This window comes from Oscillatoria sp. CS-180 (assembly GCF_028330965.1).
Taxonomy (GTDB): Bacteria; Cyanobacteriota; Cyanobacteriia; order Phormidesmidales; family Phormidesmidaceae; genus Halomicronema.
This window is the reverse complement of sequence record NZ_JAQMUB010000089.1, coordinates 1-57,671: the sequence shown is the minus strand read 5'-3', so window position 1 is coordinate 57,671 and position 57,671 is coordinate 1. Positions and strand designations below refer to the sequence as shown.

The window sequence follows — 57,671 nt, the reverse complement described above, 5'->3', positions numbered from 1 at the left end:
GATCTTCCGTACTCACAACGAAAGGCTTCTCCGAAATGGGTAGGGATGTGCCATCTGCGTAGACAGGTTCAGGCACAAAGTTCTGGAAATTTTCTTCGGCGCTCATAACTGTGCCCCAAGGCGTAGTACCTCCAGCACAATTGTTAAAGGTCCCAATGATTTGAGAGCCCAGAGTATCTAGATAGCCTTGTCCGGACTGCTTACGAAAAACCGCAACCGCTGGACCTGTGGATTCTAAGTAGCGGCCATCTTCTAAACCAGAAGCGCCGGTAATGCGACGGTCTGCATTTGAGAAGGTGCGGACCCACTGCCCATCAGCGTTTCGACGGATGGAGATGACGCCAACGCCTAGATCAACTAGAGCTTCTTTACAAACTGCCAGCATCTGAGCCTTGAGCGGGTCGCTATCAAGCATTTCACTAACATTAATGCCCTCTTCTCCGGCTGCTTCCGCTGCGGCTTTGACAGTCTCCAGCGGCAAGGTATCACCGATAACGTCTGGATAAGTTTGCAGCCAGGTCCCAGCACTGATGTATTCGAAATTGATGGTTAAAAAGCCTTCGTTGGGAGCTGTTTCAACAAACGAAAGATAGTCGTTGTTGTAGCCAAAGCGAGAGTCACCGATGGCATCTCCCCAGGCCCCAATGACGTCATAGGTATAGCCATTTGGCAGAACTAAATCATCTTTGACGACATATTGTCCAAACAAACTAGGTTGCTCAGATGGAGGAATGTTGACCGCTGGAACAGGCATTGGCCCTTTCACAGGTTCGAATGGCAGTGTGCCCGCGATCGCAGGCGTACCTTGAAACGGGGTGACTATCTCTGTGCCAGAACGACCTAGAGAACCAAACGCGGTTGCACCTGCAGTTGCGCCCAAAAACATTAAGAAATTTCTACGCTTGAGGCTCATATGATTCGTTACGTCTCCAAAAAAGGTGCCGGTTTTCTCCTCAATGCCCTTCGCGACGCCACTTGTTCAAATCCAGAAAGATGAACTGCAATCAAGGATCAATCAAGCTAATTCAGAACATCAGCCTGTAGGACCTGCCCTAGGAAGTCCACATACAGCGCCCAAAGGACCTTCTTTCGTAGCACCTTACGGTTCGGAGATTAACGGTAGGTAATCAACGTCGGATAAAAGAACAAGATTTTCTCAAAAAGCGTAGAAATTTCAAGTAGATCTACGGGCCTTAGACCTGCGTCCAGCCCGATAAGCGAGTGTGGCTGCTTCGCCTCTGAAGTTTTGACGAAACCTCAACCCAATGAACTTAGTGTGGCTGCACAGACCCCGCAAAGATGAACCTATTGAGCTTTGCCTCTGATTTTTGAAAAGGGTCACTTCAAAAGCTGGCACTTTTATGTAAACCGCTATTTTGCCTGAAAGATATTTTTATAGAACAGGAAAGAGAACTGGCTGAAAACAGCTTGGACCTCAAATGTAGTCCCAATTACATCTCGCAAAGAGATATTACGCTCTGGGCACCTCAGTCATAAGGGTGTTGAACTGTCCTTTAAAGTGGATTAATCAGATCACATTTTCTAATAACACTCATTAAAAACTGCATACATTTTGAAGGAGATTGGTTGTGATAAAAACAGACACTACATTGGGCGTAGTTTTTCAAAAAGCTTTATTCACTTTCTGCAATTGTGCTAAACGTGACATTCGCGGCACAAAACGATCTGTTTTGTTGGGTGGATTGTTAAGCGCTTTGATGTTTACTGGTGCAGTTCAAGCCAGTCCTCTTCAAACCGATGAAGCGACTTCTAATCCCCTTCTGGAAGCTACAGAAATTGTTCGGCCAATCGACGATGGGATCTATGTCTATGGCTCGGCTCCAGAAGCCGATCAAGTTGGCGCAGGTTACTTGGTTTTTGAAGCACAAGGGTCCAGTGTGATTGGGGCAATTTACATGCCGCAATCATCCTTTGATTGCTTTCAAGGAACCGTCAGTGGCAACGAACTGGCACTTCAGATTACCAACAGCTACACCCAAGAAGTCTACGATTACGACATTGCACTCGTCTCCACTGAAGAGCCGATCGCTTCCACAGAGGCTGTTGAATTTCCTTTACAGCTAGAAGGCTTCTTCGACCTAGGCACAGCTGATGAGTCCAATAGGGAGCTTCTTGCAATCTGTCAGGCAGATCTGCTCTCCCCAGAGATGGAGCTTTAGAGTTATAAAGGGTGGTTTCTACCAGCTATTTTGGCATCACAAGACTTTTATTCAGAGCTTCGAGATAAGCTGGCTTGTCTTTAAAGTTCAGATTTTTGTAACTATTTCAAGACGAAATTCGTTACAAAGTTGACTGATCTAAAAGAAACGTTATCTTAGTTTGAAAGTTGCGTTTTCAGGAAAGGGGCTAGAACGTGAACGCAGCCGAACAGGCAACAAGTATCGAATTCGCTAGCAAAATTGCAACGGTCGTTCGTCTCTTCAAATCGGAATTTCCTGCTCTAAGAGTTGATTTGAAACCTTGGACGAACGATGACGATACAAGAGCGCTGGTTGATCCTGACTCAGTCGATATTGGTTTCCATTTTCCTGGTGTAAGTCGCCCCTTTCAGTGTCGCAGTTTACTCGTGCAGATTCGCTTCTATAGTGATCCTGAAACCCATGCCAAGCGGGTGATTGGTATGGAGGTAGGTGGGTTTGACCACCGGGGTAAGCAGTGGGCTTTTTCGACTATTCATCAATGGACGTTTGCGGGAAGCACAGAGCCGGAACAAGTGGCTGGCGATCGCTTAAAAAACTGCTGTCGTCAAATCTTCGATGTTTTCAATGGCCCCATGCAGGAGTCTGCATAACTGAACATTCGTATCGCTTCATTCGTGCGAAAGGTGCCGAGTTGGCTTTCGGGACTTACGCTGTAAGGGGCAACCCAATGATATGATCGTCCAAATTTTTGTATGACTGACGCCAACACTACCTATGACCTTGTTGTCTTTGGTGCAACAGGTTTTGTGGGTGAAATTCTCTCTCGTTATCTGCTTGATCAGGCCGATGAGGACGCTTTGAAGTGGGCGATCGCTGGTCGTTCTCAGTCCAAGCTGGACAACCTTTCCAAAGCTCTGGGACCCAAGGCAGCAGGCTTGCCACAGCTGATTGCCGACGCTACTGATGAAGCATCACTGCGCCATCTCTGCACTCAGACCCGCGTCGTCATTTCAACAGTCGGTCCCTATGCTTTGTATGGTGACTCGCTAGTGAAGATCTGTGCCGAAACAGGAACGAATTACTGTGACTTAACCGGAGAGGTACAGTGGATTCGCCGCATGATTCAAACCCATAGCGCACGGGCAGAGAAAACAGGGGCCTGCATTGTTCACTGCTGTGGATTTGATTCAATTCCGTCCGATCTAGGTGTGTACTATCTCCAACAGGAGGCCCAGCAACAGCTAGGCAGCTTTTGTGACCAGATCAAAATGCGACTGGTCAAAGCCCAGGGCGGCTTTTCAGGTGGCACGGTGGCAAGTGGAATTAATTTAGTGAAAGAGGCCTCTGTCGATTCCGAGGTCCGTCAAGCCTTAGTGGACCCATATTCCCTCTGTCCAGAGGCGTCCTCTGCTCACACTCACCCTCCGGTCCTCATTCCTGTCAAATACGACAAAGATTTTCAAGAATGGGTAACGCCTTTCGTAATGGCGGCAGTCAATACTCGAATTGTTTTACGTTCCAATGCTTTGCAGCAACAGCCCTATAGTGAGAAGTTTCAGTATGACGAAGGGATACTGACTGGCGGAGGCGCAGCGGGTTGGTTCGTCGCGCAGGGGCTGAAGCGTTCTATGGAAGGGCTAGGGCTAGCAGCAGCGTTTTCTCCTACTCGTTGGCTATTGGAGAACTCGATTGTTCCTGCCGCCGGATCGGGGCCCTCTGTAGAATCCCAGCAAAACGGATTCTACGACTTGCGGTTTTTGGGAAGAACTAACCGTGGTGGCAAGATACAGGTGCAGGTGCAGGGCGATCGCGATCCGGGATATGGTTCTACTGCCAGAATGCTGGGACAAGCTGGTATTAGTCTGGCGAAGGATATTCCTGAGTCCGCAAAAGGTGGTTTTTGGACACCTGCAGCCCTATTTGGAGACAACTTAATAGCTCGCCTAGAACACTATGCGGGACTAACTTTCAAAGTTGTTGATGTTCAAACACAAGACGAGTGGTAGCCGGCGCGCAGTCGCCCCATCGTTTGGGCGGCTAAGCCTTTAGGAAAGCAACCAGTGCCTCTAGCTTTGTCCAAGCGGCCCCACTGTTGATCACTGAACGTGCTTGCTCAACACCTGATGCGATCGCTGCGTCTAATGTGTTGCCCTGAGCTATGCCCGCAACCTTCAGAGCCAGAGCAGCGTTGAGCGCAACGACATCCTGCTGAGCAGAGGTGCCTTTTCCCTGCAAAACATTCCGTAGAATAGCTGCGTTTTCCTCTACTTCTCCTCCTCGTAATGCGGCCTTATCAGCGCTAGTTAGCCCAAACGCTTGGGGATCGAGTGTCTTCTCGACAACTGTCCCATTTTCCAACACTGCTAAATCTGTTTTATCGCCCAAGCCTGCTTCGTCCAAACACTCCCGTCCGTGTAGCACGATCGCTTGAGGCATCTCTAGCTGATTTAACGCCTCAGCCATCGGCGTCAGCACAGAAGGGTCAAAAACGCCGATCACCTGGCCTGTGGGCCGTAGAGGATTAACTAATGGTCCTAGCAAGTTGAAAACGGTGCGGACTTTGAGAGTACTCCGTAGAGGGGCAACCGCTTTCATCGCAGGATGCCATCCTCGGGCAAAGAGAAACGTAATCCCAACTTCTTTCACCGCAGCTTTGGCTGCATCAGGAGAGGCTCCTAGATCGACTCCCAATGCCTCTAGAACATCAGCTGATCCGACTTTGCTAGAGGCAGAGCGATTGCCGTGCTTTGCCACAGCAACACCTGCTGCTGCTGCGACAAACGCGACGGCGGTAGAAATGTTGAAGGTATGAGAGCCATCCCCTCCAGTCCCACAAGTATCAATCATTGGCGTAGGCAAACCGGAATCAGCGGCTTCACCCCCCAAAGACTGGGCTTGCAGAACCCTCGCCATTCCTGCTAACTCAGCGGCGGAAACCCCTTTAGACTGTATGGCTGCTAATAAAGCCCCTGAAAGCGTCGGGGGAATCTCTTCAGTCAACCATCCCCGCATCAAAGCTTCGGCTTCCATAGCCGTTAAAGACTGTTTATCAATAATCTGCTGGAGCAGCGTTGACCAGTCGTAAGTCGGGAGATCAGCGATCGCAGTAGTCACGGTACTGGCTAAACCTAACTTGAACTTCAACAAAGACACGGAGCCAGCCTGGCGTGCTGGCTAACGGAAAGAAGAGACATAATGATTCCTGCTTGCTCTGCCCCCAATGGTGGGCAGACTAAAGTACAAGCTGGCATACCGCTACTTTTCGCTCAGGGGATCAGATAGGTACGAGCGAGCCTCTTGCCACAGCAAGTTAGAAGGAAGCATAAGCGACTGTTGCAGCCACTTCACTCACACCTGCTGACACAATCTGTAGAACGATGAATGCCAGAATTGGAGAGAAATCAATCCCACCCAAAGGGGGAATTAGCGAACGGAAGAGATTGAGATAGGGATCAGTTAGCTGACTCAATGTGGCAAAAGGCTGATTCATCCAATCCACATTGGGAAACCAGCTAAGCAAAATCCGAATAATGAGTAAAACAAAGTAAATGTTTAGGAATGTTGCAAATGCCTGAGCAAACATCCCAACAAAAGAAGAACCCATGTATTTAGTAGCCTCCTTATCAACAGCAGGCAGGTTGTTGGATTCTAGTGTACTTGATGAATGAGGCACATTTGCCTAGGAGAAACCCCTCTTTAAGGTCGAGATTTCCGCCAGGCAATTAGACTCACTCAACAGTTACACCGTCAATCCCCAAACCTGCCCAAACGTTAAACGCCAGTGCTAAGCCTCAGCATAGCAATAACCTAAAGCTTAAGCCGAGAGTGATTCAGGCTTGAAGAGTGAATTTGGTTCCATTGGGCATTCGCAGGCATCCTGCTCTAGCCACTGTTCACCCAAAACCTTCAATGACATCATCACGGGCTGAATTTCTCGCCCCTTTTCTGTTAACGAATACTCGACTCTGGGAGGGACCTCAGGAAAAACCTTTCGGCGAACGACCCCATAGCTTTCCAGTTCTCGCAATCGAGCGGTAAGAGTTTTAGTGCTGATTCCAGGAAGTGCCTCAAGGAACTCATGCGTGCGGCGGCTGCCAGAAAAAAGCTCCCGCAAAATCAAAATAGCCCATTTGCTGCCGATAATTTCTAAGACAAACTGAATTGGGCAGCGAGTTTCCTGGCAGAGAGGTTGGTTTTCCATATTTCTTGAGAGAACACGGGTGGAGCTAGCCGTCATTGAACTTCGAGAGACGCGCTATGTTCATGATGTGTGCTGGAAAGGCGTAAACCGCAATAACTCACGGTTCTCTTAAGTTTTCCCGATAGTTCTCTTAAGTTTTTCTATTCGAAAACGATAATATATGGCCCTTGCCAGTTTCGTGAGGGCAAGACAGCAAACCGTTTGGCTATACGCTAACCATCCCAATGATGTTGGGTACACAAGCCCAGATGACTAAAGCTGTCAATCTAAAGACGGTTCTGCTAGGCCGAACCATTGTGTACGGGTTGCCAGTACCACGGGCGATCGCCGGTTCCAGGCCGCTGCAAAATTTGCCAGTTATCCGTCAGCGCTTCATTCTGAAGGATTAATGTGAAAGGAACTTGCGACTGTTTGATGGGCGATCGCTTAGGATAGCGCAGCGTATATTGATAAGTTCCGGTCACTTCGTAAGCCAAGTCATCCACAACTTTGACTGGGTGGACCTCACGAACCTGGACTTTTTTGACGTTCAAAGTAGGTGTGGTCTCACCTCCTGATGTCGTCAGCTGTTGCCAAAGGTCAAACTGTTCTTGCTGGGCTTGTAAAGTCACTGCTTCAGCCACGATCTCTTGAGGAATATTGGCTTCAATGCCACTGCATCCCACCGTTCCCAGCAGTAAGCTGCCAATCAAACACCCAACTATCCAGTTGCGCAACCTACCGGAGGTCATCAGCGATAGGGGCGTGAAGAATATTGATATCAAGCGCTCCTTAATCACTGGTTCGTAGACTCCTAGGATCGAGAGCATCCCGTAAACCGTCACCTAGAAGGTTGAACGACAGCACTGTCAGCACAATCAGCAGTGCAGGCGGCCAGATCAGCCAGGGGTGGAGTACCAAAATTGAGGCATCACTGGCAAGAGACAGCATATTCCCCCATGAAGGATCAGGTTGCTGAATACCTAAACCAATCAAGCTCAAGATGGCCTCCGCTACGATGAAACTGGGAACTGCCAAAGTTGCTGAAATGATGACGTATGTTGCCGTTTGAGGCAGAATATGCCGAATAATGATATACAGCGGTCGTCCACCCATCGCCTTGGATGCGGTCACAAACGTTTGAGACTTTAGTGAGAGCACTTGCCCGCGAATGACTCGTGCTAGTCCTGTCCAGTTAATAAACGAAGTGATCACAACGATCAGCAGAAATCGCTGAGTACTCGATAGAGTAGCGGGCAAAACAGCGGCCAAGGCAACCAGTAGATAAATCGCTGGAATGGTCATAATGACCTCTACCAGACGCATCAAAACGACATCTATCCAACTGCCAAAATAGCCCGCTAAGCCTCCTACCAGCATTCCTAGCGGAAACGATAAGGAAATGCCAATTAGGCCAATGCTGAGGCTAACCCGTCCACCATAAATAAGACGACTGAGTTGATCGCGGGCCTGCTCATCCGTGCCGGAAAGATTCCAGCGACCAGGGCCAACTGTGCCAAACAGATGAAAATCACCTGCAATGCCCGGGAGTATAACTCTTTCCTGAAAATTGGGCTCAGTCAGGGAAAACCGCGTCGGCAGAGGTAGAGCCAATCGCAGCCATCGATAGGCATCTCCTCGCACAAAAAGACGAATCGGCGAGGGCTGCTCAAAATCCACAAAAACCTCCCGCTCTCCCGTTTCCAAAGAAACAGGTCCTTGGACGGTCGGGTAGACATGGGGACCTATGAACTGTCCCGAAGCCTGATCACGCCAGTAGATTTCTGTCGGCGGCAATAGAGAAGCGTTGGGCGCAGAGAAATAAGGATCGTAAGGGGCTGTGAACTCTGCAAAGAAAACGGCAAGGTAGAAAAACAGTAGGATAGCTGCGCCTACTTTGGCGAGGGTATTTTGACGAAGCTTTTGCCACCAAGTCATGCCAACACAGTTGTGAGATGAATTAAAGAGCTAACTTTAAGCACCTTGAGAACTAAATTGCAGAACGTTGATTGGATCTCCTGCTGTCATCGCCCCTTTGGCAAAAGGAGCTATTCACCACCTGAATTAGCCTATCCCTTTTGGTAAAGGGCGGTGGAGGGATCTAGCCCTGCAGCTATCTATCAGCAACCTAATTCTCCAAGCACTAAGTAGGAACGACACTTTTTTCGTTCTCTACCATAAACACATTTGAGTATAGGTTAGCAATGATTTGTTTGCCTTCCTGAGTCAGGGACAGGTAGCGCAAGCCATCTTGAATGTAGGGATGCACCACCTTCCAGTAGAACGTAGGATAGTTGTGCTTCAAGTCATCGGGATGACGGTAGTTAAGGTATTTGTTTTGCCCCGTTTCCTCAAACTCATAGAACAGTGCCCCGATTTTCTTCAGGTAGCGGGGATCGCTGAGCTGACCAATTAAGTCAGCAGCTCTAACCAATCCTGGAAAATGACGAGTATCCTGATGGTCTTCTTCTTTGGGAACCGGGAACCGAGTTAGTTCAACGTTGTGTTTGATCACGTTAGCGTCGATGATCCGGTTCTTGCCAAATCTTTCTTCGATAAACAGTTTGCCGCGATCAACATGATAAGGAGTCAAGGAAGCGTCTGAGGCTCCAGGACTGAGTTTGACCATTTCATCTCCATTTCCGGTCGCATAGAGATGTTCGCGATCGCGATCGCTCCGACAGACACCTTTCACATAACCAATGTCATGACAAACCAGAGAAATGATGAAGTGAAGCCAATCATCAGTACCAACTCCCCCTTCTCGAATCTGCTTGCCTCGTAAAATTTCCTGCCCCACCAGTGTGACTAAGATCGTGTGCTCCACATTGTGATAAAGAGCATCACTATTGGCGATGTTTTCCAGCGCCATGCTTCCTGCCCACGCAATGATGTCCTCGTAGTCAGGATTGAGACCACCGTAGGTCCGGTGATAACCCGCACGAAGTTTTTCTACAAAATCGGAGATCAGAATCTCAGTCGCATTAAACATGCCGATGCCTACCTAAACGTTCCAGATTCATTAATCACTACCGTTACAGGAACCCTGATCACTAAAGTCTCAAACTATAGCGATAGCCACTTCATCAGATCTTAATACTCAGTAGAGCTTAGAGCACGATCAATCAATGGTTCAGCTAAAGACTCTTAAATACGGTATTCCAGCTTGGATTTAGGTAGCGAAGAGTATTAAAGAATGACATCTGACTATTGCAACAGATGACGGACGAATTGTGTGTGATTTTTGTCAAGCCAGGACAAGCTAAGCGGATTGGCGCAGCCCTCGAAGATTTAGGAAGTAGAGAGGGGAACGTCTGTGATCAACTTTGCGTCATGGCGATCGCAACTGCCGCTATAAAGCTCATGCGTCGTCAACATGCAAAACGGGGGATTCGTAGGTCGTCACAGAACACAGTGTAGGCGTTGCCGTCTTGCAGAGTGGCCTACCATTCCAAGCAATACGTTGTCCTTTTGGATGGCAATCCAACCTCCAAATTCAAGCTTGACAGACCCCTAAGCTGTCTCTCAAGACAGCAATGATGAGGACTCAGGGGGTTGATCTGGGTGAGTCCGATAACGGGGGATTGAAGGGTTCAACTCAGGATGTCTAGCGGCGGGATGACCGATGTGTCCAGGGGAAATTTAGTTTTACCGTATGCCAGCAAATATTAAGTCATAATTAAAAGTAGAGGCTGCTTAACGTTGCTTCATCAAAAAGAGCCTAATTAGGCGGGAATTCAGTTGTGACACAGCTTCAAGATTCGGACTCAGTAACTGTGGTAGAGAATGAATCGTCTTTGGCGAAAGAAGTCTCCAGCGCTCCTAGGGGCTATGGCAAGTTATTCATCGGCGTTGGTTTGGGCATCGCGATCGCGGTTCTCGGATCGCGTTTTTTTGCCGGTGGCTCAGCCCCCATAGAAGATACTCCCGTTGCTGAGACGACCAGCCAGGTGAGTGCTCAAACTGTGACGGTGATTCCAGTTCAAACAGGGCAAGTAACTGAGCGCTTGACCATAACTGGAACTGTCCAGCCAGCCGATTTGCTGCAGGTCACGCCTCAAATTGGTGGCTTGCAAATTCGAGATGTTTTAGTGGATGAGGGCGATCGCGTCGTTGCAGGTCAGCCGTTAGTCATTCTCAATGACACCGAACTGAGAACGCAAATTGAGCAGGCGCAGTCTCAGATTGAAGTAGCTCAAGCACAGCTTCAGCAAGAGCGAGCCAACTTGTCTCAGTCCCAGGCTTTACTAGCAGAGGCAGAAGCCAACGAACAAAGTTACCGCTCTCTAGCCGACCAGGGCGCGATCAGTCGAGAAGAACTACGAAGTCGCAGTACTCAGGCCGCCACTGCCCGAGAGTCGGTTAGGGTTGCTGAGGCAAACGTCGCCAGCGCTGAAGCAACTATTCGCTCTCGTCAGTCCGAACTGGCTCGCTTAGAGAACCAGCTGCAATACACAACGGTTGTTGCACCAATGGATGGCATCGTGGCAGAGCGCCCCGCTAGTGTCGGTAACGTCTCCTCAACAGCAAGTGCTGTTGTCACCCTCATCGAGGGAAATCAGCTTGAGCTGATGGGGGATGTGCCCCAAGCGCAGCTGACCCAGGTCCAAATCGGAGCACCCGCAGTTGTGACTTCAAGTACTGACCCGTCTATCCGCGTTGAGGGCACTATTCGAGAAGTGCAGCCACTCATTGATCCACAGACGCGAACAGCAAAAGTCATCATTGGTCTGCCGGAGAGCGATCGCCTCCGCGCTGGCATGTTTCTCACCGCCAACATTCAAGTCGGCCAGCGTTCAGGTTTAGTGATTCCTGCAACGGCCCTGCTGCCCCAAACCGATGGCTCAATCCAGGTTTATGTTTTGGGTGAAGGGCAGACTGCTGTGGCCCGCTCTGTCGAAGTGGGGACACGGATTTCAGGAACGGGTGATACCCCTGACCAAGTGGAAATTGTGCAGGGGCTTCGCGCAGGCGATCAAGTGATTGTGGCTGGTGCCAGCTATGTCCAGGAGGGCGATGTCGTTACTGTCGCAGAATGACGAGTATTTGCCTATGCGGCGATCGCACTGACCATACAAGCTGGGGCAACGCCATATGGGAATGAACATCCTAGCCCCTGAAAGCTGACCACAGCTTCATTGCTCCTCCCTGACTCTCCATCCGCCTTCCCATCCATTCCTGACCTAATCCTATGTCCTTCAACGTTTCCGGCTGGTCTATTCGACGCCCCATTCCGACCTTGGTTCTATTCCTGGTCTTAACCTTGGCAGGACTGGTTTCCTTTAATAGCTTGGGAATAGACCTTAACCCTAATATTGATCTGCCCTCCGTCATCGTGACAGTGGGCCAAACAGGCGCGGGGCCTCAGGAATTGGAGACACAGGTGACCAAAAAGGTTGAGGATGCTGTCGCGGGACTGGGCAACATTGACGAAATTTACTCCACGATTACTGACGGAAATTCCCAGACGATTATCAACTTTGTACTGGGTACCGATACTGATCGCGCTACCAATGACGTGCGCGATGCGATCGCTCGCATTCGATCCGACCTCCCAGCAGCGGCTAACGACCCAATTGTGCGGCGGCTGAATTTTGAAGGCGGCCCGATTCTGACCTATGCGGTCATTTCAGATCAGCGATCAGTTGAGGAACTGAGTGATTTAGTTGATCGAGAAATCAGCCGCAGCCTGCTATCAGTTCCAGGGGTCGCTCAGGTCAATCGCATCGGCGGCGTTGACCCTGAGATTCGGGTAGACCTTGATCCCAATCAGCTGGACGCATTGGGAATCACGGCCTCTCAGGTGAACAATCAGATTCGGGCACTCAACGTCAATTTACCTAGCGGTCGCGCTACGGTGAGTCAGCAGGAACAAGGATTACGAACTCTAGGTAGTGCTCCAACGGTCGAGGCGCTAGCCAACTATCGAATTCAGCTTCCCAACGGCACGGCTGTTCCTTTGAAAAGTTTAGGATCTGTCGAACGTGGATTTGCCGAAGCCCGCCAAGCTGCCTACTTCAATACGCAGCCAGTGGTCGCATTCTCGGTACTCCGGAGTACAGGCAGTGTTCTTGTCTCTGTAGAAGAGGGAGTCACAGACCAGGTTGCTGTTTTAGAAGAAAGCTTGCCCGAAGATATTACCTTGCAGCTCATCTTCACCCGCGCCACCGATATTCGAGATTCCTATCAGGCCTCTATTGAAGCGCTCATTATCGGCTGCATTCTCGCCGTCGTCGTCGTCGGGGTTTTCCTACGAGACTGGCGGGCGACCCTCATCACCGCTACCGCGTTACCCCTGTCTATCATTCCAACCTTCTTGGTCATTGACTGGTTTGGCTACACCCTAAACAGCATGTCGCTGCTGGGTCTGACGCTAGCGGTAGGAAATTTGGTAGACGATGCGATTGTAGAAATTGAGAACGTCGAGCGTCATATTCGCATGGGTAAGCCACCTTTCAAGGCCGCGATCAACTCTACGGCTGAGGTAGGGCTTGCCGTCATCACGACCACCGCAACAATCGTTGCCGTCTTCATTCCAGTTGCTTTCATGGGCGGCATTCCAGGACAGTTCTTCAAACCGTTTGGGGTTACCGTCGCCACGGCCACAATGTTCTCAACCCTGGTCGCTCGACTGATGACGCCGATGATGGCCGCCTATCTGCTCAAGCCAAAACCCGCCAAGTTAGAACCGGCAGAACCTGCTCTCAACGGCAACGGTAACGGTCGCGCTCCGCGTCGTCGTTTTCATCCCTATCAGTCACTTCTGAAAGCAGGATTGCGCCATCGTCTTTTGACGATCGCCCTTGCGGTCATGTTCTTCATCGGCAGTCTGATGCTGGTGCCCTACATCCCCACTAGCCTGTTCGAAGCAGGCGATACGGGTCTATCCACTATTGTGGTCGAATTACCACCGGGATCGACACTCCGAGATACTCACCAAGTGACTGGGCGGCTCACCACTGAACTGCTCACCCACGAAGCCGTTCAAAACATTTTGACGTCTGAAGGGAGAGACGGCGTTAACCAAGCCTCTTTATTTGTGCGCCTAAAACCTGAAGAAGAGCGTGTAGCCAGTCAAGATGCTTTTGAAAAAGACGCACGACAGCTATTTTCAACTATTCCCGGTGCTCGTATTAGCTTCGAAAGTCAGGGAGCTGGGGGACAAAGCAAAGACCTGACCATCATTTTGAAGGGAGACAATCCGACTACGCTACTCGAAACCTCCAGTGCTCTGACACGACAGATGCGAGAGATTCCGGGACTGGTTGAAGTCACCTCCAGCGCCAGCTTAGTCAAACCTGAGATTTTGATTACGCCTGATCCTCTCCGAGCCGCTGATTTAGGTGTTTCTGTACAGGAAATTGCCAACACCGCCTTTCTCGCCACCCTGGGCGATACGGAGTCCAATCTGGCTGAGTTTACGTTGGGCGATCGCCAGATTCCAATTCGCATTCAGCTCAACCCTGAATATCGCGATCAGATCGATACCTTACGCCAGCTCAAAGTCCCTGGCGAAAACGGCAATCTCGTTCCTTTAGTTGCCGTTGCGGATATTGCCTTCGGTAGCGGTCCAGCCCAGATTGATCGCTTTGATCGCGCTCGCCAAGTCACCATTGGCGGCAACCTTCAAGGCATCACTCTAGGACAGGGGCTAGCAGCGGTGAACACCCTGCCCGCGCTCCAAAACCTGCCCCCCGATGTGCAACAGCAGCCCGCAGGAGACGCCGAGATCATGCAGGAAATCTTCGGGCGCTTTTTACTAGCGCTAGGAACCGCTGTTCTGATGATCTATGCCGTTCTAGTTCTGCTCTACAACAGCTTCCTCTACCCCGCTGCAGTGATGGCAGCACTACCTCTGTCCATTGGTGGTGCCCTCATGGGCCTGCTGGTAACTCAGAAGCCTCTCGGCCTTTTTGCTCTCATTGGGGTTGTTCTGCTGATGGGCCTGGTTACCAAAAACGCCATCTTGCTAGTGGACTATGCGCTGATGGCAAAAGCAGAGGGCAAATCGCGGCGACAGGCAGTTATGGAGGCAGGCACCACTCGCTTGCGCCCTATCCTGATGACCTCCATCTCCACCATGGCAGGGATGATTCCTATTGCGTTGGAATGGGGCGCTGGCTCTGAAACGCGGAGTCCGATGGCGATCGCGGTCATCGGCGGCTTCAGCACATCGACCCTCCTTACCCTAGTCGTTGTTCCTGTCTTCTTCACCTATATCGACGGTTTCCAGTCCGGCATCCGCAATCTGCTCCGTCGCCTCAACGGTTCCAACCCAAAGTCTCCGCTTCATAAAGAGTTAAAAGCCTACAAAACACCCGCTGGAAAATAGCCCTATAATGAGGAGCCAACTGCGGGTGTAGTTCAGTGGTAGAACGTCAGCTTCCCAAGCTGAATGTCGACGGTTCGAGTCCGTTCACCCGCTTTCAAACTTTTCAGCCTCAAACGATCTTTAGGAGAATGGTGGAATGGCGTAACCATCATCCATGCTTGCGGGGCAACTGTAGATTCTCCATGTCTCGCTAAGACAAGCATCATGCAGAAATAGAAATCCTTTTCAAAAAACTCTTCGCACAATACAGAATTCATGGTGTAAGCCAAAAATCGATCCAATCAGACATAGCAATACGAGTTGATTTATGCGGTGAAACGCACAAGATATCTATGCAAACCAGACGCCTATTTTGAGGGTTTTACGATTCATGCAGAATCGTCGTAGCAATTGACTATATTGTCAACAAACCAATGCGATTTCTGTTTCAGCCTAATGATTTGTTAGCCTATATGAACAACTACTGACAATCTGAATTGATAACATAACAGCCCATTCGCGTTGGATGATCTTCAACCAACACTCCAGCTTCAACATTTCTTAATAGCCACAATATTAAAATATCACCGCCTGCTGCCAGCGTAAAAAACAAGCCAAAGGTTAGAAGCAAACTATTACTTGTCAGGATTCCTAGAAGTGCAGGTACTAGACCTAAGAGTACACCAGGCATAACTACCCCTAACTTGTAGGCCCCTACATCTATCGTCTCTTGGCAATGGGCATATGGCGTTAGAACTTTCCAAGCGACACCATATTTGATTACATTTGATGGCTTGTTTCCAAAAAACTTCCAAGCTAATCCATGAATCAACTCATGCAAAATAACTCCTACAAAAATTCCTATGAGAGTAAGAAAAGGATATCTTAGAAAGGTAGTGATTCCAATGAAAAGCTGTTGCCATCCCCATATCCATATATAGATTCCAGATAGAATTATTATGGGTGGTAAAGCAGCAATCGTGGCATAAACATTACCTTGACTCATTGAAACCGAAACATCTTTTTTCATACCTTTCCTAGGGTGGCTATTCTAAATAGATATGTTGAAAGTGTTAGAACAACTGCTGGACTTTCTCCGCATTATGATTAAGGTCGGATTTGAGAGTTATGATGCCTTGCTCAGAAGCTAGATCATCACGTTGACAAATTCGCTGGAGCAGGGGTTGGTCGTGACTAATGGCGATGATACCAACTTGATATTGACGAGCAAAGTCCAAAACCACTTGCCAGATAAGCGCCTGGGTATTGGCATCGAGCATGGCGGTCATTTCATCGGCGATCAAGTAACGGGTATGACGGTTGAGGATGCGGGCGATCGCCACTCGCTGCAACTCCCCACCACTAAGTTCATGGGGATAGCGGGTCAGCCAGCCAGGATGAATGCCAAGGGCATCGAGAATATGCTGTTGCGGCGGATGACCTTCCCGCAGAATGTGGTCAATCCGCCAGCGGGGATTGACCGACAATTCAGGATTTTGAAAAACGAGCTGTACAGGGCAATAGCCCCGTTTGGGTAGGGGTTGTTCGTCCAGTGCAACGTGCCCTTGAGTAGGCATCAGATAGCCGGCCAGTAATTTTCCGAGGGTCGTTTTGCCATAGCCCGAGGGGGCCATGAGGCCAATGACTTCCCCTGGCATGATGCCCAGCGATTGATCGCGCACCACCCACGGCAGCTTAACTCCGTAGCGAAACCAGAGACCTTTACCGGTCAGCATGAATACACCTCACCCAACCTTGACGAACCCATCGCAGCTCTGGACGCGCCTGTTCGCATTCAGCGGTAACCCAAGGACAGCGATCGCTATACAAACAACCTGATGGCAAATTTTCAGGACTCGGCTGATTACCCTGCACTGGCACAAAATCGTTTTGGGGCAGCGATCGCCAGAGTGCCTGAGTGTAAGGATGACGCAGGTTTCCGAGCGCGAAGTCTTTCGCATCAGCAATTTCGACCGTAGTTCCGGCATAGAAAACGGCCACGCGATCAGCGATCTGCAAAGCTGCTTCAATGTCGTGGGTAATCAGGATGACGCCTCGCCCCTCCTGAGCTAGTTCTCGCAGATGATTCAGCGTTTCGGCAACGACATCTGGGTGTAATCCGGGGGTGGGTTCATCAGCAATCACCAGCTGGGCTGGAGTCACCACTGCGGTCGAGACCAACACCCGCCGCGCCATGCCACCCGAAAGCTGAAACGGATAGGCCTTCGGTGTATGAGCGGGCAAATCATAACGGGCAAAGGTGCGCTCCATCAAGGTTCTGGCAGATCCTGCCGGCAAGCTGTTGAGCTGTCCTACCCGCTGCACCTGTCGTCCCACAGTCATCAACGGGTCTAGGTAGCCAATGGACTGAGGGATAAGGGCGATCGCCTTGCCTCGTAACGCTTTGCATCGCTCTGGAGTTAACGGTGCTCCCTGAAACTCTATCGTCCCCGACAGCTGAGCATTGTCCGGCAATATTCCTAATAGGGCATGAGCGAGCAGGCTCTTGCCGGAACCACTCGCACCCACCACTGCCACCAACTCACCTGCCTGGACGGTTAAATCGAGGTCAGTAATCACGGTTAGCTGTTTGCGGCGCAGTCCCTGATCGTATTGGGTAAACGTAATACCGAGATTAGAAACTGTGAGCATGGGAGGCGGTAGATAAGTAGATAGGTGAAAAGTGCATAGGCGGAGAGTGTATAAATTCAGGGTTTAGGGTTCGTAATTGACCTTGTCCCTTACCCCTGACTCGTTTTCGGGTCGAGCAAGGTCCGAACATTCTCTCCCAGCCAGTCAAAAGCTTTGACTGAGAGCAACAGCAGCAGCCCCGGCATGACGCCCAGCCACCAGTAGCCAGTGGAGAGGTGGCGCATTGATTCCGCCAGAATAATGCCGATCGCCGGAATGTGGGGCGACAGACCAATGCCGATAAACGACAAGGCCGCCTCATGCAAAATGGCGTGAGGAAACAGCAGAATCAGTCCTACCAGCAGTTGCGGAATGATGTGGGGCACCATGTGGTGACGGGCAATCCAAAGGGGCGATCGGCCCAAGCGATGGGAAAGCTGCACGTAGTCAGAACCATTGACCTGTAAAACTTCTGCTCGGATCACCCGGGCCAAGCTCGTCCAGTGGGTGAGTGCCACAGCGATGATGACGCCAGTCGTGCCACCCCCAGCGGCAAAGGCAATTAAAATCAGCAGCACCAAATGCGGCAGGCTGAAGAAGACATCAATAATCCAAGTGATCACGGCATCAACCCAACCGCCTAAAGTACCCGCTGCTAATCCTAGACCAGTGCCGAACAGCGCGCTGATGGCGGCGGCGAGGAGACCAATCCGCAAGCTGAGAGACATCCCGTGCAGGGAGCGGCTGAGCATATCTCGCCCTAGCCAGTCGGTGCCAAAGGGGTGAGCCAGCGCGGGGGGCTGGTTGCGCTGGCTCAGCATGGGGCCAAGGCCAGCATCGCCCATCACCCAAGGGCTAACAATGATGGCTAACAAAAACAGCGCACAGAAGGCAATTCCCCAAAGGGTTTTCTGCCGACGATTGCTTCGGCGTTTTGGGAGGGTCAGTGGAGTGGTGGTAGTGAGGGACATGAATAGTTTTGAATGTTGAGGTTTGAGTGTTGAATTGAGTCTTTGTAGAGAACTCACAACTCAAAATTGATAACTCGCAACTAATTGCCTCCTAACCGAATGCGCGGATCAATAACGGGATAGGCCAAGTCCGCCAAGGTATTACCGGTGTAAACAAAGAGAGCACTAAAGAACACAATGCCCACCAGCAGCGGCACGTCGCTTCTCAGCGCCGCCTGCACCGTGGCTTCGCCCAAACCGGGATAGGCAAACACCTGCTCTACTAGCACTGACCCGCCAAACAGTTCACTTAGGGAAGCAAATTGCAGGGTCAACGCGGGCAGAATCAGATTGCGAAAGCCGTGGTGGCGAATAATGCCCCAACGGGGTTCGCCTTGGGCATGGGCAAACAGGATGTAATCGCTGTGCAGCACGTCGATCAGCTTTTGACGGGTATGCAGAGCAATGTTGGCAATACCGATAATGCTGAGGGTGAGGGCGGGCAGCAACAGGTGGTGAAGGTGCTGCCAGACGGTCACCTCTTCCGCCAATACACCTGGAGGGGCGGCACAGCAGATAGGCGTCACCTGCAGCGAAACGGAAAAGATAATCAGCAGCAGCAGGGCCACCCAGAAGGTGGGCGACGAGGCCAAGGTGTAGGCATAGAGCCGGATGACGCGATCAATCCAGGAACCCGCTAGAGTGCCTGACACAATACCAAGACCCAAACCGAGAAGACCAGAAAGCAGCCATGCGATCGCCAGCATTTGTAGCGATACCCAAAACCGATTGGCGATCACCTCGCCCACCGGCTGATTAAACACCATCGAGGTGCCCCAGTTGCCCTGCATGAGCTGTCCCAGCCAATCCCAAAACCGAACCATCATCGGCTGATCTAGCCCCCACCGCTCGGCAATTAACTGTCGCTGCTCCGGACTGATTTGCAGCATGTCAGCGCCGATGTAGGCCTGCACCGGATCAATGGGGGATAGGCTCAGCAGCACAAAGGTAAATATCGCCACTGCCAGTAGCAGGAGTCCCAGTCGCAGCAGCTTTTGGAACGCAAAGGTCGCTATCGGCCTTAATTGCATGTCCACTCCCACTCAGCGATGTTGGCCGTGATCGGCCAGCCGTGGCCGTGAGGTTCCACTTGAGGTTGGCCGATATCCAGACAGTCACTGACAAAGTAAGTGTGGTCTAGATTCACTAGCCAGGCCCAAGCGGCATCGCCCTTAGCGGTAAAGCCGGTTTCACCATCCCACTGGGCGGCTTTCCAAAAGGCGATCGCCTCGGCCTCCGAAGGTGCGCCCATTGCCAAATCCAGCGTTTCGTCAATGGCTTGATTGGCATAATAGCCCGCGTTGTAGAAATCACCCTGGGCCGCTTGACTGTGATAAAGGTTGTACATCTCGGTTTGGTCATGGCTGCCCCAACCGAACACCACCACGTTGCTGTGCATGGCCGGTTCAATTTCATCCCAGCTTTTACCCTCGACATTGGCCCGAATGCCGAGGGGTCGGAGCATTTCTGCCACTGACAGAGCCAGCGCTTGGCGTGTGCTGTCATTCGCGGGATAGAGAACAGTAAACTCTGCTGTAAGCCCGTCTTTTTCCAACACGCCATCGCCATCGCTATCCGTCCAGCCGCCCGCCGCCAGAATGTCTTGGGCTTGCTCGGGCTGGGCATCTTCAATGGCAGCGCTTGGTTCTTCCCAAGCCAGGCCACTCACCGGACCATAGGCCACTGAGCCGTAGCCTTCTAAAACACCTTCTACCAGAGCTTGGCGATCAATGGCGTAATTTATTGCCTGACGGATTGCCGGATCTGCCGTCACATCGTTGCCAACCGGATCGCCATCGGGCGTGGTTTCTCCTGCCGATGCTGGAACGTAGGGAAACATCAGCCCGCGATTATCGACGCTCGTAATGTCGTAGAGCGTCATGCCCTCGATACTCTGTACTGCTAGTGCTTGCGGCACACTCGCTACCTGAGCCTCACCCGCTTTGGCAGCAGCAAATGCAGCATCCTCTTCCACAAAGAGAAAGACGAGGCGATCAAGGCCGGGAGCTTCGCCATAGTAGCTGGGGTTGGCTTCGACAATTAACTGTTGCCCTTCATCCCACTGCACCATCTGGTAGGGGCCAGAACCAATAGGGTTGCGGGCATAGTCCGGGCCGTGGGCGTGCTCAGGCACGATGCCCAGCGTGATTAGGCGATTGACGAACGTACTTTGGGGTTCCTCTAGGCGTAGTTCAACGGTGGTGTCGTCCACGGCAACGGCTTCGTCCAACACCGTGACGTCCGTCAGCCCTCCGCTTTCGGCGGCCTGGTTGAAGGTGTAGGCCACATCTTCTGCCGTTAGGGGTTCGCCGTCAGAGAAGACGGCATCATCGCGAATCATCACCGTCCAAGTCAGGCCATCCTCGCTGACCTGGTAGTCGGTCGCCAGGTCGTTGACGATATCCAGGTTTTCATCCCGCTTCAGCAGCGTGCTTTGAAACAGGGGTGAACCATAGCGTCCCCAGCCCAGAGTGGGGTCATAGCCTTCCTCGCTTTCACCACCGATCGCCAGCACAATCTGCGCCGCTGAGCCCGCTTGAGCACTCGTCGCATCTGGATCGGAAACTGTCGTCGATTCATCAACATTCGATCCACAACCTGCTAAAAGTTGCCCGAGCAACAGCAACACCCAGGGCTTGAAATCAGCTCTCATCGGTACATGCATCGCCTGAAACTATTGGCCAAACTTAACGACAAAGAAGCACTTTATAACGTTGGAGATTATCACTCGCGTTTAGGCAAAACAATGCATGGGGGAGGGATAAGCAGTGGTAAAAAATTATAAAAGTCGCAGTTATAGCTTTAGCCATCTAGTACCGCTATGCGAAATTCAAAATGCAAAATTAAGGCGGAGCAGCTTGCTCAGGGTTTTGAATGGTGAGCCTATTTCTGCCGCAGTGTATTGACTTTAGTCAGTAGCTGAGCGTTTCTACAGGTGAAACCCTACAGAAAGCCTCCACCCTACAAGTAGAGCGGAGGTTTAAAGGAGCAATGGTTCTCTTCAAAGAGCTGTTACGCTATGGCTTCGGCGGAATTGAGAGTAATGACGAGGTCATTGAAATCGTTGTCGTTGAGGTCTTCAAAGCGCCAAACATCGCCTTCACGCTGGATACGGATCATGCCCAGAGCGTTATCGGCCAGGGTTGCCAGGTTGTCAGTGCTGCCATCAATCAGCAATGCAGGGGCGTAGTAAACACCTCCCGTTAGCGTGAGATCAAAGTCAGCAGTGTTCAGATTGGTCACAAACAGCTCTGAACCGTCAATTAGGTTGGCGGCAACGGCTGCTTCATACCCGTCGTCATCTGGAGCAAGACCCTTCACACGGCCCTGAGCATCGGTTTCATAGAACTTCAGCACATTGTCGAAGGCTGCTTCGCGAGTGCCTGTAACGTTGACAGCAACGTCGTCATCAAAGCCCGTGAGATCGATCAATTCCGCGATCGCATCCACCTCATCAACCGTGGGCGCAACCTCAAATTGACTCACAATTCTCGGCGTTAGGTCCAGCACCGCCTGCGGATCCGCCAGCAAATCCGCTTCGCTATAGGCATCAATACCAAAGGTGGTAACCGTCAGGACTTGAGTCTCCGCATCAATGTCAAGCTCCGTCCAGCTGAAGGTGTGAGCAGAAACGTAGTCCCCCTGAAGCAGCGTTGCCTTAATCAGGCCCTCAGCCATCTCCAGATTATTGTCCAAACCAACAGGGTCGTACCCCAACACATCAGTCTGAGCAATCAGAAGCTGCTCTAGGAAGTCATCTTTATCGTCAGGAATATTGTCCGTGTCAGGCGCAATGGGCAATGTGTCATAGAACGCACGCTGCTCTGGCGTTATCAGCCCAAAAGCAGACGCCAGATCAATGACACTGGGACCAAAGCGTCCATCAAAGAAAGCCACCGGACCCGTCACAATCTCAAAGGCATTGGTTGCGACCTGCTCCTGCCCTGGTCCAAGCTGATAGGTCAGGTTGTTGACGATGGTGCCGTGGAAGTCGCCTGCCATGAACACCACATTGTCAATCTCGTTTTCATCGATGAAGCTGAGCAGTTCTGTCCGCTCGGCAGCGTACCCTTCAAAACGGTCTTCCGCATTAGCCACACCGAAGTTTTGAATGGGCTCTGGAATGACCACGAACTTCCAAGTGGTGCCGTTCTCTTTAGCCGCTAACAGGTCAGCCTTCAAAAGCTCCAGCTGTGCTTCACCCAGTAGCGTGCGGCTGGGATCGAAGGCCTGCACCAAAAACTCGGTAGGATCAACAATGTTGGCTGGTTCCAACTGGTCATCTCGGAAAGAGCGACTGTCTGTAACGAAGATAGAAGCATCGCTGCCGTAATCCCGAGAGCGATAGAGCTTGCGCTCTCCATCAGTGCGGGCATCCCCTGTGGCCTCATAGAATTCCTCGCGGATGGGTTGGTACTCTTGGTAGGCTTGCAGCGCGTCTTCATAAACCTGAGTATCGTTGACGAACTCGACATCGTCGGTGAATAACGGATCGGGAGAGGATCCGATATCAGGAGCATCAGGAGAGTCACCCGGAGCGGCACCCCCCGCAAAGTTATCCACGATCTCATGATCGTCAATGGTTGTCAGTACAGAGGTGGTTGCCTGCAAGTCTGCTACGGCGCTGAGGCCAAAGCGAGGGCTGAGAATCTCCTCATGCTTAATGCGAAACTCTTCCAGGGTACGGGCCTGAGTAACACCAGGAAGAGCAGGAGTCTCCAAATCTGCATAGATAGTGTCGCCTAGCTTCACAAAAAGATCGAGTTCACTGTCGGCAGCTGAGTTCAGAATTGGATAAGGAGGAGCCTGCTGCCAATCCCCAGAGATTCCAAAAGTAAGTCCGGTGTATTCCCCTGGCTCGGCTCCCGTCACAAATCGTCCGGATTCCGTTGCACCTACTGCATTGGTCGCCCGATAGAAATATTCGGTTCCCACCTCCAAGCCATCGATATCGACCTGAACAGGAACATCCGTGTCAGTTGCGATCGCCGTCACCGTTCCCACAATGCTGCTGAAGTCCGCATCCGTGGAGTATTCAAAGGTGACTTCGCCTTCAACCGTACTGCGTGTCCACAACACAGCGGAATCTTGAGACACATCACCGCTGGCAACGCCATTCGGCAATGTGTTCACCAAAGCGTCAGGATTGCGGGGATCAAAACCGTCAGTGTCAACGTCTAACCCCAGTGCTGCGGCCACGTCAGCCCAATCAACAAACTTGAAGTTGGTACTGTTATTTTCCAGTTCCTCATCATCCTCAACCGCGTTTTGAGGGTCATTGGCACCATCCTGAACAATGAGTAAGCCATTCGGAAAGGCCGAACCAAGAGCAACGTTAGTCACATCTAAGCCATCGGACTCATTCACCTGATCGATCAGGCCCGTATCACCCACAGTGAAGCTACCCAAGTATTCGTTGTCGCCCTCGCGGGTGAAGACTGCAAAGGAGTTGTTGCCCTGGCTGGAGGCAATCAAATAGCCCGTACCCTCGTCACTGTAGTAAAGAGTAAGTCCTTCCAGGTCAGGTTCAAAAAAGTCTGTATCGATCGCCTGCACCAGTTCGCCATCGCTGCCGCCATTGGGCTCTGCCTCAAACTTGAGAATACCGACTTCGTTCTCCAGCGCAACATAGAGGAAGCCCAGTTCTTGATCAACGACCAGACCTTCTGACTGAGAATCTTCAGCATCACCAGTCGGAACGGGCAGATCAATGAGGCGAACAACTTTGGCATCAATGTAGGACTCATCGGCAGGACCGGCTTCGGGAATCAACTCCAGCTGAGCAACCTGATTGCCATCGGCTTGAGTTACAAAGGCATATAGCTTGCCCGAAACAGGGCTGGTGTAAGTCGCCAAACCGTAAGCGGTGGCTTCACCATCATCTACCCCAAAAATAGAGAAGTCTGGATCGCTGAGATTAGGAGCCGTGAAGTCGGTCAGTTCACCCGTTTCAGCATTGATGCTGAAGACGGCTAGGGTATCGTTCTCGCGATCGCTCACCACTGCTAGGTCTGTCGTAATCGCCCCGTTTGGATTGAACGCAGGCACCTCAACGTCATACAGGACATCCACATTGTTGTAGCGGATGTCACCGAAGGGTGCAGGTAAGATAGTCTGCTGAATCTCGCCTGCCAGATTCAGGACTGCCAGTCCACCATCCTTGAGGGTGATAATCACTCGGCTCTCATCAGGAGTGTCAAGATTCACCCAAATCGCGGGATCATCAGAGTCGCCTAGCAGCGGTGTCGTGCCGTCCTCGTCATCGACCGTCAGCGGAGTCTCTAGCACCGAGGGCACCACTGGCATCGACTCTGTTTCGAGTGCAAAAGCCAAAAACTGCGTGGCTTGAGTGTCGCTGAAGTTGTTGTCGCTGGCAATAATCAGCGTTTGACGACCATCCGGCAGAATTGGCCCAAATGCCAGCGCTTCTAGATTGTCAGGCTCAATGCCTAAATCCGCTTCAATATCTAGCAGTTCCTCTTTAGTGACTGCCGGGTCGATCTCAAAGGGGCCTGGTGGTAGGATATCGCCGTCGTCTTCGAACTCCTCTTCGCGGAATAAATCGGCGACCTCTTGAACATTCAAAGCGCCTTGCGATCGCACCTCATAGAGCTTGACGGTGTTACCCTGCCCTGCTGAGAAAGCTCGTTCTAATGCCAATAGAGAGCCATTATTATCCGTTGCCAGCAGTTCGACCAAACCGTTGGTACTAAATGCATCATCAGGGATGGGGGCTTCGGGAACAGAATCCACTTCGTAGACAAATTCGCCAACCGCTTCACCGCTCTCTAAGTCATATTTCACGATGCGGCTGAGACTGCCGTTGTCTAGATTGGCGTTTAAACCATCTTGAAAAAGAGCATTCTCCGTTGCAGTGTAGAGAAACTGACCATCAGGACTCAGCGTCAAACTCTCAAAGGCAAGATTGTTGCGGATGCCGCTCGATTGATCAGCCGTTGGCAGGAACTTGTCATCAACGGGTAGTTCAGCCAGCTGCTGTCCATCTAGGGAAAACTCATTGACAAATGGATCGAGCAGCGCGTTTGCATCACCTTCAGAACTGATGTAAAGCGTGCCATTCGGACTCAGAGCGATGCCTTCAGGGTCAATGCCGCCGTCCACGAAGGGATTGCCATCACTGTCAACTAAGGTGTTGACATCTGTGAAAGTGATGTCGCCATCCTCCAGACTGCCGTCACTCAGATCGACGGTAAGCGTGTAGAAGCGAGCATCAGAACGAGCATCAGCTAGCGCATAGTAGACACCTTTGGCCGGGTCATACACTAAGCCTGATAAACCACCCACTTCTGTCTCTTCAAATTCGAATCCGGTCTCAAACGTGACTTCGCCTAAAAATTCCAGCCCTGTCACGCTGACCCGTCCATCTAACGCTTCAGGGGTTGCCACATCGACGGACACCAGACGGTGATCAGAGGTAGGGAATTCTGCTAGAGGAAACAGCGGAGCATCACTGGCCTGCCAGAAGACTTGAGCATCCGTAATCTCCAAGTTTCTAGACGGCAAGGCGTAATCGACTCGCAGGTTACCAGGGGTATTGTCGTTCGTGGGGTCATCTGCATTAAAGCCAAAATCAGCGGTGTCAAAGGCCGGATTGCCAAGATGATCAGCGTTGGCTCCCCCTTGACGATCAGCGGCATCAACGCCGCCCTCACTGCTGGGAGTAACGGAGGTATTGACCAGGGGATTGTCGAGCAGGAGCTGAGCGGCTCCGGGAATACTGTCGCCATCAAAGGGATCGGCGTTCTGATCGCCCATGATGACGAACTTGGCTCCTGCCTCTAGTCCGCCCGTATTGCCATCATCGTCGTAGATATAGTCTGCGCCCTGCACATAGTCGGCCCAGAAGCGAATCTCATCAAAGTTGCGGGTGCCGTTACGGTCTTCAGGACCATCAAATACGGGAGGCGTTGGGTGACTGGCAAGGACGTGAATAATTTCGCCGTCCACCTCAATGGGCACATCCACATGATTCTTGGACGAGAGGCGGACAACCTCCAATTCTTCAGCGGTATACCAGTTCTCAGTGTCGCCGTTGCCATCGACGTCTTCTGGGTCAGTCGGTAGCAGCGCTCCCGGCATGTCTTTCCACAAAAACTCTTGAAACGTGCGAATTTCGTCTTCAACGATGGGGAACTTAGAAAAAATAGCGAAGGCAAATTGCCCTTCGAAAAAGCCAAAACCGAAGGCATCATTGGGTGCAAAGTCTCCTGCTGCACCGCTGTTATCCAAGTCAAATCCGGAGGGAATCCCCGTGTTAGAAGGAGCGACGTAGACGTAGGAATACTCAATCGGGTCAACGCCGTTTTGGGAAACTGATAGGTAGTTTTCTTGAAAGAGACGGGCGGCTTCACCGTCAGCATCAAAATCAAATTCGTTGATTAGGAGGACATCCGGATTGGTGCGCTGAATAATTTCGGCGATCGCCTGAGCTTGCTCATTCTCTGGAGTAGACAAATCCATGATCAGCTGCTCCGCCTCGGAGCGGTTAAGCGAGGCATTGAAGGAGGCAAAGCGGGTAGACATAGGCTTTTAGTTCTCAAAGATTTTTTAGAACACCAGCGATAGCAGCAGAGAGTCATTAGGGATGAAGTGCGATCGCAACCGCACCAACGCTCTACCGCAGTGTGATCAATTCCGTATTTCTTTAAGAGTCAAGATGCACTGATCACACCAAGCCTGAGGATATCCCTGACAAGTCAAGAGCAGTTTATGAAGACTTTAACCTTTGCTTGCGTAATATCACACAAGGTTTTTTTGCTGTATGAGGCTTACGCAGGATACCTGTAGGCAAGCCGGGCAGCACTCACTTTAAATACTTTGATCTTCTCTAACTTCAGAGAAAGGGGCATAAGAGAGTTTGATTGCTTTGACGTAGATAGGGAGCGATGAACGGATCAAATGAGTAGATGAATGTGCCAGAATTGAGAGACAAGTCTTTTGGAGCGTCGACTTAAAAGGACTGGTGCTCGTTTAACCTGGCGTCATTTGCTTAAAGTTTACTGCCAAAAAATTACTGTTGGCTATACGCAGCAGGAGGATGGATGACTATCCAAGATTTAGAAAGTCAATTGCTGCAATTGGATTCAGCTACGAAGCTTCATCTCATTCAGGTTTTAGCTCAAAGCATGGTTCCAAGTACAATCGCTAATCCTATAGAGAAGACTCAGGCTAATCAATCTGAGTCTTCTCTCGTTGATTTCTTCTACAATTCGCCCCTTCGTGAGTTTGCGGATGAAATCGATCTTAGTCGCGATCCCAGCAGCATCCCTGATCGAACTTCACTATGAATTATTTGATGGATACTTGTATCATTTCGGAGTTAGTAAACAAACATCCAAATTCGCAAGTTATCGATTGGGTTGAGGCTCAGGTATCAGAAAGTCTTTATTTGTCAGTTATTACCATTGGCGAAATTGCGAAAGGAATCAATAGATTACCGACTTCGCATCGTAAATCTCGACTCGTTAACTGGTTAATGCATGATCTCTTAAAGCGTTTTGCGGGCAGAGTATGCTGCATTGATATTGAAACGATGCTTATTTGGGGAAATCTACTGAGTCAGTTAGAGTCTTATGGTCGGAAGTTACCTCTTCTAGATTCTTTAATTGCCGCAACTGCACTACAAAATTCTCTTTATCTTGCGACCCGCAACACTAAAGACTTTGAGGGCACAGGTATTGAGATCGTCAATCCTTTTTCAACATAGGCAAACCGGAACCAGAAGAGAGGAAGGTCAAGCAAAAAATAGATCGTCGCCAGAGTGTAGTGAAGCTAAAACCCAAGATACTCTGCGTAAATCCTGCTGAATTAGCCGTCTAGAAATACAGCAATAAATTCAAACCGGGAATAGTACGTGACAAAGTCCACAGCAGCAGCGTGACGTAGGCGAGTCCCACAGCCCACTGATACCAGACCAAGGCTGTCACCAGTCCCGGCACATCCTCATCCCGCAGGCGAATATCGTTAAAGCCAAACTTGAGCCAATTATTGAGGCTGAAGTCATAGTAGTTGAGCCAGTTGCGGCGCTTTTCCCAATCAATGGAATAGTAGCGATCGCGATAAAACGGAAACTTGGGAATGATGGGTAGTCTGGCAATGAGGAGCCGTAGCTGACGAGCGCTACCGTCCTCCACTAAATAGCTGGTATCAAGCTGATTGTGAAAACGACCCTGCTGATATAGTCGCGTGATGAGCACAACGGGCACAGGTATCACGACGATTGCGATCGCTAACCCCGTTTTCAATGGAGCCTCACCCAAGCGCAGCAGAAGTAAGCTACCCAGACTAACCAGAATACTGAAACTGCTAAGCATCCAGATTGTTTCTTGAAGCGGCGGCACGATAGGCTTTGGCAGCGATCGCCGATAGCGATCAGTTCCCCAAAAGAGCACGCTAGAGAGGACAATCGCGAGTAGCCCTACATCTAGAGTCAGTCCGACGCTAGTTCCGTAGTGACTCGTCAATAGCAGCACCGATAGCGTCAGGCATCGCAGCAAAAGTTGCAAACGACGAACCCACGAGACCGGTGGTTGAGCAATGATGCGATCGCGCACCTTCACATAGGTAGCTAGGTCGAATGCTCCTAGATCAAGAATGTCGGCTGGATTCACAAAGGGATTGTGCTGGCGATAATCTAGGATGGCGCTGCTTTGCATAGAAGAAAAGCCTATCTGCTGTAGGCGTGATTGAGAGGCCGTGTTGAGGTTGACGCCCAAGAGCTGGCGGCGCAGCGATCGCAACCGCAATTTCTCCAGCGTGTATTCAACTCGATTGGCATCCGCCACTTGTTCTAACTCACGAAAATTCCGAATGAGATTTCGGAGCAGAGTTTCGTTACCCTCCAGCGCAGGGACCGATAAAACTCGACCGATTCTGCCTGGACTGCCCAGCAACGCTGCTTGTTCAGTGTTGAAATCCATGCCCGCAATGTTGATGACCGTGTCAACACCAAAGACGACATCCCCAAAGTCGAGCTGACTTTGGGCGATCGCACTTCTGAGATTGACCGACTGGCCTAATCGACTTTGCCGCCAATTCATTGGAGCCTCAAACCGTGCCTCCGTTAAAAAGACATCTCCCGCAAAAACACTCTTTAGAAAAGAGCCACTACCTTGCCAAATCGTCTGACCAAAATCGGCATTTTGCTGAAATGTCGTCCGGATAAAGTTCGTTTCTTGTTGGAAAACGGTTTGCCCATATCCAGCCCGTTCGCGAAAGTCACTGCCCTGAAAGGTCACGGGTCCTTGAAAAAGCACCTGCCGCCATCGAGCGCGTTCAAAAAAGAGACAGCTCCTAAACTGCGCTATGGCCTGAAACTGACTGGCAACAAAAGAGACAGGCTGACTGAAGCGACTCTCGCTAAAGTTCACGTCCTGCTGAAACTGTGCCCCTTGAGCATTGATAGTGCCCAAGAAGAAAATATCTGAAGCTAGCACAGCACCCTCAAACCGGACTTGAGCTAAATCGAGGCCACCGCGAAACAAAAAAATGCCGAGTTGGGTGGGTTGGGGCTGAAGCAGGAGCGATCGCGATAGTTGACTTAACTGAGAAATGCGACGGCGATCGCGCTTGAGTTGAGCCTGTTCTGGCTCCGTTAATAGCGGAAAAAATGCCTCTCCATATAGTGGCTCCCGCAAACTCAAGCGCTGTAAATCCAGGTCTCCCTGAACAACTGAGTTGCCCAAATCCAAGTTGGCGACAGCAGTGCCAACCTGAACTCGATTTTGCAAAATGCGATAGAACTGATTGCGAAAAGAATCATTAGCATCTCTGAGATCAATCGTAAATTGGCGTAAGTCAATCGTAGATTTGCCCTCTCGTTGCACTGGATGCTCAACTCGCTCTTGCAGACGTTCCAGGGTGAGCACCTCCGGCTCTTGCTGTATGGCCCACCCAGAAGCTGGATTCATCATCCACAGCCAACATCCCAACACCAAACCAATTCCGACTCGCAACCAACCGTTCACAACTTCTCCCAGCAACACCCGTCGAAACACAACTTGTAGCCTAAGGAACTGCGGTGTCATTAACCTTCTGAGGTATAACCATCGCCAGTTCCGTTGGGACAAGACGGCAAACCATCTAGTGATGCGCCAAGCACTTGGATGCTGTTGGGTGCACAAGCCTAGATGACTAAAGCTAAACAACAGCCTTACTCTTCAGGACAGTATAGGTTGCTCAATCGATAAGGATGCCTGACCTATCGTGCGTTCCCTCCATAGGACGGATATGATGAGAGCGCATTCTCAGCCAGAGGCTTCTGCAAATTTGCGATTGTATAGCCGACCCAGTCCTGCTACGTAAGACAGCAAGTCATCTGCGATGCATTAAACACATAGAGGCTATGAGGCACATCAGCTAAACGGCTAAAGCTGATTTGGGATACCAATGTGAGCGTGTTGGCGTCTCGGGGCTTTGAATTTCAACGTTCTGCAGCTATAGCCCATAAGAAACGATATCAGTCATGCTGGACAATTCAATGCAGACGCCCATAACACCTCGATTATTCAAAATTGACCTGTATCCTTTCAAATCCCTAGATGGCGTTACAGTTCCATCAGCTGACGTGCTGCCAAGTGGCGCCTTAAAACACGATCGCACCTTTGCCCTTGCGGATAAATCTGAGAAATTCGTCAACGCCAAACGATATGCCAGTATTCATCAGGTGCGATCGCGATTCTCGGATGACATGACTGAGATAACGGTTTGGACAAATGACTCGACTGACCCTAATACGTTTCATCTGCTCCATGATCAAGAAAAACTAGAAGCTTGGTTCAGCCAGTATTTTGCTCAGCCCGTGACGCTTCAGCAGAATCTTGAGCAGGGTTTTCCAGACGACACGATTTCTCCAGGTCCCACAGTTATCAGTACGGCAACACTGCAAGCGATCGCAGGCTGGTTTGATCTGAGCTTGTCCGAAACGCGATCGCGCTTTCGGACCAACCTGGAGATTACAGGTGTGCCCGCCTTTTGGGAGGATCAGCTTTTTTCTGAATCCGGCGAACCTGTGCCTTTCACAATAGGGGATGTGATGTTTGAAGGTATTAATCCCTGCCAGCGCTGCGTCGTGCCCACGCGCGAGCCACAAACTGGTGCCGCTACGGCAGGATTTCAGAAACAATTCAGTCAGCAGCGGGCAGAGACTCTACCGGAGACCGTAGCGCGATCGCGCTTCAACCACTTTTATCGTCTGTCAGTCAACACTCGACTCTCGCCAGCATCCACCAGCCGCTCCTTGAAGGTAGGGGATGCTATAACGCTGATTAAAACTGAAATGCACTGATTCACGGGTTGCTCAATCCCAAGGAATGGCAGACTGATGCTGCAAGATATCTACAACTACTTGCCAATTGAAGACACGTTAGCCACGGCAGGACAGCCAACGGAGGAGCAGTTTGCAGAGATAGGACAGGCCGGCTTTGAGGTTGTAGTTAATTTGGCAATGCCCACCTCGGATAATGCCCTACCCGATGAAGGCTCCGTTGTGGAAGCTCAGAATATGGAGTACGTCGCCATTCCAGTCATTTGGGAAAGTCCTACAGAGGAAGACTTTCAGCAGTTCCAGCAGGTTATGACAGAGGGGGGCGATCGCAAAGTTTTCGTCCACTGTGCAGCCAACATGAGGGTCTCAGCCTTTATCTACCTGCATCGGCGTCTACAGGGAACGCCGCACTCTGTAGCTGAGCAATCCCTCCACACCATTTGGACTCCCAACGCAACGTGGCAGCAGTTCATCGACAAGATTCTAGACCGGCAGTAAAGCCTACTCCTCTGATATAAATTGCTCTATCGATAATCGAAAACCTGGAAGCACCGCCTCACCCGAAAGCACTGTCGGCAACGGCTTGATTTCTTTGTCTTGTCCCTGGCGGTAAATCTCGACCTGCTGCTTTTGCGGGTCAATCAGCCATCCGAGGCGAACCCCACTATTCGTATACTCTTGCATTTTTTCGTGCAGTGGCTTAAGTGCATCTGTGGCCGACCGAAGTTCAATGACAAAATCAGGCGCGATAGGAGGAAATTTTCGGCGCTGTTCTGGGGTCAGAGCTTGCCAGCGGGAGAGTTCAATCCAGGCTACGTCGGGCGATCGCTCTCCACCGCCCGGCAGCTTAAACATCGTGGAGGAACTGAATACCTTGCCAAGTTGAGTCTGCTTATTCCACACGTAGAGTTCCCCGCCCAACATCGACTCCCGATTGCCGCTATCCCCTCCAACTGGTGACATGAGAATCAAAGCCCCTTGAGCATCCCGTTCAAGCACTAAATCAGGATTATTAATGCAGATCTGGTAAAACTGCTCATCGCTGAGATGAACGTGCTTGAGATCAAACTTCAGAGGCAGTGTGAGAGCCGTCATCATAAACACTCTTCAACTCAGAAACTCAGAGTCACTTCCTTAAATTATGGTCATCGAAGGGCTTACTGGTAGTAGTCGCGATACCAGTCCACAAACTTTTGAATGCCAACTTCAATCGGAGTTTCAGGCTTAAAACCAACATCTCTCATCAAATCGTCAACGTCGGCATAGGTCGCCACAACGTCTCCAGGCTGCATTGGCTTCATGATTTTCTCAGCCCGCTTACCCATAGCCTTTTCGATGACTTCAATGAATGTAAGCAGCTCGACAGGACTATGGTTACCAATGTTGTAGACCTTGTAGCGTGCCTTAGAGTTGATGGCTGCCTCGTCAGCAATCGGCTTAGGAATGTAGTTCAGCAGCCGCACGATGCCCTCAACCACATCGTCGATGTAAGTGAAATCGCGCTTCATTTTGCCGTAGTTGTACACCTCAATGGGCCGATCATGAGCGATCGCATCCACAAACTTGAAATACGCCATATCAGGTCGTCCCCACGGACCATACACCGTGAAAAAGCGCAGCCCCGTCACCGGAATGTCGTAAAGGTGGCTGTAGGAGTGAGCCATCAGTTCATTGGCTTTTTTAGTTGCCGCATAGAGGGAGACCGGGTGATCAACGCTGTCTCCAGTTGAAAAAGGCGCTTTCGTATTGGCGCCATAAACAGAGCTGGAGGACGCATAGATCAGGTGCTCGAACTGCTCAGAATGACGGCAGCCTTCCAAGATGTTCAAAAAACCCATTAGGTTGCCGTCAGCATAGGCATAAGGATTTTGAAGAGAGTAGCGAACGCCCGCCTGGGCCGCCAAATGAACAATGTGAGTAAAGGATTGCTGTTCAAACAGAGTCCGCATTCCCTCGCGATCGCTCAAGTCTAGCTGCTGGAACGTGAAGCCAGGTTGAGCGTTGAGAATCGCCAGGCGATCGTGCTTCAACTGCACAGTGTAATAGTCATTAAGATTATCAATGCCATAGATCTCCACGCCGTCTTCCAGAAGACGCTGACAGAGAAAGAAGCCAACAAAACCTGCCGCACCAGTTACTAGTATTTTCGTTTTCGTCATAAGGAATTCAATAAAAACGAGGTTTATCGTCTAGAAGCTCAAGAGCTCAAAAAGTCTAAGTCTCTATCGTAAGCCAATGGATGCTGTGGAATCTCAGTAGATATAGCCAAAAGTTCAGCGGTTTCACTGAGACTGTATGCCACCAGGTTTCCCTAGAAATAAAGCGGACTATCACCCTTGCAAATGCGTTCAAGTGAGTGAGTTTAGCAAGCCATTTCAACAAAGTGCCTGAAGTGATGGCTTTAGCTTGAAAAGAGATGGCAATTTTCCAGGAGACATTCCCTAAAAAATCCAGCGGACAAATTCGGCACCTCAGCTTACTGACTAAAATATTTAGTTTTTAGGTGTGATAAAAATTGCCGAGACATGTCAGTTTTCTTGCCCTTATAGACAGCACAGATTTGTTGACAGTGACAATCCGCGAAGGTCGTGACTTAGCTACTTCAAGAGTCAAGAATTCTTGTGAGCACAGTGTTCTAGGAAATCCAAAAGTCGTTTCAGGCCAACAACTTCACGGGTTTTTATATATCTTTATATTTTTCATTCAAGCGCAATTTTGCAACAGCTCAAAAAGGAGGAAATTCGCTTCGCAGCAACAGTGCTACGATAAGTGCGACACAAAAGACAGAAAAAGAAAGGATAAAGTAGTCCATGCAAGAAGTAAACAAGTCGATATCCTTCGATGGAAGGGATATCAGACTTAAAGTAGGATTATTAGCCCCCCAGGCGGGAGGCTCATTACTGATTGAGTCAGGCGAAACTTCAGTCCTTGTGACAGCTACTCAATCAACTGCCAGAGAAGGGATTGACTTTTTGCCTCTACTGGTTGACTACGAAGAGCGTCTCTATGCTGCTGGACGAATTCCTGGCGGATATCTTCGAAGAGAAGGAAGACCTCCAGAGCGGGCCACCCTCATCAGCCGCCTGATTGACCGTCCCATGCGGCCTTTGTTTCCCTCCTGGCTGCGGGACGACATTCAAATCGTAGCGAGTACATTGTCGATGGATGAACAGGTGCCACCTGATGTTCTGGCGGCAACCGGTGCTTCTGTAGCAACTTTGTTAGCTGAAATCCCCTTTAATGGTCCTATGGCGACCGTCCGAGTTGGGCTATTGGGCGACGACTTCGTCATTAATCCAACCTATAGCGAAATTGAGAAGGGAGATCTCGATCTAATAGTGGCTGGGTCTCCTGATGGCGTGATTATGGTGGAAGCGGGAGCCAATCAACTGCCGGAGCAAGATGTTATTGAAGCGATCGACTTTGGCTACGAAGTGGTTCAAGATCTGATCAAAGCGCAAAATGATTTGCTGTCAGAATTAGGTATTGAGCGTGTCGTTGCAACACCGCCCGAAACCGATCCAACACTAGAGCAATTCATTGAAGAGCGAGCTGCCAAACCTGTCAAAGAAATTCTGACTCAGTTTACGCTTGCCAAGCCTGAGCGCGATGAGAAATTAGACGCTATTAAGGCAGAAATTGCCGACGAAATTGCTGCTAAGGAAGAGGATGATCCAATCCGCCAAGCCGTTGAAGAAAACTCGAAAGCGCTAAGCAATACCTATAAAGGCATCACGAAAAAGCTGATGCGCCAGCAAATTGTTGGAGAAGGAGTCAGAATCGATGGTCGTAAGCTGGATGAAGTGCGCTCTCTCAGCTCACGGGTAGACGTTTTACCGGAACGAGTTCACGGCACGGGTCTTTTCCAAAGAGGTCTCACTCAGGTGCTTTCGGTAGTCACCTTGGGCACCTCCGGTGATGCTCAAATGATGGATGATTTGCATCCAGATGAGGAAAAGCGGTATATCCATCATTACAATTTTCCGCCCTACTCTGTAGGAGAAACTCGACCGATGCGATCGCCCGGACGGCGCGAAATTGGTCATGGTGCCCTAGCTGAGCGAGCATTGGTTCCTGTGCTTCCTCCCCAGGCAGACTTTCCCTACGTTATCCGAGTTGTTTCTGAGGTGCTTTCCTCGGATGGTTCAACGTCGATGGGGTCAGTGTGCGGTTCAACACTGAGTCTGATGGATGCCGGTGTGCCGATTACTAAGCCCGTTAGCGGCGCAGCCATGGGTCTAATCAAAGAAGGCGATGAAGTCCGCATCTTGACTGACATTCAAGGGATTGAGGACTTTTTGGGTGACATGGACTTCAAGGTTGCGGGTACTGACTCGGGTATCACAGCCCTGCAGATGGACATGAAGATTACGGGGCTGGCTGTCGATGTCATTGCTAAAGCGATTCATCAGGCCAAATCCGCTCGTTTGCACATTTTGGAGTCCATGCTACAGGCGATCAATCAGCCCCGTGATGTGCTCTCGCCCTATGCGCCTCGTCTCCTTACTTTCAAGATCGATCCGGATATGATTGGGATGGTCATTGGACCTGGCGGTAAGAAGATCAAGTCAATTACCGAACAGACTGGAGCCAAAGTCGATATTGCAGACGACGGGATGATCACCGTCTCTTCCTTAGATGGCAAGAAGGGAGAAGAGGCAAAATCACTGATTGAGGCGATCGTCTTCAAGCCATCGGCAGGGGATGTCTTTATGGGCAAAGTAACGCGCATTATCCCAATTGGCGCTTTCGTCGAGTTTTTACCTGGCCAAGAGGGAATGATTCACATTTCTCAGCTGGCAGACTATCGAGTCAACAAGGTGGAAGATGAGGTTTCAGTTGGTGATGAGGTTGTCGTGAAAATTCGGGAGGTGGATAATCGCGGACGGATTAACCTAACTCGGTTGAATATTCATCCAGATGAAGCCGCAGCAGCTCGCAGTGCAGCAGGCGCTAGCTAAGTCTTCGTTTTTAAAGCTCTGATTTAGCTTCAGAAGCCAGGGATGCAAATGCTGCGTCCCTGGCTTTTTTGGAGTATGGGTTAAGCCAACTAGTAGGCCATCTAGCCAATGCACCCAAGTCAGCCATCGCCAATTCCGTTCGGACAAGACGGCCTTGGTCAAGACGGGGTGTTTTTTCCACAAGTGAATCCACTAACTTGTCCAGCGACCGTCCCCTGAACTAATGCAGGGTACACATAGGGACCCTGCATTAGTTCCAAACAGGACACAAGAGCCATGGCAAACCCTAGCAACACAAATGGGTTTGCCTGTTGGTAGTTATACAGACAAACCCACTAGATCACTATTTGCAATTTCTCAGAGCCATTTATGAATTGGCAGAGAGCTTGGGTGAGGAGAAGGCTTCGGTGCCTTCAGTCGGACCACCAATAGCCTTCCATGCAGCTAAGCCACCCTGCAGAACAGAAACGCTTTTGAATCCTGCCTGACGGAGTTGGCCCGCAGCCTGCGCAGCATTATCTCCGTATACATAAATGTCGCGATTGTATTCCAGCAGTGGCTCCGCCGATTGAGGCAACTGGTCCATTGGCATGGGAACAGCACCTGTAATGCGCTCCTTGTTAAACTCAGTCCGATCGCGCACGTCAGCGATCGTTAACGCGGGTTCCCCCCAGTTAAGGCGTTCCAGCAGTTCATTAGGCTCTGCCTGCTTGCCGTCCATATCCGGTGGTGTCGGCAACGGCTCAGTTACATTTTCCTTAGCAGACTGAAGCTGTTCAGAAATCTCTGTCATGTGTTGGTCTCCCTCCTTACTGACGCTACCACCATAAAGTTGTCGACCACTTACTTCATCTCTCAGACGACGTAGCTTACAGCTTGAAAGCCGCTCGCAGCAAAGATTTCTGTAGAAAGGAAGAGGGAGACTGAGTGCTTGTCATGGCCTGCGTCGATGAAAACGACGGTTCCATACCCAAATAATGGCGAAGACACCTAGTCCAATTAACACGATGGTGCTAATAGGAGCAATGAACTGACTGACCCGCTCGAATTGCGCACCCAGGAAATAACCTGCGATCGCTAACGCTGCTGTCCAAATAACGGTACCGATAGCAGAGTAGAACAGATAAGGTACAAGTGGCATATGACTCAGGCCAGCAGGTACGGAAACATAGGTTCGCACACCCGGCACAACACGACCAATGCCTACAATCCAATGGCCGCCTCCTTCTTGAAAAAAGTCCATCGCCTTCTCAATGTCTTTCGGCTTCAGGGCGAGCCAACGACCATGCTTTTCAACCCAAACCATAATCTGTTGGTGGCTGATCAATCGACCCAAGATGTACCAAAACAGAGTGCCTACCAGCGACCCCAAAGAACCTGCAACAATCACCCATTCCAGAGTCATATCATTGCTGCGACTGCTGATAAATCCAGACAGCGGCATGATGACTTCTGACGGAATAGGCGGAAACAAATGTTCCAATATCATTAAAGCGAAGACACCGAAGTAGCCCAGTGACTCCAGCCACGTTGTAATCCAATCGAGCATAGGTCAGGAATAACAGTAAACAGTTAGCGAGAAAGAGCTAAAAAGAATCAACGAGCACATCCTTTGCATAAAGCGACGCAACTCATTATGCAGATGCGCCAGGTCCTTTCGAACTGGGATCAAGCTCATGCCTCTGATCGTCTCGTCGCTGCATCTCACGAAAGACATCAACAGGATGTTCCGGCTTATTGTTGATGCCAACTGCCGTAGCAATGTCATCAACGTTGCTCTGATCTGGGGTCGGCGTCGTCCCCCCGATCGCTTCTTCACCAACAACTTTGGCTTGTTCCTCCATTGCATCAGGATCATCTGCTGTCGTTGGAAGTCCTGCTGCCATAGGGTCTTCGTCGGTAGCACCATGTGCCCCAACCATTTCGCTATTGTCTTCCAACCCTACCCGGGCGGCTTCAACAGCAAGCTGTGCATCGGAAATTGCCTCCTGATGGGGCTGATTTGGTGTGTTCTCTTGCATGATTCCTTCACGTAAACAACGATAGATTTAAACCTGCATCCGACTTCCAGCGCTCCAGTATGCCGATGCTGAAGGGTGTAAAAACTCAACGTTTTGGCAATTGAAAGCTCAGCAGCATAGACCGCTACAGCAAAACCTTCCTGTCCACATGACAGGGGGTAGCTTTATTGCAAGTGCGCTGTAGCCCCTGAGCCAAGCGTCGTCATGACAACCAAAATCAGACGAGGGTACAAGGCTACAAAAGTTTGCTGATCGCAGCCTAACTAAAGCAACTTGCCCCTATCACATAGCAGCAGGGTTTATGCCGAAGAAAATGAGCCCAGCCAAAGACCCAGCTAAAACCCCATAACAGCAGGCCATCAAAGCGCCCATCGTGTTGCCACGCTTGTATCGCCAAATCATTGCGGAAAGGGTGAATGAATAGAGCAACTCCTCTAATGGAAATCGTTCCAAAGGGCTACGCCCATCGATACCTAACAGCAACATTGTCCAAAAAAGAAAAATAATGAAGTTGTTAACAACGGGAGCACGGCTCTCGCGAGCATTGGTCTGCAGGCGAGCAAGAAAGCCTAAATAGATAGCAACCAATAGTGGAAACAGAGCAGCAGCTAAGCTACGAACCCCTGTCCAGGAAGATATGGAAAAAGCCACCAAAACACTCGACAGAAGCTGGTATAAAAGCAGACCAACTGCCAAAAATAGCGCAAAAAGAGTGACCGCTCCCCTCGCACCCTCAGTCAATCTACTAGAACGTCGCCGTTGTCGATACATGGCACTCTCCACCCTGAAACTGGATGACTCGAATTACTCAAAAACTGGAAGCAAGATTCGGGACACAGCTTTTGCCGCAACACTTTCAACAGCAAAAAGCCCATCTGAAATCCTATTCACCGAAAGCGTAACAGGTTCACGTATGTTGACTTATCGTCCAACTGACGGATTTTCCATGAGCCAAAATCGCCGTTGGGAGAGAGTTAGCCTACACCCTGTCAGTGAATTGAGTTAATGTTTTTTTATTGCTTCCGGAGCTTTTCTTAGCAGCGGCAGAGCGCTCTATAGCGACATACTGAACATCTAATTTGACATTCAATCCTGCACTACACCGTTTGACAGTATCGGAGACGTTCTTTGACTTCATCACAGGTAAAGCCAAAACTAGCCTTCTGGCAGCTCTGGAATATGAGTTTTGGCTTTTTTGGCATTCAGTTTGGCTGGGGTTTGCAAATGGCAAACACCAGCGCCATTTTTGAACATTTAGGAGCTGATGCCCACCAAATTCCTATTCTTTGGCTAGCTGCCCCACTCACTGGGCTGATCGTACAGCCGATCATCGGCAATCTGAGCGATAACACTTGGGGAGTATTGGGACGCCGTCGGCCCTACTTTTTGATCGGTGCCATTTTTGGGTCATTAGCACTGATATGCATGCCTAATGCAGGCAGTCTTTGGATGGCTGTGGGCTTGCTGTGGCTGTTGGATACGGCTGCTAATGTCAGCATGGAACCGTTTAGAGCATTCGTGAGTGATTTGCTGCCGCCCAAGCAGCGCACTAAAGGGTTTGCCATGCAGAGCTTGTTTATCGGTCTGGGGTCTGTATTAGCATCAGCTCTACCTTGGGCCTTATCTAATATTTTCGGCCTTGTTGATGAAACGGACGTGAATGGTATTCCCTCTGTGGTGAAACTGTCTTTCTACATTGGGGCAGGTTTCTTTTTGGGAACAGTTTTATGGACTGTCTTGACGACTGAAGAGCGACCTCCTCGCGATATGGAAGCATTTCGTGAGCAGCAGGAGCGACGACTAGGGGTTGGTGCGACAGTCCGTGAAATCGCTGTCGCTTTCAAACAAATGCCTAAAACGATGCGTCAGTTGGCTTGGGTTCAGGGGTTTAGCTGGCTTGGGATGTACTGTGTGTTTTTGTATTTTCCAACAGCGATCGCCCATAATCTGTTTGGTGCAGTTGATGAATCCTCCGCTCTCTACAGCCGTGGCATCGAATGGGCTGGATTATGTATTGCTGCCTACAACGCTGTCTGTTTCTGTGTTTCATTTTTGTTGCCAAGATTGGCGATCGCAACGAGTCGCCCCACAACACACGCGCTTTGTCTCACTTGTGGCGGTTTAGGGCTGATCTCTTTATGGTTTGTGCCCTCGCCCCGTTGGGCACTGCTACCAATGTTGGGATTAGGTGTTGCTTGGTCGAGCATCCTATCACTGCCCTATGCGATGCTGGCAGGGGCGTTACCTGCCCGTAAAGGTGGTATCTACATGGGCATTTTCAATATGTTCATCGTCCTGCCGGAAATTGTTATCTCGTTAGGACTAGGCTGGTTCATGGCTCATGTCTTGGGCAACAATCGCCTGCTGGCAGTCGTCCTAGGTGGATTCTGCTTTCTCATCGCTGTGCCCTTCACCCTACGAGTTGAAGAGGCAGTTCCCCAACCTACAATTCAGAGCGCTCCAGAAACTTCCTTGGAAACTGAAGCAATTAGCTAACAGCAGATATATCTCATTGCTAATTGACGCCTATTTCGTCTGCTTTCAGCCCTTCCATAGTCCATTTGAGAACGGGCACTTTTACCATGATGCCGAGCTTGGCCAAACTCATAATTTCTGTAGGCCTATAGAATTGAGATGGATACTACGGCTGAATGCAGGTTTTGATCCAAGAGAGTTTTTGACAAGTCTGCAATTATATTTTCCTATACGAATTGTGAGAAGTGGATGATTAGTCAAGTTTCTATTCAAAACTTCGGTCCCTTTACTCATTTAAATTGGGATACCCAGAATCATATTAATCTTTTGATTGGAACAAATGATACAGGCAAGACTTATTTGCTAAAGGCTCTTTATTGCATTGTCAAGAGTCTTGAAGAATATACAAAACGCCAACAATCTGACCGAGAGCCCTGGAAAGAAATCTTGGCCGACAAACTGTATTGGACATTCCAGGTTGGCCCTAATGGTTTAGGGGAAATCGTCAACAAAAGCGAAGGACGTTTGCGTGTTAGCGCAGAGCTATTAGAGAAGTCCTACTACTTTGCTTTTGGTAAAGATACGACTCGTCGAATTCTAGATTGCTCTGATGTCAAAGAACCTGTAACAGCTCTGAACACCTTATTTTTGCCGCCCAAAGAGGTACTGACTGCTCTGGAAGCGATCGCTGCTACTCGCGAACAACTCCATATTTTTGGATTTGATGATACCTATCAAGACTTAATTACGGCTTTAAGATTACCTCCACAAAAATCAAATCTACCTCAGCGATTGAATAAAGTCCTACAATCGTTAGAGAAAGTTTTCGAAGGAGAGGTGGTTAAGGAGGGAAAAGAGTTTCTTTTTCGGCGAGGAAGGGAACGCTACAGCATGTCACAAACGGCAGAAGGAATCAAAAAGATCGGGATTTTAACAACGCTAATCAAAAACGGAAATCTTAACAAAAACACCATCCTATTCATTGATGAGCCCGAAACTAATTTGCATCCTTTAGCTGTTTTTGAGTTAGTAACAATGCTATTTGAACTCAGCTCAATCGGAGTTCAAGTTATTATTGCAACTCATAGCTACTTTGTCGTCAAGCAGTTTGAAATGTTGTCTCGCAAGTACAACAAACCTGTCCAACTGTCTTCGCTAATACGGGATGGACGAGCGATTAGTCTAAAATCTGCCTCCTTACAGTGGGGAATGCCTGATAATTTGCTAGTGGAAGCTTCTATCAAACAGTACGAAGAGGAAGTGCTACTTGATTTAGGAGCTTAGTGGATGGCGGTTTATCAAGAAAGTGGATTGGAGGTCGATCTTCCAGATCATCAAATTTTTCGGTTTTGTGACTGTACTGCCTATCGCAGACTTAGTAGCTATAGCCTAAAAGAAATGGATTTTGGATGGTGGGATAACCAAGCGAGCACCTTGTGGCTTATGGAATTGAAAGATTATTCGCGGTTGGCTCTAGAAGATAAATTACCCAACAATCTCTTTGGGAATTTTGTTGATAAAGCCACTGATAGCTTGATGATGCTGGCAGCAGTTTGGTCCAATTCAGAACACGGACAAGCACTTGGACGATGTTTGCCAACACCGTGTACAAGTTTTCCGCAACAACCGCACGAAATTAAACTTGTTTTTGTTCTAAAGCTTGAAAGCCAACAATTACTCACACAGTTATCTGCATTAAGTGTTCGCCTTAGAAATCGTCTACGAGGAAGGATTGCCCTGTTTAACATGAGCATGACCGACCTTATCCTACTCGATCACATGACAGCCATTCGAGCAGGCTTGCCTATCAAAATTCCATCAACGGATTCCCTGCCATAAAGCCAACGACAGCTCTCAGCTACACTACTTTCTACTAATTTTTTAGCTTTAAGCATCTCGGTTAAAGGGACTAGCAGCCAGATCGGGAAGAATGCTACCTCTTTGTTCTTTGAATCTCTGCGAAGGAAGTCAGCGTCCCATCTGACGCTTGAGGTCTTCCAGTTCCTTTTCGGTTTCCCATCTTTGAAACGTTTCCTCTAGAGGATCGAGAGGTTTGCCGAAACCCTGGTATGGACTCTGCTGCCACCCAGCAGTCTGACGACTTTCGTAAGTAGAAGCGGCTTGGGCAGCAGCTTGGGTCGCCTCTGCCGCTGCAATCTTCACCTTCAGTTCTCGGCGTCTTTCATGAATTTGACTTTGCAATTGACGGGTCTGTTCAACCTGCTCCTGGATGCCCTTCATCTGGCCCCAGAGGTGATTTCCTTGTCGCAAAAGGGCAGCCTCCCGTTCCTGAGCAGGCTGCACTAGGTCTTGACGATTTGCTGCCTGAGCTTTTTGGATGCGGGCGTGCCAGCGCTGAATTGCCTGGGCTGTAGACAAGATATTATCCTCTAGCTGCTTTTCTCGACGCTTCAAGTCACCAAGCAGATTAATAGCATCTTCCTCTTGTCCTCGAAGTTGTTCTTCAAGAGCCATGAGTTCTAAGTGAGGATTCGCTTTTAGAAATTCGTCTAGGCGACTTTCTAAGAAGCGACTGAGATCTTCAAACAGGCCCATTCAGCGTGACTCCTCCAATGAATCTTTCATCACTGTAGAGCAAGCCACCCTAAAATCGCTGCCCGATGTAGAGACTTCTTACTTCACCGTTACGCCGAATGACGGCCTCTTCATTAGCAACAGACACTAAAGACCAGTCGCTGCTGCCAACCCGTTCGCCAATGTAGACTCGCTGCGGCACACCGTCAATCTCAAAGAGGGCGGCAGAGCGATCGCCCAACTCTAACACCCCCAGCAAAGTATGAGGAGTGGACGTGGCAGCAGCAACAGCCCCAGTCCCAGAGACCTCACTACCAGCCGGTGCTGGAGACCCTTGCGTGGTGGGATAGGTTGCTGGAGCCTGTGCTGATGGATAAGGCACATACACGCGCTCAATGACATTAATTGAGCCGGGAGGTCCAGCTGGAACACCGTTGGGCGGTGGCGTAGGAAGTGCATTGTTGCCAATTGGCGGTAGACCCACGGCTCCATTGTTGAGCGCGATCGCAACATCTGAAACGTCGGTTGTTGCAGTCGAGGTCGCTGCCGGTGCATTCTGAGCGATGACATCAAGCGATCGCTCTAGATACTGCAAAAATTCGGCATCTGGATTTACCGCAAGGCTATCTGCAGGAGTCGGTGCCGGAACAGTCGTCGTGATGGGCACCTGCTGTCGTTGATGAAACCATAGTGCCAACGTTGCGAGTACAGAAAGGCCTGCGGCTCCAAGCAAAGCCCGATTAAGCGTCCAAAAATCTTTCCAACTTTTTTGAGTATTAGTTGGTGGATCAGGACTCGGGGAGGGTTCAGCAACTGTTGTCAAAGCACTTGATAACGGCGTCAAATCGCTCTCGGCAGCGTTATCAAGCAAAACGGCGGGAAGACCTCCCTCCGTAAAACTCAATGTCAGCTCAGAAGCGGGTGCCGCATCCAAGATTTCAGGCTCTGAAACAGTGTTGAGCGCTTCAACATCTCCCTCCAGCGCCCGCTCTACTCCATTAAACAGCTCATCCATGAGCCGCTCAGCATACGCGCTTGCCATTTCGTCGGGCTGAGTTTGTTCAATGGAAAATTCTAGGTCTGGGGAGGTTTTACTGTCAGTCATCTCTTGCTCTCATGGAAGAACCACCAAGTCAAATACACCATACTTACTGCAGGTTGTGGCTCTTGCCAACCAAAATCTTCCATATGACGTTAGCAAGTTCTCAAAAAGTGCAACGCCTCTTCCCGGAATTGTTAAGAAAATTAACAACTAGGGCTAGGGCAATCATACTGTAGGGTCGTTCGGATGCGCTTTTAAGGTTAGAGGATGACAGTCGGAAGATCGGTGACTGTGGCAGAATTAATGGGTTAAAACACCAGAACGGATGATTGCTGTTGGCCGTTTGGTGAGATTGCGGCAGTGCGATCGCAGCTGGGCTTGGGGATTTATAGAGAATATGGCTAAGTTTGTCTTCGTCACAGGTGGAGTTGTTTCCAGCATTGGAAAAGGAATTGCCGCCGCTAGTTTGGGGCGTCTACTCAAATCTCGCGGTTATTCCGTATCGATTTTGAAATTGGATCCCTACATCAACGTTGATCCCGGTACGATGAGTCCGTTTCAGCATGGCGAGGTCTTCGTGACGGAAGACGGTGCAGAGACGGATTTGGACTTGGGACATTACGAACGGTTTACTGATACAGCAATGTCGCGATTAAACAGCGTCACGACAGGCTCTATCTATCAAGCTGTCATCAACAAAGAGCGTCGTGGTGATTATCAGGGCGGCACAGTTCAAGTCATTCCTCACATTACGAACGAAATCAAAGAACGTATTCATCGGGTTGCCCGCGATACCAATCCTGACGTAGTCATTACCGAAATTGGGGGAACGGTCGGCGACATTGAATCTCTGCCTTTCCTAGAAGCCATTCGTCAGTTTCGTAAAGACGTTGGTCGGCGAGAAGTACTCTACATGCATGTGACACTGGTGCCCTACATTGCAGCGGCTGGTGAAGTCAAGACTAAGCCCACTCAACACTCTGTCAAAGAAGTGCGCTCCATTGGCATTCAGCCCGATATCCTCGTCTGCCGCTCAGAAAAACCTCTACCGTTCAATATCAAAGAGAAAATCTCTGAGTTCTGTGATGTCCCTGCCAACTGCGTCATTACAACCCACGATGTCAGCAGCATTTATGAAGTCCCTTTGATGGTTGAGCAGGAAGGCTTGGCTCATCAAGTTCTTGACATCTTTGGCATGGAGCAGCGTCAACCGGATTTGACCCATTGGCAAGCGATCGTCGAAGGAATGCAAAACACGCACCGGAACATTGAGATTGCCATTGTCGGCAAATACGTCAGCCTGAATGATGCTTACAAATCAGTCAGTGAAGCTTTGCAGCATGCGGCGATCGCAACTCAAGCCGCACTCAAAATTCGTTGGGTCAACTCAGAAGAGTTGGAGGCCCAAGCAGATGCAAACCAATATCTTCGCGGCGTTGATGGCGTGGTCGTTCCAGGGGGTTTCGGCACCCGTGGTGTCGATGGCAAGGTGCGCACCATCCAGTACGTACGCGAGCAAAAAATCCCTTTCCTAGGACTGTGTTTGGGAATGCAGTGCTCTGTTGTGGAATGGGCACGCAATGTCGTTCATTTAGACAATTCCAATAGCTCCGAAATCGATCCCGATACCCCCAATCCAGTGATTAGTCTTTTGCCTGAACAGCAGGACGTTGTTGATTTGGGTGGCACTATGCGGTTAGGTCTCTATCCCTGTCGAATCAAGCCAAACACTCTCGCAAGTCAGCTCTATCAGGAAGAAGTCATTTACGAACGGCATCGCCATCGATACGAGTTCAATAACGCTTTTCGCAACCTCTTCCTTGAGTCAGGTTACGTTATCAGCGGCACCTCTCCCGATGGTCGTCTTGTCGAAATGATTGAATATCCCGAACATCCCTTTTTCATTGCCAGCCAGTTTCATCCTGAGTTCCGATCGCGTCCCAACACACCTCATCCTTTATTCTTGGGCTTTATCCAAGCAGCCTGCGACCAAACGGCGATCACTAGACCAGAGATGATCCCAACGGCGAGGGTTGAAGAGTACGTGGGTGGATAATCCAATGAGCAAAGGCACCAGAGAAAATCAATTCACCTCTTTCAGAGGCAAGTCCGCGTTGATCGCCTCAATCTCCAGTTGCTCCGCACGGTTGATTTCATCAATGTAATTTGTGAGTACCTTTTGCAGCCGAGGGGCATAGAAACGATGCAGGCTGTAGTTAGGACGGGCTGGGAAGCCACGACGTTTCTTATGCCGTCCACCGGCCCCTGGATCAAAGGAGTGAATGTTGTGCACGATCGCCCACTCGATTGGATAGTAATAGCAGGCGTTGAAATGGAGATGATTGTATTCTTCGCGACAGCCCCAGTAACGTCCATAGAGGCGATCGCCCTTGTGTAAGCAAAACGACATCCCGACTGGACCATCACTGTCTTCGCTATACGCCGCAAAGAACACCACTCGATGGGCGTAATTAGGTGACAGCTGCTCAAAGAATTTACGGGTCAGATATTTGCTGCCCCACCAGCCAAACTTGTCACAGGTATCAGCGTAATAGTCATACATGCGAGAGCAGGTGGTGCGGTGAATGTCTTCTGCTTCGATCGCTTCGATTCGCAGATTAGCTTTCTCCAGAGATTTGCGTTCCCGCTTAATATTGCGACGCTGATTAGCGTTGAAACGAGCTAGATAATCATCGAAGGTTTGATAGCCCTCGTTTTGCCAAATATAGCTGTGGTGTAACCACTTGCTGAAACCGACCTGCTCCATCAGCAATCGCCAGTCGGGATCAGCATAGAGAAAATGACAACCAGAGATATTATTGCGATCGCAAAATTCATCAATGGCCGCCACCATCATTTCAGTCAGCAGCATTTCGTCTTCATCAGGAGCAATTAAAAAGCGATAGCCCTCGGCTGGAGTAAAGGGAGACATGCCCAAGAGCTTAGGGTAGTAGTCCACGCCCATGCGATGAGCCAGATCGGCCCACTGGTGATCGAACACAAATTCGCCATAGCTGTGACTTTTAAGATAGAGCGGAGCCGCTGCCACTAAGGTACCGCTACGCCAGACGGTCAAATGATTCGGCAACCAACCTGCATTAGCAGTGGCGCTGCCGGAACGCTCCATATTGTTCAGCCATGTCCACTCTAGAAAAGGCGTTGCCAACGGGAGGGCCATCTCGTCCCAGGCGGCTTGAGGAATTTCTCGAATTTGACGAATCCAGGTGACGGTGTATTGAGGCTTGAGCTGTTGAACCATAGGATCCAGAGACGACAGAACCGCGATCGCAGACCCTTATTAGGGTAAATCAATCACTCTCTGGATGGCAGCGGCAATAGTGCAAAAACACTTCACTGCCCATTGTTTTCACCTCTAAGAGCTGAAGACGGATAGCTAACTCAGTCGTCAAGCCTTGCCCATCAACAGGCGTCGGCGCAGTCTTGCCGCCCAACAACAGGGGGCAGAGGGTGAGATAGAGTTCATCAACTAAATCTCGCTCTACGAGATCAGCCACAAGCGTCCCGCCTCCCAGCACGGCTAAACGCTCAATGCCAAGGTTGTAGAGTTTTTGCAGAATATCCTGCCAATCCGTCGGTGGCCTTAACCAGGGAGCAACGTAGTCAAATGCTGGACTCTGCCGCCAGCGATCGCCTCCCGCTTCAGACGTCAGCAACCAGCGCGGCACCGATTGTTGAAAGAACCTCAGCTGTGGATCAAGTTGTCCGCTATAGGAGCACACGATTTGCACCGGTTGCGGCGGTTTCTGTGCTTTGTGTCTCTGCACCAGAAGTGCCCCATCCCGAACAGGCAAACAAGTACCGTAGGCCCTCAATGTCCCTGCCCCAGATAAAACACCGTCTGCCTGAGCAATTTGAGTTTCAAGGTGCTTCAGGTCATTGGCAGAAGAGAATCGAGCCGCAGTGCGATCGCGATCGGCGATCTTGCCATCGGCACTCATCGCCAGAACAACCGTCGTATGAGCACGAAGCATATTCACTTAGCTACACTAAATCGACACAAACGCAGATTACGAATCCCGTGGACAAATACGTTGAAAGCTGTAGTCTTTACTTCAGACATATACTTCAGACACAGAGCTTACCGACGCATATAGGCTTAGGAGGTGAATAACTTGTCTTATGGAGCAACGCTACCACTACTTGTAAAAGTTTAGTTGTAAAAATAAAGCGGGTGAGCCGAAGGCAATTTGTCCATACCGTTATTAGCAGTCGACCAAGTTCTATTGTTTTGTTAGCCGAGGCCAAGGTCATTACGCTCGTCATTTCAGAGCCAATTTTTAATGAAATTAGTCGAGTGTTCCATTAACAAGAAGTTGAAAAACAAAATTGACAATTTACAAACAACTCCAGATGCTCTGATAGGAATTGTGAGATCGCTCAGCAGGTTTTACGTATGTGCAGAGCTTGAGGTCCCAAACCCACGGGACTCTAATGACTCCATCATTTTGTCTACAGCTTTATCTAGCAATACAGACGCCATCGTCACTGGTGATCACGACCTTTTAACACTTGTAGAATTTTGCGGTATTCCTATTTTGCGTCCTCAAGATTTTTAGAAAGATAGTCTCTTTGAACATCACTAAAAGTCTTCTGTTACCGGTCCTCTGCTTACTCATCAAACCAGGTTGCTCGCCAGGCATGTTCGGCGTCGGCACGTGCTTTTTCCTGCTGTAGCTTTTGATATCGACTGCCTAAACGCTTGAGTCGAATCAGAGCTTCCTGCAATCGACTGCGCCAAAGAGCTGAATGGGCATCGGCAAATTCAATGTCAGCTAGTCGTAGATTGATGGCAACTAGATGGGTCATCTCTCTGTCGGAATCATCGTTGTCTTCAAACTCTTCCTCTGCGTTTTCCGTGAAGTCATTGCCTTCATTATCCTCGTCGTTGCGCAGTTCACCTCCCATTTCCACTAGCACATTTAACACGTTAGGGGTGTTAGAGCTGCCTGAGTCACCGGCTTCTGCTTCCGCAGCGGCGGCAATGACCATTTCGGGCAAGTCAGGCAAGATATGAACCTGCTTCAAAATATAGTTAGCCAGGCCAGACAAGGTTTGCAGCGTTGCTCTCAGATGACGCTCTAGGAGCACATGGCGTTTAGCCAAGGTGACCGGCGAGAGGGGTTCAGCCCCAAAAACGGCAAACAATGACAAAGATGCGCTTAAGCGCTGAATCATCTCCGACACTTCCTTAGAGCCGTTTATAACGTTTTCATCACTGGCTGCCAGAGTCTCATCGGTGGTCGGGTTAGAAGAGGATTCTTCTGTGGGGTGCTCTGTGGTTGCGATCGCATCTTCCGCAATATCCCTCACCATTTGAGCATCGTCTGTATCGTTCGCCTGCGCAGGCTCCGCTTGAGGGATTTGGGCTGAGCTATCCTCTGAAACATCCTCTGAGCCATCCTCAGCTTCCAAAGCCTGCTTGAGTTGAGCTTCAAAGTTAGCCAGATTAACAATTTTGCCGAGCTGCTCAATTTGAGTTTGCCCTTGAATAGCAACTTTGCGAATGCTAGCTTGGACCTTTTCTCGATGATTGACTGATAGCTGAAGAAATTTATCAGGATAGGCTTGCGTGCAAAGATGGTAAACCGCAAGGACAAGCTGTTGCCTCACCGCTTTACTCAATACAGAAAGATACTCCTGATAAAGAGATTTGAGCTCTTCGTTAATTTCAACAGTTTTCGTTTCTAGCTTGGTCAGATCTTTGGAAATTTGGTCAAGACTTCTAGCCATCAGTCATATCAATCTACAGTGGGACACAAAGGGATCCTGTTGAAATGCTCTCTGCAAGTATGCCGTCGCCAGTTCCGTTGGAACAAAACGACGAGCCATCTAGCTATGCCTTCAGCACCTAGAGGTATGGCGTACACAAGTCTAGAGGGCTAAAGCTCTATTTTAGGCAGTTGCATCAGCTTGGCAGAATGCTTGTCACCCTAACTTAAGATAGACAAGCATGTCGGCAATAAAATCAGGAAAGGGATGAACTTATAGCCGTCGCCAGTTCCGTCAGGATAAAACGGTGAGCCATTGGGCTACACCAACACGGACCCGGACGCTATTGGGCACACAAGCCTAGTGCAGCGTCAAGCTCAAAATTGTGAGTACCAGATCTTGCAGTTGAGCAGCTCAATAGAGCGAAAGCATTCTTAGCAAAAGAAGCAGGCGTATAATCCGCCTGCTTCTTAAGTAACAGTATACAGAGCTGGAGACTGGGAGCAGTGTTGATTCAGCCTAGAAGCCCTTGCCCGGATCGCTAGCTTTTGCCAGTTTGAGCAGCTACCTCAGCCGCAAAATCGACCTCTTCCTTCTCAATGCCCTCACCAAGAACAAATCGGGCAAAACGACGAACCTGGATGTTTTCACCCAGTTGAGCAACATACTTTTTAACCAGTTCATCAACTGTGATGTTTTGATCTTTGATGAAGGGTTGATCCAGCAGGGAAAGTTCTTTCAAACGCTTATCGATTCGTCCTTGGACAATCTTCTCACGAATGTTTTCAGGCTTGCTCGCTAGATCTTCGCGCCCCATTTCGATCTTCTTTTCCTGCTGAATCATGGCTTCAGGAATATCAGACACTCTGACATATTCAACATTGGGACAAGCCACAATCTGCATAGCAACATCCTGTGCCAATCCTTTGAAGTCATCTCCCTTAGCAACAAAGTCAGTTTCGCAGTTGATTTCAACCAAAACACCGACCCGTCCACCCGTATGGATGTAGCTGTGGACCAGTCCTTCAGCCGCTACTCGTCCCTCTTTTTTCGCTGCAGATGCAATGCCCTTTTGGCGCAGCCATTCAATGGCTTTTTCCAAATCACCGTTAGTTTCGGTAAGCGCCTTCTTACAATCCATCATGCCTGCGCCCGTTTTCTCGCGCAGTTCTTTGACTAATTTTGCCGAAATATCTGCCATATTGCCCTCGTTGCATCTCAAGTCGCTTTCATCTTCAGTGCGATCGCAGAACTATTCTTCTGAATCGTCCTGACCATCGGCAGACGGAAAGTCATCGTCTTCTGCAAAAGCCTCGTCAGCACCATCGTAGTCTTCGTAGACTTCTCCAGAATCAACTCTTCCGTGGGCTCCCTCATAGATGGCATCAGCCAGTCGCCCCACAATTAGCTTAATGGAGCGGATGGCATCATCGTTAGCCGGAATGGGAATATCTACGTCGTCTGGATCACAATTGGTATCCAGCAGAGAAACAATAGGAATATCAAGCTTTTTACATTCTTGAACAGCGTTGTATTCCCGGCGAGTATCAATGATGAGCGCTACATCGGGAGGACGTCGCATGGTCTTCAATCCGCCCAGATACTTTTGCAGCTTCTCTAGCTCTCGACGTAAGACGGCAGCCTCTTTCTTGGGACGCAGAGCGAGCGCTCCCGTCTCTTGCATCTTTTCTAGTTCCTTGAGGCGATCGCACCGCATTTTGATGGTGGCCCAATTCGTCAACATACCGCCAAGCCAGCGCTGGTTAACGTAATTTGCACCGCATCGCATCGCCTCTTGAGCAATGATGCCAGCAGACTGACGCTTAGTGCCGATAAACAAAAACTTTTGACCTTGGGAAGCCGCCTGCTGGACGTAGGCAAAGGCCTCATCCATGAGCTGAGCAGTTTGCACCAAGTCGATGATGTGTACACCATTACGCGACGTGAAGATGTAAGGAGACATCTTCGGATTCCAACGTCGGGTCTGGTGACCAAAGTGAACCCCAGACTCTAAGAGCTGAGGCAAAGAAACAACAGGCATTCAGTTTTACTCCTTTCGGGTTTATCCTCCACCTGGAAGTCTTCGAGAAGACACCCAAAAGTCCAGGTGTGCGATTTTACAGCTTTACTAGATTAACACAGCAGATTGTTAAATGAGCCCAAAAATCCAAACGGCAGACGGCATAAAAGCGTAATAAAAACAGTATTCAGATCGAGGAAAATGCACAAAAAACGCCGATTGATAAGAGCGCTGTGCTCTTCTGCAGTCACGATTCATCAATTCTCTCCCGAAAAATAAGTTGCAGAATTGGGAAATCTATGGAAGATGGAAGGCATCTGCCACGGCGTTTGCAATGCCTTATGCAACATTTGTAAACAAACGGAAAGCGTCCTATGTCTGCTGAGTCTCAACGTCCGCCTGCTCCGCGTCGTATGCCCCCTCCTCCTCCACCTGGAAGAGCAACAGCACCAGGTAGGCAGGCCGCTCCTTCTTCTGCCGCGCCTACGGGTCGCAGTGTGCCGCCGCCACCCGTAACTACCACCAAGCCAGGAATCACGCTCGAAAAGATTGCTAGAGAAGCTTTTGATAAGGGTTTTTCAGATGTTCACGTCGGGGTTGGGGAAGTGCCGCGTTTTCGCGATCGCGGACAAATCGCCATTACGGACTATTCGGTCACAGATGAATCCACGTTTTATCGCTGGCTGGAAGAAGTACTCAAGCCAGAAGAAATTCAGCGATTTAAACAGTCATTGGATTTTGATGGTGCTGGACAATTTGAGTTCTCTCGAATTCGAATCAATATCTTTGACACGCTGACTGGCCCGTCGATGGTCATCCGCTTGATTCCCAACAAGATTCTGACCCTGGAGCAACTGAATCTGCCTCCTGTTCTCAGAGATATCTGCCACTACCACAAAGGCTTGATCTTGGTGACAGGACCAACCGGATCCGGTAAGTCAACAACGTTGGCAGCCATGATTGACTACATCAATCGAGAGATGCCCAAAAACATCATCACGATTGAAGATCCCATTGAATTTGTTCACCAAAGCCGCAAATCCCTAATTAAGCATAGGGAAGTTGGGCGGCATACTCTGGAATTCAAAAATGCGCTGAAAGCCTCTCTCCGGGAAGACCCCGATATTATTCTGATCGGTGAGATGCGCGATAAAGAGACGGTTAACACGGCTTTGAAAGCAGCCCAAACAGGACACCTAGTACTGGGTACACTGCACACCAACAGCGCCGTTAAGACTGTCGAGCGGATTTTGAACATGTATGAGCCTGACCAGCAGACGCCGGTACGGGTTTCGATCGCAGAATCACTAGTTGCAGTGGTTGCTCAGGGCCTTTGCCGCACCACTGACGGCAAGCGAGCGGCCTTCCACGACATCATGATCAACACCGACGCTATCAAGGACTACATCATGCGCGGTGATCTAGATGAAGTGGAAGCATTGATTCCCAAATGTACGTTCGATGGCATGTGCACCATGAATCAATCTCTGTACGCTCTTTACGAAGCGGGCCGTATTACCGAAGAGACTGCACTGGAAATGTCGCCGCGTCAGAATGAAATGGCTCAGATGTTGAGAGGACGAGTCTAATTTGTGCTGGATTCTCCGCTAGTCAGTAGCGCCATCCCTCGACCGTTCAAAGGAATTGCCGTCTTTACGCCGGGGGGTGATCTGGTTTACTGCCGCGACTACCAGAAAAAAACGCAGTGGCACCTTAATTTATGTGGCGCGCTCCAAGAGCATTTGGGACTGGTTGAGTCACCTCACTTTTTAGTGCCTTACTTCACAGCAACAATTGACTGCTGGCGAGATCCATCACACCAGAATGTCCAAATAGTGGCCGAGGCCTATCCCTTGGTTTATCGCTATCAAGGTCTCTTGAACGCCGTTTTTGAGCTAGGAGACCTGGAATGGCAGCGCGTTATGCCGAGTCCTGAATATCGCAGTCTTTCAGTCTTTGAAACCCATCGATCGCACTTTCCTCAGCTTTGGGAAAGTCACAACCTCGTCCTCGATCTGTCCGATCTCGCTTCAGAGTTAACTTCAGCCACACCTGATCGAACTGCCGTAAAATCCTCGCCGGGTACCGTCTTAAAGTTATTCGTCTCTGGTCACTCGGCTCTCACCGAGCAGATTCTCAAAACGCTACAGGGCGTCCTCGAAAGTTCGCGCTATCGTCCCTACACTTTGCAGATGGTAGATGTTTCTAAGCATCCTGAACAAGCGGAGATAGACCAGATATCAGCAACTCCGACCCTGATCCGCATATCTCCCAAACCCGTGCGTCGTTTAGTGGGTGAGCTGCATGACCCCAGAGCACTTTTGAGTTTGCTAAGCGATTCATGATCAACGGAGATGCTGCATCGAACACCAAAACTCAGCAGAATCTCCCCTTGGGTCAGTTAACGCCAGGTTTCGTTTACCTCCCAAGGCGGTAGCGCCCCTTCAACAGATCCGTCACAGTAAGACGGTACTTAACGTATCTGCAAACTGATGGGAGTCAACAAACGATTGGAAACTCGCAGCGTCAGGCGATCGCTACGCTGGCTGGGTCTGTTTCTAGCGTGTTTGATACTGAGCTTCCATAGTTCACTTGCAATCGCTCAAACGCCCGAATCGCCTGACAATCCTGACACTAGTTCAGATATTGCTAACCAAACGCTAGCAGTCGGTCTCAGTCCTGTCCCGCCTTTCGTCATCAAATCGAGCAGCGCTGAAGAGGGAAGCGACTGGGATGGCATCGGAGTGCAGCTCTGGCGTGAAATTGCCCATGAACTTAACCTGGACTATCAGTGGCGTGAGCTGGAACCTCAAGAGGCGATCGCGCAACTCGAATCAGGCGATTTGGATGTTGTTTTAACGACGGCTACGGCACCCAAAGAGCAGCAGGTTGATTTCACTCAGAGCTATTTTGCTTCAACTTTAGGAATTGCAACAAGAAGACAGCAGCGGTTTTGGGACGTTGTGAAGGCTGTGCTGTCGCCCCAGTTCTGGAGAATTTGCCTATGGCTAGCCTTGCTATTAATGGTGGTTGGCCTTATCGTTTGGCTTTTTGAGCGACATTCCAATGAGAAGATGTTCGACAAATCGCCGCACAAGGGCATCTGGGATGGTTTTTGGTGGGCTGGCGTTACGATGACGACCATTGGTTATGGTGACAAGGCACCTAAAACGGTATTCGGACAGCTTCTAGCTTTATTTTGGATGCTGGTTGCCATGGGGATAACCGCTAGCCTGACCGCTTCAATCACTTCAGTTCTAGTTCTTGATCAAGGAATTCAAGCCATTCAGGTCCAGCAGTTGAAAACCATGCAGGTGGGCAGCATTACAAACACCACCGCAGCTCGATACTTACAACAACAGCAGATCTCGTTTCGGACTTATCCAACTCCTGAGGCGGGTCTTAATGCCTTAAAGGAAAACCGTCTTGACGCTTTCGTATACGCCACAGCACCACTGCAAACCTTGAATCAAGACGATTTTCAAAAACGATTTCGGATTAAGGATACAGGGGTACAAATCAGCCAGTATGCGTTTGCCTTACCCAACGACTCACCCTTGAGAGAGTCGCTGAATCAGCAGCTTTTGCAAGAGCTCAGCGAACCCGATTGGCAAACCATGCTACAGCGCTACTTACCGAGTTCCAGTGGTTAACATTGTCTCCGAACTATTGCCGTTGTTGCCCATCTGATCAGGTCATCAGCACCGTCAGCAACACGGTCAGTTTTAGCCAAGACATTGCCGCCATCGAGCAACGTGCTCTCGCAAAGGTGCTGACAACCAAGCATCATATTGCGGATAGACAGGCAATCTGACCGCTAAGCTCCAATTCTCAGTGCTGAGAAGCTGACCAAGTGAGTCAGGGGTCGGGTGGTGGTAATCAGGGTTGACTTCATCGACTGGGCCTAAGCCGCCCAAGTCACTCGCACCATGAGCGATCGCGGTTAAAACATACTGCCTATCAGTCACCAAGTTAGGTGGAATCTGAATCGCCACATCAGCGGGCAAATACTGTTTTGCGATGGAAACAAATGCGGCTAACGCTTCTGGGGTGAAGGGCAAACGAGCTTCTTTCTGATGACTGCCAGGCTGATGAGGCTGCAAAATCACCTCTTGAATATGGCCCCAGCGTTGATGAGAAGCCGCGATCGCCTTTAGCGTATCAATGCGATCGCGCTCCGTTTCTCCAATGCCCAGCAACAATCCTGTGGTAAAAGGAATTTGCAGCTCACCGGCTTGATCCAACTGCTGGAGTCGTAGCTCAGGTACTTTGCTGGGCGCATGGCGATGAACCCCTTTTAGTAGGGCTGGTGTCACTTGTTCCACCATCAAACCCATTGAAACATTGACGGGTTTGAGAAAAGCCATTTCGTCTCTGCTGAGTGGTCCCACGTTGGTATGGGGAAGTAATCCTGATTCCAGCGCTAATTGGCAAATGTTGTAAATGTGACACAGCCAAGCTGAGCGGCGATCGCTACGAGGATGGACCTCACCGCTGAGGACCAGAATTTCAATAATTGAGTGTGATTTAGCGAACTGAAGCTGTTCCCTCACAGTCTCCAGAGAAATCCAGGACCGGGTGTTGGGATCAACCCTGAAGTTGCAGTAAGTGCAGCGATTAAAACACTCATAGGTCGGAACAATAGTCAGCGCCGAACTGTAAGTAACAATGCCCTGCGAGTTTGGAATAGGCGAGGAAATCACAATCAAAGCCTGAGCACAAAAATGAGAAGACAGGCTGCCCACCCTGACTCTCTCAGAACTGTAACGAAATCATAGGCGTTCTATTGCGCTACAAGAAGCTTTTTGCCATCAAAGAATTAATGTTGTTTACATTCCCAGAGACTTTAATAGAACGAAACAGGCTGAAATCCTTACCAAAAGGAATACACAGCCTTCCCCCTGCGAGGGATTTAAGCTTTCCTTTACATGAAAACGCTTTACAAAACTCAGTACTTTCGTTACTATCACTTACACAGGTGTTCAAAAAACTTTGAATCCTGTCTCGTTCATAACTACCTTGAAAAAGGAATTATTCATCATGACAACTACACTACAGCAGCGCCAAAGCGCGTCACTGTGGGAGCAGTTTTGTCAGTGGGTCACCAGCACCGAAAATCGCCTCTACGTAGGCTGGTTCGGCGTGTTGATGATTCCTACACTGCTAGCTGCTACCGCTTGCTACGTGATTGCGTTCATCGCAGCCCCTCCCGTCGACATCGACGGCATCCGTGAGCCTGTTGCAGGTTCTCTGATGTATGGCAACAACATCATCTCCGGTGCGGTTGTGCCATCCTCCAACGCAATTG

The 57,671-nt window shown here is 49.8% G+C and carries 48 protein-coding genes, 1 tRNA gene and 1 pseudogene (1 of these 50 running past the window's edge); 21 read left to right on the top strand and 29 right to left on the bottom strand.

The window, feature by feature from the left end:
• On the bottom strand, positions 1-913 hold the beginning of the coding sequence (locus tag PN498_RS23530; RefSeq protein WP_272065860.1) for a PhoX family protein. The gene continues 1,295 nt to the left of window position 1, outside the view; the window shows 913 of its 2,208 coding nt (coding positions 1-913); its start codon is at positions 911-913; its stop codon lies off the left edge, out of view.
• A gap of 802 nt (positions 914-1,715) precedes the next feature.
• Here PN498_RS23530 and PN498_RS23525 point away from each other — a divergent pair.
• The 3 genes from PN498_RS23525 (at position 1,716) to PN498_RS23515 (ending at position 4,168) form a co-directional block, all read left to right on the top strand.
• Complete coding sequence (locus tag PN498_RS23525; RefSeq protein ID WP_272065859.1) at positions 1,716-2,180, top strand: hypothetical protein; 465 nt, start codon at positions 1,716-1,718, stop codon at positions 2,178-2,180.
• Between the two features lie 194 nt (positions 2,181-2,374).
• Entirely contained in the window at positions 2,375-2,812 is a 438-nt protein-coding gene (locus PN498_RS23520; protein WP_272065858.1) for a hypothetical protein, read from the top strand.
• Positions 2,813-2,914: 102 nt separating this feature from the next.
• On the top strand, positions 2,915-4,168 hold the full coding sequence (locus PN498_RS23515) for a saccharopine dehydrogenase family protein (protein WP_272065857.1): 1,254 nt from the start codon (positions 2,915-2,917) through the stop codon (positions 4,166-4,168).
• Positions 4,169-4,199: 31 nt separating this feature from the next.
• Here PN498_RS23515 and trpD read toward each other — a convergent pair whose 3' ends face one another.
• The 6 genes from trpD to PN498_RS23485 all read right to left on the bottom strand — a co-directional run bounded on the left by trpD (position 4,200) and on the right by PN498_RS23485 (position 9,334).
• Positions 4,200-5,264 carry an anthranilate phosphoribosyltransferase gene (trpD, locus tag PN498_RS23510; RefSeq protein ID WP_334312283.1) on the bottom strand — a complete coding sequence of 355 codons (1,065 nt, stop codon included), beginning with the start codon at positions 5,262-5,264 and terminating at the stop codon, positions 4,200-4,202.
• Between the two features lie 208 nt (positions 5,265-5,472).
• Entirely contained in the window at positions 5,473-5,766 is a 294-nt protein-coding gene (locus PN498_RS23505) for a YggT family protein (RefSeq protein ID WP_272065856.1), read from the bottom strand.
• Between the two features lie 210 nt (positions 5,767-5,976).
• A complete protein-coding gene (locus tag PN498_RS23500; RefSeq protein ID WP_272065855.1) occupies positions 5,977-6,363 on the bottom strand; it encodes a winged helix-turn-helix transcriptional regulator in 387 nt (128 codons plus the stop codon).
• 281 nt (positions 6,364-6,644) lie between these two features.
• Positions 6,645-7,094, bottom strand: a complete 450-nt coding sequence (locus PN498_RS23495; RefSeq protein WP_272065854.1) for a hypothetical protein — start codon at positions 7,092-7,094, stop codon at positions 6,645-6,647.
• A 40-nt stretch (positions 7,095-7,134) separates the two neighbouring features.
• Positions 7,135-8,280, bottom strand: a complete 1,146-nt coding sequence (locus tag PN498_RS23490; RefSeq protein WP_272065853.1) for an ABC transporter permease — start codon at positions 8,278-8,280, stop codon at positions 7,135-7,137.
• A 205-nt stretch (positions 8,281-8,485) separates the two neighbouring features.
• Positions 8,486-9,334 (bottom strand): Npun_R2479 family HD domain-containing metalloprotein, encoded by an 849-nt coding sequence (locus PN498_RS23485; RefSeq protein ID WP_272065852.1) that lies wholly within the window; start codon positions 9,332-9,334, stop codon positions 8,486-8,488.
• 245 nt (positions 9,335-9,579) lie between these two features.
• On the opposite strand from PN498_RS23485, the gene PN498_RS23480 reads away from it, so the two are divergent.
• The 4 genes from PN498_RS23480 to PN498_RS23465 all read left to right on the top strand — a co-directional run bounded on the left by PN498_RS23480 (position 9,580) and on the right by PN498_RS23465 (position 14,767).
• Positions 9,580-9,762, top strand: a complete 183-nt coding sequence (locus tag PN498_RS23480) for a hypothetical protein (protein ID WP_272065851.1) — start codon at positions 9,580-9,582, stop codon at positions 9,760-9,762.
• A 323-nt stretch (positions 9,763-10,085) separates the two neighbouring features.
• Positions 10,086-11,381: an efflux RND transporter periplasmic adaptor subunit gene (locus tag PN498_RS23475; protein ID WP_272065850.1), complete on the top strand. Its 1,296-nt coding sequence runs from the start codon at positions 10,086-10,088 to the stop codon at positions 11,379-11,381.
• A 152-nt stretch (positions 11,382-11,533) separates the two neighbouring features.
• Positions 11,534-14,674, top strand: coding sequence for an efflux RND transporter permease subunit (locus PN498_RS23470; protein WP_272065849.1), 3,141 nt, complete (start codon positions 11,534-11,536; stop codon positions 14,672-14,674).
• A 21-nt stretch (positions 14,675-14,695) separates the two neighbouring features.
• A tRNA-Gly gene (locus tag PN498_RS23465) sits at positions 14,696-14,767 on the top strand.
• A 367-nt stretch (positions 14,768-15,134) separates the two neighbouring features.
• Here PN498_RS23465 and PN498_RS23460 read toward each other — a convergent pair.
• The 7 genes from PN498_RS23460 to PN498_RS23430 all read right to left on the bottom strand — a co-directional run bounded on the left by PN498_RS23460 (position 15,135) and on the right by PN498_RS23430 (position 26,838).
• Complete coding sequence (locus PN498_RS23460; RefSeq protein WP_272065848.1) at positions 15,135-15,683, bottom strand: DUF3267 domain-containing protein; 549 nt, start codon at positions 15,681-15,683, stop codon at positions 15,135-15,137.
• A gap of 43 nt (positions 15,684-15,726) precedes the next feature.
• A complete protein-coding gene (locus tag PN498_RS23455; protein ID WP_272065847.1) occupies positions 15,727-16,389 on the bottom strand; it encodes an ABC transporter ATP-binding protein in 663 nt (220 codons plus the stop codon).
• Complete coding sequence (locus tag PN498_RS23450) at positions 16,376-17,305, bottom strand: ABC transporter ATP-binding protein (protein ID WP_272065846.1); 930 nt, start codon at positions 17,303-17,305, stop codon at positions 16,376-16,378. Before PN498_RS23450 ends, PN498_RS23455 begins: the two co-directional genes overlap by 14 nt.
• Before the next feature lie 89 nt (positions 17,306-17,394).
• Positions 17,395-18,255: an ABC transporter permease gene (locus tag PN498_RS23445; RefSeq protein WP_272065845.1), complete on the bottom strand. Its 861-nt coding sequence runs from the start codon at positions 18,253-18,255 to the stop codon at positions 17,395-17,397.
• Between the two features lie 80 nt (positions 18,256-18,335).
• The gene (locus PN498_RS23440) at positions 18,336-19,325 is read right to left on the bottom strand and encodes an ABC transporter permease (RefSeq protein ID WP_272065844.1); all 990 of its coding nucleotides are present in this window, start codon (positions 19,323-19,325) and stop codon (positions 18,336-18,338) included.
• Positions 19,316-20,947 carry an ABC transporter substrate-binding protein gene (locus PN498_RS23435; protein ID WP_272065843.1) on the bottom strand — a complete coding sequence of 544 codons (1,632 nt, stop codon included), beginning with the start codon at positions 20,945-20,947 and terminating at the stop codon, positions 19,316-19,318. The genes PN498_RS23440 and PN498_RS23435 overlap by 10 nt, the downstream gene beginning before the upstream one ends.
• Before the next feature lie 359 nt (positions 20,948-21,306).
• Complete coding sequence (locus PN498_RS23430; RefSeq protein ID WP_272065842.1) at positions 21,307-26,838, bottom strand: phytase; 5,532 nt, start codon at positions 26,836-26,838, stop codon at positions 21,307-21,309.
• A 518-nt stretch (positions 26,839-27,356) separates the two neighbouring features.
• Between PN498_RS23430 and PN498_RS23425 the strand changes: the two genes are divergently transcribed.
• Both PN498_RS23425 and PN498_RS23420 read left to right on the top strand, forming a co-directional pair.
• Complete coding sequence (locus tag PN498_RS23425; protein ID WP_272065841.1) at positions 27,357-27,602, top strand: hypothetical protein; 246 nt, start codon at positions 27,357-27,359, stop codon at positions 27,600-27,602.
• Positions 27,599-28,021 carry a type II toxin-antitoxin system VapC family toxin gene (locus PN498_RS23420; protein WP_272065840.1) on the top strand — a complete coding sequence of 141 codons (423 nt, stop codon included), beginning with the start codon at positions 27,599-27,601 and terminating at the stop codon, positions 28,019-28,021. Before PN498_RS23425 ends, PN498_RS23420 begins: the two co-directional genes overlap by 4 nt.
• A gap of 109 nt (positions 28,022-28,130) precedes the next feature.
• Here PN498_RS23420 and PN498_RS23415 read toward each other — a convergent pair whose 3' ends face one another.
• Positions 28,131-30,341: a pentapeptide repeat-containing protein gene (locus PN498_RS23415; RefSeq protein ID WP_272065839.1), complete on the bottom strand. Its 2,211-nt coding sequence runs from the start codon at positions 30,339-30,341 to the stop codon at positions 28,131-28,133.
• Between the two features lie 437 nt (positions 30,342-30,778).
• Here PN498_RS23415 and PN498_RS23410 point away from each other — a divergent pair, with 437 nt between their 5' ends.
• Together PN498_RS23410 and PN498_RS23405 are read left to right on the top strand one after the other, a co-directional pair.
• Positions 30,779-31,600, top strand: a complete 822-nt coding sequence (locus PN498_RS23410; protein WP_272065838.1) for an MOSC domain-containing protein — start codon at positions 30,779-30,781, stop codon at positions 31,598-31,600.
• Positions 31,601-31,636: 36 nt separating this feature from the next.
• Positions 31,637-32,077 carry a protein tyrosine phosphatase family protein gene (locus PN498_RS23405; protein WP_272065837.1) on the top strand — a complete coding sequence of 147 codons (441 nt, stop codon included), beginning with the start codon at positions 31,637-31,639 and terminating at the stop codon, positions 32,075-32,077.
• Between the two features lie 3 nt (positions 32,078-32,080).
• Here PN498_RS23405 and PN498_RS23400 read toward each other — a convergent pair whose 3' ends face one another.
• Positions 32,081-32,674 (bottom strand): Uma2 family endonuclease, encoded by a 594-nt coding sequence (locus PN498_RS23400; protein WP_272065906.1) that lies wholly within the window; start codon positions 32,672-32,674, stop codon positions 32,081-32,083.
• 62 nt (positions 32,675-32,736) lie between these two features.
• The gene (locus PN498_RS23395; protein ID WP_272065836.1) at positions 32,737-33,738 is read right to left on the bottom strand and encodes an NAD-dependent epimerase; all 1,002 of its coding nucleotides are present in this window, start codon (positions 33,736-33,738) and stop codon (positions 32,737-32,739) included.
• A gap of 651 nt (positions 33,739-34,389) precedes the next feature.
• On the opposite strand from PN498_RS23395, the gene PN498_RS23390 reads away from it, so the two are divergent.
• Entirely contained in the window at positions 34,390-36,540 is a 2,151-nt protein-coding gene (locus PN498_RS23390; protein ID WP_272065835.1) for a polyribonucleotide nucleotidyltransferase, read from the top strand.
• A 367-nt stretch (positions 36,541-36,907) separates the two neighbouring features.
• Here the strand turns inward: PN498_RS23390 and PN498_RS23385 are convergent, their stop codons facing one another.
• The 4 genes from PN498_RS23385 to PN498_RS23370 form a co-directional block, all read right to left on the bottom strand.
• A complete protein-coding gene (locus PN498_RS23385; protein ID WP_272065834.1) occupies positions 36,908-37,333 on the bottom strand; it encodes a rhodanese-like domain-containing protein in 426 nt (141 codons plus the stop codon).
• A 141-nt stretch (positions 37,334-37,474) separates the two neighbouring features.
• Positions 37,475-38,089 carry a DedA family protein gene (locus tag PN498_RS23380; RefSeq protein WP_272065833.1) on the bottom strand — a complete coding sequence of 205 codons (615 nt, stop codon included), beginning with the start codon at positions 38,087-38,089 and terminating at the stop codon, positions 37,475-37,477.
• A gap of 85 nt (positions 38,090-38,174) precedes the next feature.
• Positions 38,175-38,561 carry a DUF6335 family protein gene (locus tag PN498_RS23375; protein ID WP_272065832.1) on the bottom strand — a complete coding sequence of 129 codons (387 nt, stop codon included), beginning with the start codon at positions 38,559-38,561 and terminating at the stop codon, positions 38,175-38,177.
• A 282-nt stretch (positions 38,562-38,843) separates the two neighbouring features.
• Positions 38,844-39,332: a hypothetical protein gene (locus tag PN498_RS23370; protein WP_272065831.1), complete on the bottom strand. Its 489-nt coding sequence runs from the start codon at positions 39,330-39,332 to the stop codon at positions 38,844-38,846.
• A 357-nt stretch (positions 39,333-39,689) separates the two neighbouring features.
• Here PN498_RS23370 and PN498_RS23365 point away from each other — a divergent pair, with 357 nt between their 5' ends.
• From PN498_RS23365 to PN498_RS23355, 3 genes are all read left to right on the top strand, one after another.
• Positions 39,690-41,057 carry an MFS transporter gene (locus PN498_RS23365; RefSeq protein ID WP_272065830.1) on the top strand — a complete coding sequence of 456 codons (1,368 nt, stop codon included), beginning with the start codon at positions 39,690-39,692 and terminating at the stop codon, positions 41,055-41,057.
• 228 nt (positions 41,058-41,285) lie between these two features.
• On the top strand, positions 41,286-42,320 hold the full coding sequence (locus PN498_RS23360) for an AAA family ATPase (RefSeq protein WP_272065829.1): 1,035 nt from the start codon (positions 41,286-41,288) through the stop codon (positions 42,318-42,320).
• A gap of 3 nt (positions 42,321-42,323) precedes the next feature.
• The gene (locus PN498_RS23355; RefSeq protein WP_272065828.1) at positions 42,324-42,875 is read left to right on the top strand and encodes a hypothetical protein; all 552 of its coding nucleotides are present in this window, start codon (positions 42,324-42,326) and stop codon (positions 42,873-42,875) included.
• A gap of 129 nt (positions 42,876-43,004) precedes the next feature.
• Here the strand turns inward: PN498_RS23355 and PN498_RS23350 are convergent, their stop codons facing one another.
• Both PN498_RS23350 and PN498_RS23345 read right to left on the bottom strand, forming a co-directional pair.
• Positions 43,005-43,592: a TIGR04376 family protein gene (locus PN498_RS23350; RefSeq protein WP_272065827.1), complete on the bottom strand. Its 588-nt coding sequence runs from the start codon at positions 43,590-43,592 to the stop codon at positions 43,005-43,007.
• Between the two features lie 49 nt (positions 43,593-43,641).
• Positions 43,642-44,676, bottom strand: a complete 1,035-nt coding sequence (locus PN498_RS23345; protein ID WP_272065826.1) for a hypothetical protein — start codon at positions 44,674-44,676, stop codon at positions 43,642-43,644.
• A 334-nt stretch (positions 44,677-45,010) separates the two neighbouring features.
• Between PN498_RS23345 and PN498_RS23340 the strand changes: the two genes are divergently transcribed.
• Positions 45,011-46,669, top strand: a complete 1,659-nt coding sequence (locus PN498_RS23340; protein ID WP_272065905.1) for a CTP synthase — start codon at positions 45,011-45,013, stop codon at positions 46,667-46,669.
• A gap of 27 nt (positions 46,670-46,696) precedes the next feature.
• Here the strand turns inward: PN498_RS23340 and PN498_RS23335 are convergent, their stop codons facing one another.
• Together PN498_RS23335 and PN498_RS23330 are read right to left on the bottom strand one after the other, a co-directional pair.
• Positions 46,697-47,872, bottom strand: coding sequence for a GNAT family N-acetyltransferase (locus tag PN498_RS23335; RefSeq protein ID WP_272065825.1), 1,176 nt, complete (start codon positions 47,870-47,872; stop codon positions 46,697-46,699).
• A 49-nt stretch (positions 47,873-47,921) separates the two neighbouring features.
• Positions 47,922-48,605, bottom strand: coding sequence for a RibD family protein (locus tag PN498_RS23330; RefSeq protein ID WP_272065824.1), 684 nt, complete (start codon positions 48,603-48,605; stop codon positions 47,922-47,924).
• Positions 48,606-48,914: 309 nt separating this feature from the next.
• Here PN498_RS23330 and PN498_RS28660 point away from each other — a divergent pair, with 309 nt between their 5' ends.
• Positions 48,915-49,190 (top strand): putative toxin-antitoxin system toxin component, PIN family, encoded by a 276-nt coding sequence (locus tag PN498_RS28660; RefSeq protein ID WP_442951442.1) that lies wholly within the window; start codon positions 48,915-48,917, stop codon positions 49,188-49,190.
• 52 nt (positions 49,191-49,242) lie between these two features.
• Here the strand turns inward: PN498_RS28660 and PN498_RS23325 are convergent, their stop codons facing one another.
• From PN498_RS23325 to rpsB, 3 genes are all read right to left on the bottom strand, one after another.
• Positions 49,243-50,364 (bottom strand): hypothetical protein, encoded by a 1,122-nt coding sequence (locus tag PN498_RS23325; RefSeq protein WP_272065823.1) that lies wholly within the window; start codon positions 50,362-50,364, stop codon positions 49,243-49,245.
• A 520-nt stretch (positions 50,365-50,884) separates the two neighbouring features.
• On the bottom strand, positions 50,885-51,544 hold the full coding sequence (gene tsf / locus PN498_RS23320; protein WP_272065822.1) for a translation elongation factor Ts: 660 nt from the start codon (positions 51,542-51,544) through the stop codon (positions 50,885-50,887).
• Between the two features lie 51 nt (positions 51,545-51,595).
• Positions 51,596-52,384 (bottom strand): 30S ribosomal protein S2, encoded by a 789-nt coding sequence (gene rpsB, locus PN498_RS23315; RefSeq protein ID WP_272065821.1) that lies wholly within the window; start codon positions 52,382-52,384, stop codon positions 51,596-51,598.
• A 353-nt stretch (positions 52,385-52,737) separates the two neighbouring features.
• Here rpsB and PN498_RS23310 point away from each other — a divergent pair, with 353 nt between their 5' ends.
• The 3 genes from PN498_RS23310 to PN498_RS23300 all read left to right on the top strand — a co-directional run bounded on the left by PN498_RS23310 (position 52,738) and on the right by PN498_RS23300 (position 56,016).
• Positions 52,738-53,952, top strand: coding sequence for a type IV pilus twitching motility protein PilT (locus PN498_RS23310; protein WP_272065820.1), 1,215 nt, complete (start codon positions 52,738-52,740; stop codon positions 53,950-53,952).
• Positions 53,953-53,955: 3 nt separating this feature from the next.
• Complete coding sequence (locus tag PN498_RS23305; RefSeq protein ID WP_334312282.1) at positions 53,956-54,708, top strand: circadian clock KaiB family protein; 753 nt, start codon at positions 53,956-53,958, stop codon at positions 54,706-54,708.
• Positions 54,709-54,855: 147 nt separating this feature from the next.
• Positions 54,856-56,016, top strand: coding sequence for a transporter substrate-binding domain-containing protein (locus PN498_RS23300; RefSeq protein ID WP_272065819.1), 1,161 nt, complete (start codon positions 54,856-54,858; stop codon positions 56,014-56,016).
• Between the two features lie 72 nt (positions 56,017-56,088).
• On the opposite strand, the gene cofG is transcribed toward PN498_RS23300, so the two are convergent.
• Entirely contained in the window at positions 56,089-57,066 is a 978-nt protein-coding gene (gene cofG / locus PN498_RS23295; protein WP_272065818.1) for a 7,8-didemethyl-8-hydroxy-5-deazariboflavin synthase subunit CofG, read from the bottom strand.
• 337 nt (positions 57,067-57,403) lie between these two features.
• Here cofG and PN498_RS23290 point away from each other — a divergent pair.
• Positions 57,404-57,671, top strand: a pseudogene (locus PN498_RS23290) (photosystem II q(b) protein); the annotation flags it as partial.

Coding starts and splice junctions, on each gene's coding strand:
- PN498_RS23515 (WP_272065857.1), top strand. CDS start 2,915: ATGACTGACGCCAACACTACCTATGACCTTGTTGTCTTTGGTGCAACA.
- PN498_RS23505 (WP_272065856.1), bottom strand. CDS start 5,766: ATGGGTTCTTCTTTTGTTGGGATGTTTGCTCAGGCATTTGCAACATTC.
- PN498_RS23500 (WP_272065855.1), bottom strand. CDS start 6,363: ATGGAAAACCAACCTCTCTGCCAGGAAACTCGCTGCCCAATTCAGTTT.
- PN498_RS23495 (WP_272065854.1), bottom strand. CDS start 7,094: ATGACCTCCGGTAGGTTGCGCAACTGGATAGTTGGGTGTTTGATTGGC.
- PN498_RS23490 (WP_272065853.1), bottom strand. CDS start 8,280: ATGACTTGGTGGCAAAAGCTTCGTCAAAATACCCTCGCCAAAGTAGGC.
- PN498_RS23485 (WP_272065852.1), bottom strand. CDS start 9,334: ATGTTTAATGCGACTGAGATTCTGATCTCCGATTTTGTAGAAAAACTT.
- PN498_RS23470 (WP_272065849.1), top strand. CDS start 11,534: ATGTCCTTCAACGTTTCCGGCTGGTCTATTCGACGCCCCATTCCGACC.
- PN498_RS23460 (WP_272065848.1), bottom strand. CDS start 15,683: ATGAAAAAAGATGTTTCGGTTTCAATGAGTCAAGGTAATGTTTATGCC.
- PN498_RS23455 (WP_272065847.1), bottom strand. CDS start 16,389: ATGCTGACCGGTAAAGGTCTCTGGTTTCGCTACGGAGTTAAGCTGCCG.
- PN498_RS23450 (WP_272065846.1), bottom strand. CDS start 17,305: ATGCTCACAGTTTCTAATCTCGGTATTACGTTTACCCAATACGATCAG.
- PN498_RS23445 (WP_272065845.1), bottom strand. CDS start 18,255: ATGTCCCTCACTACCACCACTCCACTGACCCTCCCAAAACGCCGAAGC.
- PN498_RS23440 (WP_272065844.1), bottom strand. CDS start 19,325: ATGCAATTAAGGCCGATAGCGACCTTTGCGTTCCAAAAGCTGCTGCGA.
- PN498_RS23435 (WP_272065843.1), bottom strand. CDS start 20,947: ATGAGAGCTGATTTCAAGCCCTGGGTGTTGCTGTTGCTCGGGCAACTT.
- PN498_RS23430 (WP_272065842.1), bottom strand. CDS start 26,838: ATGTCTACCCGCTTTGCCTCCTTCAATGCCTCGCTTAACCGCTCCGAG.
- PN498_RS23425 (WP_272065841.1), top strand. CDS start 27,357: ATGACTATCCAAGATTTAGAAAGTCAATTGCTGCAATTGGATTCAGCT.
- PN498_RS23420 (WP_272065840.1), top strand. CDS start 27,599: ATGAATTATTTGATGGATACTTGTATCATTTCGGAGTTAGTAAACAAA.
- PN498_RS23415 (WP_272065839.1), bottom strand. CDS start 30,341: ATGACACCGCAGTTCCTTAGGCTACAAGTTGTGTTTCGACGGGTGTTG.
- PN498_RS23410 (WP_272065838.1), top strand. CDS start 30,779: ATGCTGGACAATTCAATGCAGACGCCCATAACACCTCGATTATTCAAA.
- PN498_RS23405 (WP_272065837.1), top strand. CDS start 31,637: ATGCTGCAAGATATCTACAACTACTTGCCAATTGAAGACACGTTAGCC.
- PN498_RS23400 (WP_272065906.1), bottom strand. CDS start 32,674: ATGACGGCTCTCACACTGCCTCTGAAGTTTGATCTCAAGCACGTTCAT.
- PN498_RS23395 (WP_272065836.1), bottom strand. CDS start 33,738: ATGACGAAAACGAAAATACTAGTAACTGGTGCGGCAGGTTTTGTTGGC.
- PN498_RS23390 (WP_272065835.1), top strand. CDS start 34,390: ATGCAAGAAGTAAACAAGTCGATATCCTTCGATGGAAGGGATATCAGA.
- PN498_RS23385 (WP_272065834.1), bottom strand. CDS start 37,333: ATGACAGAGATTTCTGAACAGCTTCAGTCTGCTAAGGAAAATGTAACT.
- PN498_RS23380 (WP_272065833.1), bottom strand. CDS start 38,089: ATGCTCGATTGGATTACAACGTGGCTGGAGTCACTGGGCTACTTCGGT.
- PN498_RS23375 (WP_272065832.1), bottom strand. CDS start 38,561: ATGCAAGAGAACACACCAAATCAGCCCCATCAGGAGGCAATTTCCGAT.
- PN498_RS23370 (WP_272065831.1), bottom strand. CDS start 39,332: ATGTATCGACAACGGCGACGTTCTAGTAGATTGACTGAGGGTGCGAGG.
- PN498_RS23360 (WP_272065829.1), top strand. CDS start 41,286: ATGATTAGTCAAGTTTCTATTCAAAACTTCGGTCCCTTTACTCATTTA.
- PN498_RS23355 (WP_272065828.1), top strand. CDS start 42,324: ATGGCGGTTTATCAAGAAAGTGGATTGGAGGTCGATCTTCCAGATCAT.
- PN498_RS23350 (WP_272065827.1), bottom strand. CDS start 43,592: ATGGGCCTGTTTGAAGATCTCAGTCGCTTCTTAGAAAGTCGCCTAGAC.
- PN498_RS23345 (WP_272065826.1), bottom strand. CDS start 44,676: ATGACTGACAGTAAAACCTCCCCAGACCTAGAATTTTCCATTGAACAA.
- PN498_RS23340 (WP_272065905.1), top strand. CDS start 45,011: ATGGCTAAGTTTGTCTTCGTCACAGGTGGAGTTGTTTCCAGCATTGGA.
- PN498_RS23335 (WP_272065825.1), bottom strand. CDS start 47,872: ATGGTTCAACAGCTCAAGCCTCAATACACCGTCACCTGGATTCGTCAA.
- PN498_RS23330 (WP_272065824.1), bottom strand. CDS start 48,605: ATGCTTCGTGCTCATACGACGGTTGTTCTGGCGATGAGTGCCGATGGC.
- PN498_RS28660 (WP_442951442.1), top strand. CDS start 48,915: ATGAAATTAGTCGAGTGTTCCATTAACAAGAAGTTGAAAAACAAAATT.
- PN498_RS23325 (WP_272065823.1), bottom strand. CDS start 50,364: ATGGCTAGAAGTCTTGACCAAATTTCCAAAGATCTGACCAAGCTAGAA.
- tsf (WP_272065822.1), bottom strand. CDS start 51,544: ATGGCAGATATTTCGGCAAAATTAGTCAAAGAACTGCGCGAGAAAACG.
- rpsB (WP_272065821.1), bottom strand. CDS start 52,384: ATGCCTGTTGTTTCTTTGCCTCAGCTCTTAGAGTCTGGGGTTCACTTT.
- PN498_RS23310 (WP_272065820.1), top strand. CDS start 52,738: ATGTCTGCTGAGTCTCAACGTCCGCCTGCTCCGCGTCGTATGCCCCCT.
- PN498_RS23300 (WP_272065819.1), top strand. CDS start 54,856: ATGGGAGTCAACAAACGATTGGAAACTCGCAGCGTCAGGCGATCGCTA.